46 protein-coding genes and 3 tRNA genes (1 of these 49 running past the window's edge) are annotated in these 57,671 nt (G+C 72.8%); 40 read left to right on the forward strand and 9 right to left on the reverse strand.

Going from position 1 to position 57,671, the window contains the following annotated elements; genetic code table 11:
• Positions 1-407: 407 nt before the first annotated feature.
• Positions 408-1,694: an ATP-dependent Clp protease ATP-binding subunit ClpX gene (gene clpX, locus ACFY00_RS34085; protein ID WP_033250235.1), complete on the forward strand. Its 1,287-nt coding sequence runs from the start codon at positions 408-410 to the stop codon at positions 1,692-1,694.
• Between the two features lie 121 nt (positions 1,695-1,815).
• Here clpX and ACFY00_RS34090 read toward each other — a convergent pair whose 3' ends face one another.
• Together ACFY00_RS34090 and ACFY00_RS34095 are read right to left on the reverse strand one after the other, a co-directional pair.
• Entirely contained in the window at positions 1,816-2,637 is an 822-nt protein-coding gene (locus ACFY00_RS34090; protein WP_388037043.1) for a hypothetical protein, read from the reverse strand.
• A gap of 40 nt (positions 2,638-2,677) precedes the next feature.
• Positions 2,678-3,604: a hypothetical protein gene (locus ACFY00_RS34095; RefSeq protein WP_388037046.1), complete on the reverse strand. Its 927-nt coding sequence runs from the start codon at positions 3,602-3,604 to the stop codon at positions 2,678-2,680.
• A 160-nt stretch (positions 3,605-3,764) separates the two neighbouring features.
• Between ACFY00_RS34095 and ACFY00_RS34100 the strand changes: the two genes are divergently transcribed.
• Both ACFY00_RS34100 and ACFY00_RS34105 read left to right on the forward strand, forming a co-directional pair.
• The gene (locus tag ACFY00_RS34100) at positions 3,765-6,404 is read left to right on the forward strand and encodes a valine--tRNA ligase (protein ID WP_388037049.1); all 2,640 of its coding nucleotides are present in this window, start codon (positions 3,765-3,767) and stop codon (positions 6,402-6,404) included.
• Positions 6,405-6,675: 271 nt separating this feature from the next.
• The gene (locus ACFY00_RS34105; protein WP_388037052.1) at positions 6,676-7,206 is read left to right on the forward strand and encodes a hypothetical protein; all 531 of its coding nucleotides are present in this window, start codon (positions 6,676-6,678) and stop codon (positions 7,204-7,206) included.
• Positions 7,207-7,273: 67 nt separating this feature from the next.
• On the opposite strand, the gene ACFY00_RS34110 is transcribed toward ACFY00_RS34105, so the two are convergent.
• Positions 7,274-8,821, reverse strand: coding sequence for a chitinase (locus ACFY00_RS34110; protein WP_388037054.1), 1,548 nt, complete (start codon positions 8,819-8,821; stop codon positions 7,274-7,276).
• A gap of 181 nt (positions 8,822-9,002) precedes the next feature.
• On the opposite strand from ACFY00_RS34110, the gene ACFY00_RS34115 reads away from it, so the two are divergent.
• The 20 genes from ACFY00_RS34115 to ACFY00_RS34210 all read left to right on the forward strand — a co-directional run bounded on the left by ACFY00_RS34115 (position 9,003) and on the right by ACFY00_RS34210 (position 33,121).
• Complete coding sequence (locus ACFY00_RS34115) at positions 9,003-10,394, forward strand: bifunctional folylpolyglutamate synthase/dihydrofolate synthase (protein ID WP_388037056.1); 1,392 nt, start codon at positions 9,003-9,005, stop codon at positions 10,392-10,394.
• 6 nt (positions 10,395-10,400) lie between these two features.
• On the forward strand, positions 10,401-10,763 hold the full coding sequence (locus tag ACFY00_RS34120; protein WP_388037058.1) for a DUF4233 domain-containing protein: 363 nt from the start codon (positions 10,401-10,403) through the stop codon (positions 10,761-10,763).
• Between the two features lie 98 nt (positions 10,764-10,861).
• Positions 10,862-11,275, forward strand: coding sequence for a nucleoside-diphosphate kinase (gene ndk / locus ACFY00_RS34125; RefSeq protein WP_033250228.1), 414 nt, complete (start codon positions 10,862-10,864; stop codon positions 11,273-11,275).
• Positions 11,276-11,640: 365 nt separating this feature from the next.
• Entirely contained in the window at positions 11,641-12,666 is a 1,026-nt protein-coding gene (locus tag ACFY00_RS34130) for a rod shape-determining protein (RefSeq protein ID WP_030458241.1), read from the forward strand.
• Positions 12,667-12,736: 70 nt separating this feature from the next.
• On the forward strand, positions 12,737-13,672 hold the full coding sequence (mreC, locus tag ACFY00_RS34135) for a rod shape-determining protein MreC (RefSeq protein WP_388037061.1): 936 nt from the start codon (positions 12,737-12,739) through the stop codon (positions 13,670-13,672).
• Entirely contained in the window at positions 13,672-14,316 is a 645-nt protein-coding gene (mreD, locus tag ACFY00_RS34140; protein ID WP_388037063.1) for a rod shape-determining protein MreD, read from the forward strand. The genes mreC and mreD overlap by 1 nt, the downstream gene beginning before the upstream one ends.
• Positions 14,317-14,337: 21 nt before the next feature.
• A complete protein-coding gene (gene mrdA / locus ACFY00_RS34145; protein ID WP_388037066.1) occupies positions 14,338-16,572 on the forward strand; it encodes a penicillin-binding protein 2 in 2,235 nt (744 codons plus the stop codon).
• A complete protein-coding gene (gene rodA / locus ACFY00_RS34150) occupies positions 16,569-17,768 on the forward strand; it encodes a rod shape-determining protein RodA (RefSeq protein ID WP_388037069.1) in 1,200 nt (399 codons plus the stop codon). Before mrdA ends, rodA begins: the two co-directional genes overlap by 4 nt.
• An 87-nt stretch (positions 17,769-17,855) precedes the next feature.
• Positions 17,856-19,784, forward strand: a complete 1,929-nt coding sequence (locus tag ACFY00_RS34155) for a TIGR03960 family B12-binding radical SAM protein (RefSeq protein WP_388037072.1) — start codon at positions 17,856-17,858, stop codon at positions 19,782-19,784.
• A 93-nt stretch (positions 19,785-19,877) separates the two neighbouring features.
• Positions 19,878-20,540 (forward strand): hypothetical protein, encoded by a 663-nt coding sequence (locus ACFY00_RS34160; RefSeq protein WP_388037074.1) that lies wholly within the window; start codon positions 19,878-19,880, stop codon positions 20,538-20,540.
• Positions 20,541-20,673: 133 nt separating this feature from the next.
• Positions 20,674-21,447: a TIGR03936 family radical SAM-associated protein gene (locus ACFY00_RS34165; RefSeq protein WP_388037076.1), complete on the forward strand. Its 774-nt coding sequence runs from the start codon at positions 20,674-20,676 to the stop codon at positions 21,445-21,447.
• A gap of 360 nt (positions 21,448-21,807) precedes the next feature.
• Positions 21,808-25,413 (forward strand): Rne/Rng family ribonuclease, encoded by a 3,606-nt coding sequence (locus ACFY00_RS34170; RefSeq protein WP_388037079.1) that lies wholly within the window; start codon positions 21,808-21,810, stop codon positions 25,411-25,413.
• Positions 25,414-25,653: 240 nt separating this feature from the next.
• Positions 25,654-25,971, forward strand: coding sequence for a 50S ribosomal protein L21 (gene rplU / locus ACFY00_RS34175; protein WP_285737928.1), 318 nt, complete (start codon positions 25,654-25,656; stop codon positions 25,969-25,971).
• Positions 25,972-26,008: 37 nt separating this feature from the next.
• Positions 26,009-26,266 carry a 50S ribosomal protein L27 gene (rpmA, locus tag ACFY00_RS34180; RefSeq protein ID WP_030906548.1) on the forward strand — a complete coding sequence of 86 codons (258 nt, stop codon included), beginning with the start codon at positions 26,009-26,011 and terminating at the stop codon, positions 26,264-26,266.
• Between the two features lie 102 nt (positions 26,267-26,368).
• The gene (gene obgE, locus ACFY00_RS34185) at positions 26,369-27,829 is read left to right on the forward strand and encodes a GTPase ObgE (RefSeq protein WP_388037082.1); all 1,461 of its coding nucleotides are present in this window, start codon (positions 26,369-26,371) and stop codon (positions 27,827-27,829) included.
• Between the two features lie 192 nt (positions 27,830-28,021).
• On the forward strand, positions 28,022-29,158 hold the full coding sequence (gene proB / locus ACFY00_RS34190; RefSeq protein ID WP_388037085.1) for a glutamate 5-kinase: 1,137 nt from the start codon (positions 28,022-28,024) through the stop codon (positions 29,156-29,158).
• Between the two features lie 80 nt (positions 29,159-29,238).
• On the forward strand, positions 29,239-29,751 hold the full coding sequence (locus ACFY00_RS34195) for a hypothetical protein (RefSeq protein WP_388037087.1): 513 nt from the start codon (positions 29,239-29,241) through the stop codon (positions 29,749-29,751).
• A 118-nt stretch (positions 29,752-29,869) separates the two neighbouring features.
• On the forward strand, positions 29,870-31,177 hold the full coding sequence (locus ACFY00_RS34200; protein ID WP_388037090.1) for a glutamate-5-semialdehyde dehydrogenase: 1,308 nt from the start codon (positions 29,870-29,872) through the stop codon (positions 31,175-31,177).
• A 113-nt stretch (positions 31,178-31,290) separates the two neighbouring features.
• The gene (locus tag ACFY00_RS34205) at positions 31,291-31,953 is read left to right on the forward strand and encodes a hypothetical protein (RefSeq protein ID WP_388037092.1); all 663 of its coding nucleotides are present in this window, start codon (positions 31,291-31,293) and stop codon (positions 31,951-31,953) included.
• A 109-nt stretch (positions 31,954-32,062) separates the two neighbouring features.
• Entirely contained in the window at positions 32,063-33,121 is a 1,059-nt protein-coding gene (locus tag ACFY00_RS34210) for a hypothetical protein (protein WP_388037095.1), read from the forward strand.
• A 63-nt stretch (positions 33,122-33,184) separates the two neighbouring features.
• Here ACFY00_RS34210 and ACFY00_RS34215 read toward each other — a convergent pair whose 3' ends face one another.
• Entirely contained in the window at positions 33,185-34,261 is a 1,077-nt protein-coding gene (locus tag ACFY00_RS34215; protein WP_388037098.1) for a M48 family metallopeptidase, read from the reverse strand.
• A gap of 321 nt (positions 34,262-34,582) precedes the next feature.
• Between ACFY00_RS34215 and ACFY00_RS34220 the strand changes: the two genes are divergently transcribed.
• The 15 genes from ACFY00_RS34220 (at position 34,583) to ACFY00_RS34290 (ending at position 51,144) form a co-directional block, all read left to right on the forward strand.
• Complete coding sequence (locus ACFY00_RS34220) at positions 34,583-34,813, forward strand: hypothetical protein (RefSeq protein ID WP_388037101.1); 231 nt, start codon at positions 34,583-34,585, stop codon at positions 34,811-34,813.
• Between the two features lie 239 nt (positions 34,814-35,052).
• Positions 35,053-35,202, forward strand: coding sequence for a hypothetical protein (locus ACFY00_RS34225; RefSeq protein ID WP_285737937.1), 150 nt, complete (start codon positions 35,053-35,055; stop codon positions 35,200-35,202).
• Between the two features lie 203 nt (positions 35,203-35,405).
• Entirely contained in the window at positions 35,406-36,101 is a 696-nt protein-coding gene (gene nadD, locus ACFY00_RS34230; protein ID WP_388037104.1) for a nicotinate-nucleotide adenylyltransferase, read from the forward strand.
• Between the two features lie 19 nt (positions 36,102-36,120).
• Positions 36,121-38,193, forward strand: coding sequence for an LCP family protein (locus ACFY00_RS34235; RefSeq protein ID WP_388037107.1), 2,073 nt, complete (start codon positions 36,121-36,123; stop codon positions 38,191-38,193).
• 119 nt (positions 38,194-38,312) lie between these two features.
• Positions 38,313-38,750, forward strand: coding sequence for a ribosome silencing factor (gene rsfS / locus ACFY00_RS34240; protein ID WP_388037110.1), 438 nt, complete (start codon positions 38,313-38,315; stop codon positions 38,748-38,750).
• Positions 38,747-39,394: a histidine phosphatase family protein gene (locus tag ACFY00_RS34245; RefSeq protein ID WP_388037146.1), complete on the forward strand. Its 648-nt coding sequence runs from the start codon at positions 38,747-38,749 to the stop codon at positions 39,392-39,394. The genes rsfS and ACFY00_RS34245 overlap by 4 nt, the downstream gene beginning before the upstream one ends.
• A 120-nt stretch (positions 39,395-39,514) precedes the next feature.
• Positions 39,515-39,587: transfer RNA gene (locus tag ACFY00_RS34250), tRNA-Ala, on the forward strand.
• A gap of 38 nt (positions 39,588-39,625) precedes the next feature.
• Positions 39,626-39,698, forward strand: a tRNA-Ala gene (locus ACFY00_RS34255).
• A 194-nt stretch (positions 39,699-39,892) separates the two neighbouring features.
• Positions 39,893-39,965, forward strand: a tRNA-Ala gene (locus ACFY00_RS34260).
• Positions 39,966-40,057: 92 nt separating this feature from the next.
• On the forward strand, positions 40,058-41,350 hold the full coding sequence (locus ACFY00_RS34265; protein WP_388037113.1) for a hypothetical protein: 1,293 nt from the start codon (positions 40,058-40,060) through the stop codon (positions 41,348-41,350).
• Between the two features lie 252 nt (positions 41,351-41,602).
• Complete coding sequence (leuS, locus tag ACFY00_RS34270; protein WP_388037116.1) at positions 41,603-44,482, forward strand: leucine--tRNA ligase; 2,880 nt, start codon at positions 41,603-41,605, stop codon at positions 44,480-44,482.
• 318 nt (positions 44,483-44,800) lie between these two features.
• Positions 44,801-45,574: a hypothetical protein gene (locus tag ACFY00_RS34275; RefSeq protein ID WP_388037119.1), complete on the forward strand. Its 774-nt coding sequence runs from the start codon at positions 44,801-44,803 to the stop codon at positions 45,572-45,574.
• A gap of 118 nt (positions 45,575-45,692) precedes the next feature.
• Positions 45,693-46,637 carry a DegV family protein gene (locus ACFY00_RS34280; protein ID WP_388037121.1) on the forward strand — a complete coding sequence of 315 codons (945 nt, stop codon included), beginning with the start codon at positions 45,693-45,695 and terminating at the stop codon, positions 46,635-46,637.
• A 112-nt stretch (positions 46,638-46,749) separates the two neighbouring features.
• On the forward strand, positions 46,750-47,904 hold the full coding sequence (locus ACFY00_RS34285) for a helix-hairpin-helix domain-containing protein (RefSeq protein WP_388037123.1): 1,155 nt from the start codon (positions 46,750-46,752) through the stop codon (positions 47,902-47,904).
• Positions 47,905-48,369: 465 nt separating this feature from the next.
• A complete protein-coding gene (locus ACFY00_RS34290) occupies positions 48,370-51,144 on the forward strand; it encodes a ComEC/Rec2 family competence protein (protein ID WP_388037126.1) in 2,775 nt (924 codons plus the stop codon).
• A 132-nt stretch (positions 51,145-51,276) separates the two neighbouring features.
• Here the strand turns inward: ACFY00_RS34290 and ACFY00_RS34295 are convergent, their stop codons facing one another.
• On the reverse strand, positions 51,277-51,540 hold the full coding sequence (locus ACFY00_RS34295) for a hypothetical protein (RefSeq protein WP_388037129.1): 264 nt from the start codon (positions 51,538-51,540) through the stop codon (positions 51,277-51,279).
• 152 nt (positions 51,541-51,692) lie between these two features.
• Between ACFY00_RS34295 and holA the strand changes: the two genes are divergently transcribed.
• Positions 51,693-52,688, forward strand: coding sequence for a DNA polymerase III subunit delta (holA, locus tag ACFY00_RS34300; protein WP_388037132.1), 996 nt, complete (start codon positions 51,693-51,695; stop codon positions 52,686-52,688).
• A gap of 508 nt (positions 52,689-53,196) precedes the next feature.
• Here the strand turns inward: holA and rpsT are convergent.
• Both rpsT and ACFY00_RS34310 read right to left on the reverse strand, forming a co-directional pair.
• A complete protein-coding gene (gene rpsT / locus ACFY00_RS34305) occupies positions 53,197-53,460 on the reverse strand; it encodes a 30S ribosomal protein S20 (RefSeq protein WP_345697010.1) in 264 nt (87 codons plus the stop codon).
• 164 nt (positions 53,461-53,624) lie between these two features.
• Positions 53,625-53,930 carry an antibiotic biosynthesis monooxygenase family protein gene (locus ACFY00_RS34310; protein WP_388037135.1) on the reverse strand — a complete coding sequence of 102 codons (306 nt, stop codon included), beginning with the start codon at positions 53,928-53,930 and terminating at the stop codon, positions 53,625-53,627.
• Positions 53,931-54,034: 104 nt separating this feature from the next.
• Between ACFY00_RS34310 and lepA the strand changes: the two genes are divergently transcribed.
• Positions 54,035-55,903 carry a translation elongation factor 4 gene (gene lepA / locus ACFY00_RS34315; protein ID WP_388037138.1) on the forward strand — a complete coding sequence of 623 codons (1,869 nt, stop codon included), beginning with the start codon at positions 54,035-54,037 and terminating at the stop codon, positions 55,901-55,903.
• 110 nt (positions 55,904-56,013) lie between these two features.
• Here lepA and ACFY00_RS34320 read toward each other — a convergent pair whose 3' ends face one another.
• Together ACFY00_RS34320 and sigJ are read right to left on the reverse strand one after the other, a co-directional pair.
• Positions 56,014-57,081, reverse strand: a complete 1,068-nt coding sequence (locus ACFY00_RS34320) for an NAD(P)/FAD-dependent oxidoreductase (RefSeq protein ID WP_388037140.1) — start codon at positions 57,079-57,081, stop codon at positions 56,014-56,016.
• 81 nt (positions 57,082-57,162) lie between these two features.
• A protein-coding gene (gene sigJ, locus ACFY00_RS34325) for an RNA polymerase sigma factor SigJ (RefSeq protein WP_388037143.1) crosses the window boundary here: on the reverse strand, positions 57,163-57,671 show its 3' portion. It continues 412 nt past the right edge of the window; only the last 509 of its 921 coding nucleotides appear in the window; the start codon falls outside the window, past its right edge; the stop codon is at positions 57,163-57,165.

Raw genomic sequence — 57,671 nt, forward strand, 5'->3', positions numbered from 1 at the left:
TTCTTCTTCTTTTTCTTCTTCGTCGAGCTCTTCGCCAACGGCACGGCCTCCCGCACCCGCTGCCCGTCCGCCGCCCGGGCCGCGCCGCCGACCGTGCCCCCCCCCCCCCCCCCCCCCCCCCCCCCCCCCCCCCCCCGGCGCGCCCCCCCCCCCCCCCCCCCCCCCCCCCCCCGGGGCGTTCCGGTCCGGGCTCCCGTCCCGCACAATGGGCAGTCGGGTCCATGCACCCGCGACGGCATCTGTTCGGTATCAATTCGCCCAGGGCGTAGGGCAGAGCGGTCGAAGTCGGCGGAAACAGCGGCTCGGCAGAGTACCGTCGGATACCAGACCGACCGCCGACGGCGCAGCCGGTCTCACAGCACCAGGCCCCGACCCCCGCGGGGCCCCTGGCGAAGGGGAAGCACCTCGTGGCACGCATCGGAGACGGTGGCGACCTGCTCAAGTGCTCGTTCTGCGGCAAGTCGCAGAAGCAGGTGAAGAAGCTGATCGCCGGGCCAGGCGTGTACATCTGCGACGAGTGCATCGACCTGTGCAACGAGATCATCGAGGAGGAGCTCGCCGAGAGCTCCGAGGTGCGCTTCGAGGAACTCCCGAAGCCCCGCGAGATCTACGAGTTCCTCGACCAGTACGTGGTCGGCCAGGACCTCGCCAAGAAGGCGCTGTCGGTCGCGGTCTACAACCACTACAAGCGCGTCCAGGCCGGTGAGGCCGGGCGCTCCGGCAGCGGCCGGGACGACGCGATCGAGCTGGCCAAGTCCAACATCCTGCTGCTGGGCCCGACCGGCTCCGGCAAGACGCTGCTGGCGCAGACCCTGGCCCGGATGCTGAACGTGCCGTTCGCGATCGCGGACGCCACGGCGCTGACCGAGGCCGGCTACGTCGGCGAGGACGTCGAGAACATCCTGCTGAAGCTGATCCAGGCGGCCGACTACGACGTCAAGAAGGCCGAGACCGGGATCATCTACATCGACGAGATCGACAAGGTCGCCCGCAAGAGCGAGAACCCGTCGATCACCCGGGACGTCTCCGGCGAGGGCGTGCAGCAGGCGCTGCTGAAGATCCTGGAGGGCACCACCGCCTCGGTGCCGCCGCAGGGGGGCCGCAAGCACCCGCACCAGGAGTTCATCCAGATCGACACCACCAACGTGCTGTTCATCGTGGGCGGTGCGTTCGCGGGCCTGGAGCGGATCATCGAGGGCCGGGCCGGCGCCAAGGGCATCGGCTTCGGCGCGACCATCCGCTCCAAGCGCGAGGTCGACTCGGCGGACCACTTCCGTCAGGTGATGCCGGAGGACTTGGTGAAGTTCGGGATGATCCCGGAGTTCATCGGCCGCCTCCCCGTCATCACCAGCGTGCACAACCTGGACCGCGAGGCGCTGCTGCAGATCCTCACCGAGCCGAAGAACGCGCTGGTGAAGCAGTACCGCAAGCTGTTCGAACTCGACGGCGTGGAGCTGGAGTTCACCCGGGACGCGCTGGAGGCGATCGCCGACCAGGCGATCCTGCGCGGCACCGGCGCGCGCGGTCTGCGGGCCATCATGGAGGAGGTGCTGATGTCCGTGATGTACGAGGTCCCGTCCCGGCAGGACGTCGCCCGCGTGGTGGTCACCGGGGACGTCGTCTCCAAGCACGCCATCCCGACCCTCGTCCCGCGCGACATGATCAAGCGCGAGCGCCGGGACAAGAGCGCCTGAGCCGCCGCCCGGCCTGAGCCGCCGCCCGGCCGACGGCTGACGCAACGCAGCAGGGCCCCGCACCGTTCGACGGTGCGGGGCCCTGCTGCGTTGCGTCAGCCGAACTGCCGTGCGGCGAGCGTTACTTGGCGACCTCGGAGGCCTGCCGCAGCTCGCGGGCGTCGGCGGCGACCTTGTCGAGGGTGGTGCCGTCCTGGTTGCCCTCCATCACGATCACCACGGTCGAGTAGTCGGCCCAGACGCAGACGTTGAGCTCGGTGTCGGAGTTCATCGTGACCAGGCCGCAGGACATCGTCCCGCCGAGCGGACCGGCGTCCATCGTCTTCCGGCCGGAGACGGTGTCGCCCTCCTGCTGCAACTGCTTGAACTGCTGGTCGACCTGGAAGTCCGGCCGGGCCACCTTGCCGTAGCCGCCGGCCGCGATCACGGCCCGGCTCTGGTCCTCCGAGGCGTAGAAGGCCGCGACGGTGCCCTCCATCTTCAGGGAGTCGGGGTCGGAGGCCGCGTCCTTCTTCATCTCGTCGGCCAACTGCTGGGCCTCCTCCGCCCCGGCCTCGCTGCTCAGGCCCTGGAAGGTCGCGGGCAGGACCAGCTTGTACTTGCCGGTCTTCGAGACGGTGTCGTAGGCGAAGTAGCCGATCACGCCGACGCCCGCCAGGATCACCGCGGACACGATCGACAGCGTGATCCACAGGCCCTTGCGGGACTTCCGCGGCGGAGCCGGGTAGCCGGGGAAGCCGCCCGCCGGGTACCCGGCGGGCGCACCGGCCGGGTAGCCCTGCTGGGGCGGCACCGCGCCGCCGCCCCAGGGCTGCTGGGGCTGCTGCTGCGGGTAGCCGTATCCGGGCTGCGGGGCGGCCCCGCCCTGCGGGGGTACGGGGGCGCCGGGGGCTGGCGGCGGCCCGAAACCGGGCTGCGGCGGGCCGAACTGGTTGTCGGACACGGCTGGGACTCCGTTCGCGCGTGGAGGTGGTGCTGGGGGTCTACTTGGCGACGGTCGAGGCGTCGCGCATCTGGCGGGCCAGTGCGGCCGTCTCGCTGACCGAGAGCTGCTTGCCCTTCGGGTCCAGGTTGTTGACGGTCACCGTGCCGATGGTGGAGTGCGTCGCGAAGATGCACACCGGGATGGTCTCCTTGGAGTCCGCCTGGTCGGAGCCGAGCAGGCCGCAGCTCAGCTTGCTGCCCGGGTCCTTCGAGTCCTGGGCGTCGGCGGAGGTCAGCTTCTGCTTCCAGACCGCCTTGCCGCCCTCGCTGTCGCCCTCGCCCGCGGAGCCGTTCATCGCCTCGTCGAGCTTGCCGGTCATGGCGTCGATCGCCTTGCCCGGGTCGTCGACCTTGCCCCAACTGCCGCTGAAGCTGGCCAGGTTGGTGGTGCTCTTCTGGTAGGTGACGGTCAGCGAGCCCTCGAAGGTCCCCACCCCGTCCAGGCCCTTCAGCGAGCCCTTCTCGCTGGACGACTTCTTGGTGTAGCCCGCCACGCTGTCCTGCGCCGCGAGCTTGTACTTGCCCACGGTGTCGGAGCCGGCGTTGCTGCCGCCCTTCAGGCCCCACCAGACGCCGCCGCCGATCGCGGCCAGCCCCACGACCACCACCAGGGCGATGATCCCGCCCTTGCCCTTGGACGGGGCGGGCGGCGGGTAGCCGCCGTAGCCGGGCTGCTGGGGCGCGCCGCCCCACTGCTGCGGGGGCGCCGGGGGCTGCCCGTAGCCGGGCTGCGGGGCCGGGGGCTGCTGCTGGGGGTAGCCGTACCCGGGCTGCTGCTGCGGGGCGCCGTAGCCGGGCTGCGGCTGCGGAGCGCCGTACGCGGGCGGCTGGCCGCCCCCGTAGCCGGGCTGCGGCGGCGGCGCGCCGTAAGGCTGCTGCGGTTGCCCCTGCGGATACTGCTGCGGTCCCTGCCCCTGGCCGTACATCAGTCGTCAGTCTCCCCCGCCGCTTACGAGTTCCGCGGCCATCCGGTCGGTCGATTGGTCGAGCAAGCGGCACGCTATCGTACGGTCCCCCCATCCCGCCCGAGTGGTCCGGACACAATCGGTTCGTAACCGCGGTCCGGCCTTCCGTAAACTGTGCGTCGTGACCGACACGACGAACCAGCGCCCCGCGAGCTCTCACCCCGGGGACGACGCAGCCACCCTCCCGACGACCTACGCCCCGGCCGAGGTAGAGGGCGAGCTGTACGAGCGCTGGGTGGAGCGCGGTTACTTCACGGCCGACGCGAAGAGCGAGAAGCCGGCGTACACCATCGTCATCCCGCCGCCGAACGTCACGGGCGCCCTGCACCTGGGCCACGCCTTCCAGCACACGCTGATGGACGCGCTGACCCGCCGCAAGCGGATGCTCGGCTTCGAGGCGCTCTGGCTCCCGGGCATGGACCACGCGGGCATCGCCACCCAGAACAAGGTGGAGCAGCAGCTCGCCGAGGCCGGCCTGTCCCGGCACGACCTGGGCCGGGAGGCCTTCGTCGACAAGGTCTGGGAGTGGAAGGAGAACTACGGCGGCCGGATCCTCGGCCAGATGCGCCGCCTCGGCGACGGCGTGGACTGGTCCCGCGAGCGCTTCACCATGGACGAGGGCCTCTCCCAGGCCGTCCAGACCATCTTCAAGAAGCTCTTCGACGACGGCCTGATCTACCGCGCCGAGCGCATCATCAACTGGTGCCCGCGCTGCCTGACCGCGCTCTCCGACGTCGAGGTCGACCACGAGGACGTCCCGGGCGAGCTGGTCTCGATCCGCTACGGCGACGGGGACGACTCGATCGTGGTCGCCACCACCCGGGCCGAGACCCTGCTCGGCGACACCGCGATCGCCGTCCACCCGACCGACGAGCGCTACGCGCACCTGGTCGGCCGGACGATCAAGCTGCCGCTGACCGACCGCGAGATCCCGGTCGTCGCCGACGAGCACGTCGACCCGGAGTTCGGCACCGGCGCCGTCAAGGTGACGCCCGCGCACGACCCGAACGACTTCGCCATCGGCCAGCGCCACGACCTGCCGAACCTGACGGTGATGGACGAGCGCGGCACCATCACGGTGCACGGCCCGTTCCTCGGCCTGGACCGGCACGACGCCCGCGCCGCCGTGGTCGGCGCGCTGCGCGAGCAGGGGCGCATCGTCGCCGAGAAGCGCCCCTACGACCACGCGGTCGGCCACTGCTCGCGCTGCAAGACCGTGGTCGAGCCGCGGCTGTCGCTGCAGTGGTGGGTCAAGGTCGAGCCGCTGGCCAAGGCCGCGGGCGACGCGGTCCGCGACGGCCGGGTCGAGATCCACCCGAAGGAGCTGGAGCGCCGCTACTTCGACTGGGTCGACAACATGCACGACTGGTGCATCTCGCGCCAGCTCTGGTGGGGCCACCGGATCCCGGTCTGGTACGGCCCCGACGGCGAGGTCGTCTGCGTCGGACCGGACGAGCAGCCCCCCACCGGCGAGGGCTGGACCCAGGACCCGGACGTCCTGGACACCTGGTTCTCCTCCGGCCTGTGGCCGTTCTCCACCCTCGGCTGGCCGGAGCGGACGGCCGACCTGGAGAAGTTCTACCCGACCGACGTGCTGCTGACCGGCCACGACATCATCTTCTTCTGGGTCGCCCGGATGATGATGTTCGGCCTGTACGCGATGGACGGCGAGATCCCGTTCAAGACGGTCGCGCTGACCGGCCTGGTCCGCGACGAGTTCGGCAAGAAGATGTCGAAGTCCACCGGCAACGCGGTCGACCCGCTGGACTGGATGGACGCCTACGGCGCCGACGCCGTCCGCTTCACCCTGGCCCGCGGCGCCAACCCCGGCGCGGACGTGCCGATCGGCGAGGACTGGGTCAAGGGCTCGCGGAACTTCTGCAACAAGATCTGGAACGCCACCCGCTTCGCCCTGATGAACGGCGCCACCGTCCGGGGCCCGCTGCCCGCGCCGGAGGAGCTCACCGCCGCGGACCGCTGGATCCTGTCCCGGCTGAACGCGACGGTCGCCGAAGTCGACGCGCTGTACGAGGACTTCGAGTTCGCCAAGGTCTCCGACGCGCTGTTCCACTTCGCCTGGGACGAGGTCTTCGACTGGTACGTCGAGCTCTCCAAGACCACCCTGAACAAGGGCGGCGCGCAGGCCGACCACGCCCGCCGGGTCCTCGGCGAGGTGCTCGACGTGACGCTGCGCCTGCTGCACCCGATCGTCCCGTTCGTCACCGACGCGCTGTGGACGACGCTCACCGGCGCCGAGTCGGTGGTCGTCGCCGAGTGGCCGAAGGACTCCGGCTACCGGGACGCCGACGCCGAGTCGGAGATCGCCCAGCTGCAGCAACTGGTCACCGAGGTCCGCCGGTTCCGCAACGACCAGAACCTGAACGCCACCCAGAAGGTCCCGGCCCGGCTGGGGCTGGCTGGCCACCGGCTGGAGGTGCACGAGGCCGCGATCCGCTCGCTGCTGCGCCTGACGCCGCCGGAGGAGGGCTTCCACGCCACCGCCTCGCTGCCGGTGGCCGGGGCCACCGTCGAGCTCGACCTGTCCGGCACCATCGACGTCCCGGCCGAACGCAAGCGCCTGCAGAAGGACCTGGCGGCGGCCGAGAAGGAGAAGGCGCAGGCCACCGGCAAGCTCGGCAACGAGGCCTTCCTGGCCAAGGCGCCGGACGAGGTGGTCGCCAAGATCCGCACCCGACTCGCGGCCGCCGAGGCCGACATCGAGCGGATCACCGCCCAGCTCGCGGCGCTGCCGCAGGGCTGACCGCACGTCAGGAAGGGCCGTCGCTCCCCCCGGGGCGGCGGCCCTCCGTCTTTTCCCGCGTTGTTCCCGGCGGGCTGTCAATTCCCTTGCCCGCGCGTCGCGGTGCGGATCGCGCACCCCCTATTCGGCGTCATTCCCCGGCAATTGGCGTTCCGCGTCAATTGGAATGCATTGCGCCGACCATCCCCGCGCGTTCAGCGACCTTTGCACTTCCGGTGTGTACGGTGGGCGACGTTCCCATTCGGGCGGGGCACGAACGGAGGGTGCGCGCATGATGGCGACCGGGGAGTTGGTCGACGAACTTCCGGACGAACTTCCGAGGGAAGAAGTGGAGGCGGCCAAGGCCAGGGCGGCGACGCTGCTGCTGGCTTTCCGGCACGGGAACCAGGTCGCCTTCGACACCGAGCTGGACCGGCTGCTGGCCGAGCACGTCGAGCGCGAGGTGGCCACCCTGCTGGTGTGGATCGCCGCCGAGGCGGTCCGCAAGGCCTACGCCCCCGAGGTCGCCGACCGGGTGCTGCGCGGCCTGGCCCGGCGCGCCCCGCAGGACACCTCCCAGGTGCCGGTGGACGAGGAGGCCGCGGGCGCCGCCCTGCTGCTGGAGGCCGTCGCCGCGGGCGACGCCGACCGGGTGCGCACCCTGGTGGCGGGGACGCCCGACACCACCTACCTGCTGGGCGGCCTGGTGCAGGCGGTGGCGATGATGCTGCCGCTGCTGCCCGAGGGCGAGGCCGAGGAGATCGCCGCCGAGCTGCGCCGCCGGCACGCCGGTCGGCTGCCGACGCCCCGCGGCGTGTACTGACGGATCGTCACTGCGCGGCCCGGGGCGGGTGGCTCCCGCCCCGGGCCGCGCCCGGTGGTGGGTCAGGTCACGGCATCGCGTGCAGGTGCGAGCCGACGGTGTTGGCGATCTGGTTGCCCGCGGTGGCGTCCCAGTTGGTGGACCAGGTCATCGCGCCGCCGATGGCCGGCCAGGTCTGGCTCGGCTTGAAGGAGCCGCAGTTGGTGCCGTAGGCCAGGCAGTCCAGCGCGCTGTTGACCACCGACGGGCTGACGTAGCCGCCGCCCGCCGCGCTGGTGGAGGCCGGGACGCCCAGGCCGACCTGGTCGGCGCGCAGGCCGCCCTGCAACTGGATGCAGGCCAGTCCGGTGAGGAAGTTCTCGGTGCCCTGCGCGTACACGCCGCCGTCGCAGCCGAGCATCGCCCCGCTGTTGTAGTACTGCATGTTGACAATGGTCAGGATGTCCTTGGTGGCCAGCGCCAGCTTGAAGTACTCGCCGCCGGTGGACTGCATGCCGATGGTCTCCGGCGCCATGGTCAGCACGAAGCCGGCCCCGACCTTGGCCTGCAGCGCGTGCAGCGCCTGCGACATGTAGGTGGCGTTGACGCCGTTCTCCAGGTCGATGTCGATGCCGTCGAAGCCGTACTGCTGGATCAGGGCGTACGCCGAGTTGGCGAAGTTGGTCGCGGCGGTGGAGTTGGACACCGAGACGGTGCCGTTCTGTCCGCCGACCGAGATGATCACCTTCTTGCCCGCCGCCCGCTTGGCCGCGATGTCGGCCTTGAACTGGGCCTCGGTGTACCCGCCGAGCTTGCTGGAGAGCGTCGGGTCCAGGGTGAAGCTGATCCCGCCCTGCGTGCTGGTGGCGTCCGCGAAGGCCACCGCGATGATGTCGTACGCGGCCGGGACGTCACTGATCCGCTGCGGGGTGGCGCCGTTGTAGAAGTCCTGCCAGTAGCCGGTCAGCAGGCGCTTCTTGGGCGGCGGCGGCATCGTCATGGTGCTCTGCGAGGGCGACGGCGACGCGCTGACCGAGACGCTCGGCGAGGGGTCGACGACCACCGTCCCGGTGGGCGAGGGGGACGGGCTGGCGCCGGTGCCCGGGCCGACCAGCGAGACCTTGTCCACGGTGAACGGGGTCTGCCCGTACCAGCCGTGGAACCAGACCGACACCGAGGTGGTGGACGCGCCGGTGGTGAAGGTCGAACTCAGGGTGTTCCAGCCGGAGTTGGAGCTCCAGGTGGACGGGTCGGTGCCGCCGGTGCCGGTGACGCCCGCGAACACGTAGCCGCCCTGCACCACGGCGCTCAGGGTGTACGTCGAGTTCGGCAGCACGGTGACGCTCTGGCTGCAGTTGGCGTAGTCGGTGCCCGCGGGGGAGCCCTGCAGGTCCCAGCCGGTGGCGGCGTTGTCGACCGCGGTGACGGTCGGGCCGCAGGTCCACGGGCTGATGTGGTTGCCGGCCGAGAAGTCGCCGTTGGCGATCACGTTCACGTTGGGCGCGACGTCGGCGGTGGCCGTGCCGGTGCCGGCCATCAGCAGGCCGGCCAGGCCGGTGGAGGCCGCGACCAGTCCGGCGAGCAGGGCCCGTCCAGGGCGGCGGACCGGCTGGGGTCGGGGCGGTAGTGCACGCATGCCATCTCCATGTGGGGGAGTGTCGATGGGAGTGCGGTGCGGGGAGCTTCGAACGTGGAGCCTCGAACGTGGAACGGGTGGGAGCGACTACACGGTGGAGTAGACCAATTCCGGTGTCAAGAGGGCCCGCGCCCCGGGGCGCCCGTCCGTCCCGGAGGTACGGAGTCCTTAGACTGGCGGGGTGAGCGACAAGGCCGAGCCCAACCCCTACACCGTCCGTCCCGCCGACGCCGGCGGCACCGACCCCGAACTGCGCGCCGTCGAGGCCGAGCTGGCCACCCGCTGGCCGGAGAACAAGCTGGAGCCCTCGCTCGACCGGATCGAGGCGCTGATGGACATCCTCGGCCAGCCGCAGCGCTCCTACCCCTCCATCCACATCACCGGCACCAACGGCAAGACCTCCACCGCCCGGATGGTCGAGCAGCTGCTCGGCGCCTTCGAGCTGCGCACCGGCCGCTACACCTCCCCGCACGTGGAGTCCGTCACCGAGCGGATCAGCCTGGACGGCGCGCCGATCACCCCCGAGAAGTTCGTCGAGACCTACCGGGACATCGAGCCCTACGTGCGGATGGTGGACGCCGCCCAGCCGGTCGCGATGTCCTTCTTCGAGGTGCTCACCGGCATGGCGTACGCCGCCTTCGCCGACGCCCCGGTGGACGTCGCGGTGGTCGAGGTCGGCATGGGCGGCTCCTGGGACGCCACCAACGTGATCGACGCCCAGGTCGCCGTGATCACCCCGATCGGCCTGGACCACACCGACAAGCTGGGCGAGACCACCGGCGAGATCGCGGTCGAGAAGTCCGGCATCATCAAGCCCGGCGCCCTCGCCGTGGTCGCCCAGCAGCAGCTGGACGCCGCCGAGCAGATCCTGCGCCGCGCCGTCGAGGTGGACGCCACGGTGGCCCGCGAGGGCATGGAGTTCGGCGTGCTGCGCCGCGAGGTCGCGATCGGCGGCCAGCTGGTGACCCTGCGCGGCCTCGGCGGCCACGAGTACCAGGACCTCTTCATCCCGCTGCACGGCGACCACCAGGCGCAGAACGCCGCGCTGGCGCTGGCCGCCGTCGAGGCCTTCTTCGGGATCGGCCAGGGCGGCGCCGAGCACCTGGACGAGGAGAAGGTCCGGCAGGCGCTGTTCGGCGTCTCCTCGCCGGGCCGGCTGGAGGTCGTCCGGCGCAGCCCCACCGTCATCCTGGACGCCGCGCACAACCCGCACGGCGCGCAGGCCGCGGTCAACGCGCTCGGCGAGGCCTTCGGCTTCACCAAGCTGGTCGGCGTGATCGCCACCAGCGGCGACAAGGACGTCACCGGCCTGCTGGAGGTGTTCGAGCCGATCCTCGCCGAGGTCGTGGTCACCCAGAACTCCACCCACCGCGCGATGCCGGTCGACCGGCTCGCCGCCCTCGCCGTCGAGGTCTTCGGCGAGGACCGGGTGCAGGTCGAGCCCCGCCTGGACGACGCGATCGACGCCGCCGTCACCCTGGCCGAGGAGGAGGACCTCGGCGGCGCCGGCGTCCTGGTCACCGGCTCCGTCATCACGGTGGGCGAGGCGCGCCTGCTGTTCGGAAGGAAGTAACCGCCGATGCGCACCCTGTGCTCCTCCACGCTGATCGGCGAGGCGCTGCTGATCATGTTCGCCGGCCTGGTCGCGATGAAGCTCACCGACGTCGGCACCGGCACCATCTGGGCGGTCAGCGCGGTGGCGATCGCCCTGTGCGTGCTGCTCTGCGGCGTGATCACCCGCCCCGGCGCCGTGTACGTCGGCTGGGCGCTGCAGGTGGCCGTGCTGGCCAGCGGCCTGGTGCTGCCGACCATGTACGCCTTCGGCCTGGTCTTCGGCGGCCTGTGGTGGTGCTCGGTCCACTACGGCCGCAAGATCGACGTGCTCAAGGCCCAGCGGGCGGCCGCCCAGGCGGCGGCCGAGGCGGCCCCGGCCGCCGCCTGACCGGCCCGGCCAGCGGCCCCCGACCGGCCCGGCCACCCGGCCGGGGTAGTGTCGGGGGCACAGTCAAGGCCCGATCGACCCACCTCAGGAGCCGCCCCGTGTCCCAGCGCACTCTCGTCCTGCTCAAGCCCGACGCCGTGAAGCGCGGCCTGGCCGGCGAGATCATCAGCCGGATCGAGCGCAAGGCCGGCTGGCGGTTCGCTGCGATGGAGCTTCGCACCTTCGACCGCGCCACCCTGGAGCAGCACTACGCCGAGCACGTCGGCCGCGACTTCTACGAGCCGCTGCTGGGCTTCATGACCTCCGGCCCGTCGATCGCGCTGATCGTCGAGGGCGAGAACGTCGTCCCCGGCATCCGCGCGCTGGCCGGCGCGACCGACCCGCTGGCGGCCGGCGCGGGCACCATCCGCGGCGACTACGCGACCATCACCCGGGAGAACCTGATCCACGCCTCGGACTCCCCGGAGTCGGCCGAGCGCGAGATCAAGATCTTCTTCCCGGCCCACGCGTGAGGATCCTGTAGCGATCCGGTGCCCCGTGCCCACACCGGGCATGGGGCACCGATCCGGGGGAAGTCGCAGCTCAGGAGCCGGGTGGCGGGTCCGGTTGCTCCCTCTGGGCGTTAATCGTCAAATCACGGAACCCTACCCTCCGACACGGCGTCCCAATGCCAGGAGAAGCCGATTCGCCCCCGGAGAATGGGCGGCACGCCGTACCCGCCGCCCGCGCTGACCGGCGTGACTACGATGGACCCACCTCACGGGCACGGAGCGGCTGCTCAGCCGCCGTCAGCCCTGCCGCGGGCCCGTACGGCCGGCCCGCTCCCCGCCCTTGATCCGAAACTCGGGAAGGCTCACGACATCCCATGGCGAACAACCTGTCGTTTCTCGGCCGGGACCTGGCGATCGACCTAGGCACCGCGAACACGCTGGTGTACGTCCGGGGCAAGGGCATCGTGCTGAACGAGCCGTCGGTGGTGGCGGTCAACACCAACACCGGCGGGATCCTCGCGGTCGGGGCCGAGGCGAAGAAGATGATCGGCCGCACCCCCGGCAACATCGTCGCGATCCGCCCGCTCAAGGACGGCGTGATCGCCGACTTCGAGATCACCGAGCGGATGCTGCGGTACTTCATCATGAAGATCCACCGCCGCCGCTACCTGGTCCGCCCGCGGGTCGTGGTCTGCGTCCCCTCCGGCATCACCGGCGTCGAGCGCCGCGCCGTGGTCGAGGCCAGCATGCAGGCCGGCGCCCGCCAGGTGCACATCATCGAGGAGCCGATGGCCGCGGCGATCGGCTCGGGCCTGCCGGTGCACGAGCCCACCGGGAACATGGTGGTCGACATCGGCGGCGGCACCACCGAGGTGGCGGTGATCTCGCTCGGCGGGATCGTCACCGCCCAGTCGCTGCGGGTCGCGGGCGACGAGCTGGACAGCGCGATCGTCCAGCACATCAAGAAGGAGTACAGCCTGCTGCTGGGCGAGCGCTCCGCCGAGCAGATCAAGATGTCGATCGGCTCCGCGTTCGGCCTGGAGGGCGAGAAGGACGAGCACGCCGAGATCCGCGGCCGCGACCTGGTCTCCGGCCTGCCGAAGACCGTGGTGATCTCGGCCGCCGAGGTCCGCGAGGCCATCGACGAGCCGGTGAACTCGATCATCGACTCGGTGAAGACCACCCTGGACCAGTGCCCGCCGGAGCTGGCGGGCGACGTGATGGACCGCGGCATCGTGCTCACCGGCGGCGGCGCCCTGCTGCGCGGCCTGGACGAGCGGCTGCGCCGGGAGACCGGCATGCCGGTGCACATCGCGGAGAACCCGCTGGACTCGGTGGCGCTGGGGGCGGGCAAGTGCGTCGAGGAGTTCGAGGCACTCCAGCAGGTACTGGACGCCCAGCCGCGTCGTTGAGCAAGGCAATTCGAACTACACACCGAGCCGGGCAGAAGAGCACCCGGCACGAAGGGGCGGCGGCGGCACCGTGAGGGACACCCGACAGAGTCGACTATTGCTGGTCCTGCTGGTCCTGGTGGCCTTCGCACTGATCACCGTGGACATCAAGGGCGGCGAGGACTCGCCGCTCGGCGGTGCCCGCCGGGCCGCCGCCTCCGCGCTCGGCCCGGTCGAGGACGCCGCGGCGGGCGCGGTCGACCCGGTGGCCGGCTACATCCGGGCGATCCGCGACGCGGGCACCCACCAGCAGCGCCTGGACCAGATCACCCGCGAGAACACCGAGCTGCGCCAGAAGCTCGCCTCCTCCGACGCCGCGACCGGGCGCACCAAGCAGCTCGACGACATGCTGCGCACCGCCGGCTCCGGCGGCTACACCGTCAAGGCCGCCCAGGTGATCGCGATCGGCGCCGCCCAGGGCTTCTCCTGGACGATCACCATCGACGCGGGCAGCGACGACGGCCTGACCCGCGACATGACGGTCATCGACGGCCAGGGCCTGGTCGGCCGGATCACCACCGTCGCGCCCACCACCGCCACCGTGCTGCTCGCCTCCGACCCGGGCTTCACCGCCGGGGTCCGGCTGGAGGGCAGCGGCGAGATCGGCTTCGCGGCCGGCCAGGGCGCCTCGCCGATGCGGATCGAGCTGCTCAACGGCCGGGCCCAGGTCAAGGCGGGCGACCGGCTGGTCACCTTCGGCTCGCAGAGCGGCCGCCCGTTCGTGCCCGGCGTGCCGGTCGGTACCGTCAAGGAGGTGCAGGCCACCCCCGGCCAGCTCACCAAGACCATCCTGGTCGAGCCGTACGTGCAGTTCACCCGGCTCGACCTGGTCGGCGTGGTGGTCGTCCCGCCGCGCACCGACCCGCGCGACGCGGTGCTGCCGCCGGTGCCCGCCGCGTCCGCCGGCGCCGCGGGCAACCCGCAGGCGCCGATCGCCGCCGTACCGCCGACCACCGGGGGGAACTGATGCCGCGTCTGAACCGGACCCTGCTGTCCGCCGTCCTGCTCGTGCTGGCCCTGGTGGTCCAGGTCAGCGTCCTCGGCCGGCTCCAACTGCCCGGCGCCACCCCGGACCTGCTGATGCTGGTGGTGGTCGGCCTGGCCCTGGTGTACGGGCCGACCGGCGGCTGCCTGGTCGGCTTCTGCGCCGGCCTGCTGGCCGACGTCGCACCGCCGTCCGACCACGCGATCGGCCGGTACGCGCTGGTGCTGTGCCTCGTCGGCTACGGCGCCGGCCTGCTCAAGCCGGAGGGCGGCCGACAGCGCTCGGCGCTGTCCGCGCTGGGCGTGGTGGCGGTCGCCGCGGTGGCCTCCACCCTGCTGTACGCGACGGTCGGCGCCCTGGTCGGCGACACCGCGGCCCGGCACGTCGGCCTGACCGGCCTGGTGTTCAGCGCCCTGCTGTACGACGTGCTGCTGGCCCCCTTCACGGTGCCGCTGGTGATGCTGCTGGCCCGCCGCTTCGACGGCGACCGGGTGCTCAACGAGACGGTGCGCGGCGCGGACGGCGGCTCCGGCCTCGGCGCGCTGGCCCGCTACCGCACCACCCGCGAGCCCTCCGCCACCCCCTACAAGAAGAAGCGCGCGCTCGGCCTCGCCAAGCGCCCCTGAGCCGGGACGGAGTCCGCGCACGTGAGCAACATCCCCGAGACCGGCCGCACCCGCCGGGTGACGATCCGGCTGGTCGTCCTCCAGGTGCTGGTCCTGTCGCTGCTGGCCACCCTCGGCGGTCGGCTGTGGTACCTGCAGATCCGCAACGGCAAGGAGTTCACCGAGAAGGCCCAGGGCAACCACATCCGCGAGGTGGTGGAGCCCGCCGTCCGCGGCGAGATCCTGGACGCCTCCGGACGGATCCTGGCCGGCAACGAGACCAAGCTGGTGGTGTCGGTCTCCCGCACCGCGCTGCTCCAGCAGAAGGACAAGGGCAAGGCGGTGCTGACCCGGCTCGCCGACGTCCTGGGCGTCCCGGCCGACGAGGTGAGGAACAAGGTCCGGCTGTGCGACGCCAAGACGCCGCAGCCGTGCTGGAACGGCTCCCCGTACCAGCCGATCCCGGTCACCCAGCAGGCCACCACCCAGCAGGCGATGCAGATAATGGAGCGCCGAGAGGACTTCCCCGGCGTCACCGCCCAGCCCACCGCGCTGCGCCGCTACACCAACGCGGAGGGCGCCAGCGCCGCCCAGATCCTCGGCTACCTCTCGCCGGTCACCGACGAGGAGGTCACCAAGACCGCCGACAAGACCGGCCGGGAGCGCCGCCTGCCGTCCGACCAGATCGGCCGGGCCGGCCTGGAGTCGGTCTACGACGACGACCTGCGCGGCACCACCGGCGTCGACCGGCTGGAGGTCGACAACCTCGGCCGGGTGATCGGCAGCGCGGGCAACACCCCCGCGCAGTCCGGCAACAACCTGGTCACCTCGATCGACGCCCGGGTGCAGAAGGTGGTCGAGGACCAGCTGGCCCAGGCCATGGCCGAGGCCCGCAAGGTCTACGACAAGGAGACCAGCCGGAACTACATCGCCGACTCCGGCGCGGCCGTCGTGATGGACGTGCACACCGGCCGGATCGTGGCGATGGCCAGCGCCCCCACCTACGACCCCAACCTGTGGGTCGGCGGCATCTCCGCCAAGGACTACGAGGCGCTGAACAGCAAGGACTCCAACTACCCGCTGATCAACCGGGCCATACAGGGTCAGTCCGCCCCCGGCTCCACCTTCAAGGTGATCTCCACCACCGCCGCCGTGCAGGCCGGCTACGACCTCAACGGGCACTACCCGTGCCCGAAGTCGCTGACCATCGGCGGCCGAGAGTTCAAGAACTTCGAGTCCGAGAGCTTCGGCGACATCTCGCTGGAGAAGGCCCTGGAGGTCTCCTGCGACACGGTGTTCTACGGCCTGGCCTACGACCAGTGGATGAAGGACGGCGGCCTCAAGCCCAAGAAGGACGCCCAGGACTGGTTCTTCAAGACCGCCCACGAGTTCGGCCTCGGCGCCAAGACCGGCATCGACCTGCCCGGCGAGGTGGCCGGCCGGGTCCCCGACCGGCAGTGGAAGCAGTCGTACTACGACGCCATGAAGAACTCCTGGTGCGAGCAGGCGGCCAAGGGCGGCCACGAGTACGCCGACGAGATCGCCCGCGAGAACTGCGCCGACGGCAACCAGATGCGCGCCGGTGACATGGTCAACTTCGCCATCGGCCAGGGCGACACCCTGGTCACCCCGCTGCAGATGGCCCGGATCTACTCGGCGCTCGCCAACGGCGGCACGCTGTACCGGCCCACCATCGGCAAGGCGGTCGTCAGCCCCGACGGCACCCTGGTGCGCGACATCGCCCCGCACGAGGACGGCAAGATCCCCGCCCAGGGCAAGCTGCTGGAGTACATCGACCAGGCCACCGCGGGCGTCATCACCTCCGGCACCGCCGCCTGGAAGTTCACCGGCGCGGGCTGGCCGCAGGGCAAGATCGAGCTGCACGCCAAGACCGGCACCGCCGAGGTCGCCGGCAAGCAGACCACCTCCTGGCTGACCACCTACAGCAACGACTACGCGGTGGTCATGACGATCAGCCAGGGCGGCACCGGCTCCGGCGGCTCCGGCGACTCGGTGCGCCGGATCTACCAGGCGCTGTACGGCGTCGACGACAAGGGCAACATCGACAACGGCAAGGCGCTGCTGCCCAAGCCGCAGGCCGAACTGCCCAAGTTCAACCCGGACGGCACCGCGATCGTCCCCACCACCTTCAGCTACGAGCCGGGCGCCACCTTCCTGGACCCGGCCCCGCCTGCCCAGGCCGACCAGCCGGCGAGCGTCCTGCTGGCCGCCGTCGCACCCACCCGCGTCGGCGGGTACGGAAGGGGCCGGGCATGACCTCGTACGACTCCTACCGCTCCGTCCGCCTCGCCCCCCGGCGCTCCTCGCTGGCCCGGGCGCTGGCCAAGGACTCCCCGCTGCGGCGGCTCGACTGGATCATGATCCTGGCGGCGCTGGCGCTCTCCCTGGTCGGCTCGCTGCTGGTCTGGTCCGCCACCCGCGGCCGGGACTCGCTGACCCACGGCGACCCGCAGTACTTCCTGTACCGGCACCTGACCAACCTGGTGATCGGCATCGGCCTGTGCGTCGCGGTGATCCTGCTCGGCACCCGGCGGCTGCGCACCGCGGTGCCGTTCATCTACCTGGCCGTGATCCTGCTGCTGTTCGCGGTGCTCAGCCCGCTCGGCTCGACCATCAACGGCGCGCACTCCTGGATCCAGTTCGGCGGCGGCTTCTCCATCCAGCCCGCCGAGTTCGCCAAGCTGGCGATCGTGCTGGGCATGGCCGTGGTGCTCTCCTCCCGGGTCGACACCGGCGAGCGGGAGTTCCCGCCCACCCGCAGCGTGCTGCAGTCGCTGGCGGTGGCGGGCTTCCCGATGGCCGTGGTCATGCTGATGCCGGACCTCGGCTCGGTGATGGTCATGGTGGTCACCGTGCTCGGCGTGCTGCTGGCCTCCGGCGCCGCCAACCGCTGGGTGGTCGGCCTGCTGGCGGGCGGCACCGCCGGGGCGCTGGCGATCTGGAAGCTCGGCGTCCTCAGCCAGTACCAGATCGACCGCTTCGCGGCCTTCGCCAACCCGGCGCTCGACCCGGCCGGCGTCGGCTACAACACCGCCCAGGCCCGGATCGCGATCGGCTCCGGCGGCCTGACCGGCATGGGCCTGTTCCACGGCACCCAGACCACCGGCCAGTTCGTCCCCGAGCAGCAGACCGACTTCGTGTTCAGCGTCGCGGGCGAGGAACTCGGCTTCGCGGGCGGCCTGCTGATGATCGGCCTGCTCGGCGTCATCCTGTGGCGCGCCTGCCGGATAGCGCGCCAGGCCAGCGACCTGTACGGGACGATCCTGGCGGCCGGCGCGGTCACCTGGTTCGCCTTCCAGGCCTTCGAGAACATCGGCATGAACCTCGGCATCATGCCGGTCGCGGGCATCCCGCTGCCGTTCGTCTCCTACGGCGGCTCCTCGATGTTCGCGGTCTGGATCGCGATCGGCCTGCTGCAGTCGGTGCGCTCCCAGCGGCCGATAGGGGTCTAGCGCCGGTCATCGGTGTGGAGACGGTGACCCTCGGGGCTCGGCTACCCTGAAGGGTCACTGCTTTTTCTGCCGTAAAGGTCCTTGCGCATGACTGTCGAATCGGTCTTCCCACGCCTGGAGGCCCTCCTCCCGCACGTCCAGAAGCCGATCCAGTACGTCGGTGGCGAGCTCAACTCGACCGTCAAGGACTGGGACTCCTGCGACGTGCGCTGGGCGCTGATGTACCCGGACGCCTACGAGGTCGGCCTGCCCAACCAGGGCACCATGATCCTCTACGAGGTGCTGAACGAGCGCGAGGGCGTCCTCGCCGAGCGCAGCTACAGCGTCTGGCCCGACCTGGAAGCGCTGATGCGCGAGCACGGCGTCCCGCAGTTCACGGTCGACGCGCACCGCCCGATCAAGGCGTTCGACGTGTTCGGCCTGTCGTTCTCCACCGAGCTCGGCTACACCAACATGCTCACCGCGCTCGACCTGGCCGGCATCCCGCTGAACGCCGCCGACCGCACCATGGACGACCCGGTCGTCCTCGCGGGCGGTCACGCCGCGTTCAACCCCGAGCCGATCGCCGACTTCATCGACGCCGCCGTGATCGGCGACGGCGAGCAGGCCGTCCTGGACATCACCGACATCGTCCGGGCCTGGAAGGCCGAGGGCCGCCCCGGCGGCCGCGACGAACTGCTGCTGCGGCTGGCAAAGACCGGCGGGGTGTACGTCCCGCGGTTCTACGACGTCGAGTACCTGGCCGACGGCCGGATCGCCCGCGTCGTCCCGAACCGCCCCGGCGTGCCGTGGCGGGTCTCCAAGCACACCGTGATGGACCTTGACGAGTGGCCCTACCCGAAGCAGCCGCTCGTCCCGCTCGCCGAGACCGTGCACGAGCGGATGTCGGTGGAGATCTTCCGCGGCTGCACCCGCGGCTGCCGCTTCTGCCAGGCCGGCATGATCACGCGCCCCGTGCGGGAGCGAAGCATCACCGGCATCGGCGAGATGGTGGAGAAGGGCCTGAAGGCCACCGGCTTCGAGGAAGTCGGCCTGCTCTCGCTGTCCTCCGCGGACCACTCCGAGATCGCCGACATCACCAAGGGCCTGGCCGACCGCTACGCCGAGGACAAGGTCGGTCTCTCGCTGCCCTCCACCCGGGTCGACGCCTTCAACATCGACCTGGCCAACGAGCTGTCCCGCAACGGCCGCCGCTCCGGCCTCACCTTCGCCCCCGAGGGCGGCTCCGAGCGGATCCGCAAGGTCATCAACAAGATGGTGTCCGAGGAGGACCTCATCAACACGGTGGCCGCCGCTTACGGCAACGGCTGGCGCCAGGTGAAGCTGTACTTCATGTGCGGCCTGCCCACCGAGACCGACGAGGACGTCCTCCAGATCGGCACCATGGCGAAGAACGTCATCGCCAAGGGCCGCGAGGTCACCGGCACCAACGACGTCCGCTGCACGGTCTCGATCGGCGGCTTCGTCCCCAAGCCGCACACCCCGTTCCAGTGGGCCCCGCAGCTGTCCGCCGAGGCCACCGACGAGCGGCTCACCAAGCTGCGCGACTCGATCCGCGGCGACCGCAAGTTCGGCAAGAACATCGGCTTCCGCTACCACGACGGCAAGCCCGGCATCATCGAGGGCCTGCTCTCCCGCGGCGACCGCCGGGTCGGCGCCGTCATCCGGGCGGTCTACGAGGACGGCGGCCGCTTCGACGGCTGGCGCGAGCACTTCTCGTACGACCGCTGGATGTCCTGCGCCGAGAAGGGTCTGGCCGGCACCGGCGTCGACGTCGACTGGTACACCACCCGCGAGCGCTCCTACGAGGAGGTGCTGCCCTGGGACCACCTGGACAGCGGCCTCGACAAGGACTGGCTCTGGGAGGACTGGCAGGACGCGCTGGAGGAGGTCGAGGTCGAGGACTGCCGCTGGACCCCGTGCTTCGACTGCGGCGTCTGCCCGCAGATGGACACCCACATCCAGGTCGGCCCGACCGGCAAGAAGCTGCTCCCCCTGACGGTCGTCAACAGCTGACGCACCCTCACCGCAGGGCCCCCGCCACGACCCCGTGGCGGGGGCCCTTTGCCTGGGTATTACCATCGGCCGAACGGCCTACGGGGAGTGACGATGGTTCAGCAGCAGGGGCAGCCGCAGCAGGGCGGGGGGTGCCTGGTCGCGGTGGTGCGGCCGGTGGTGGTGGCGGTCGTGGTGCCGCTGCGGCTGCTGTGGGAGCTGGTGGTGCTGATCGGTCGCGGCGTGGGCTGGGTGGTCGACAAGGTGCTGCTGTGGCCGCTGCGGCTGCTGTGGAACTGGGTGCTCTGGCCGGTGATCCACTGGCTGGTGGTCGTTCCGGTGGGGTGGCTGTGGCGGTGGTTGGTGGTGGTGCCGCTGACCTGGCTGTGGGAGTGGGTGCTGCGGCCGGCCTTGAAGGCGCTGTGGAACTACGTGCTGGTCCCGATCGGGCGCGGGGCGGCGTACCTGGCCGTCGGGTTCGGCAAGGTGGTCGCCTGGTTGGCGTACTACCTGGTCGCGGTGCCGGTCCGGGCCTTCTGGCGGTGGGTGGTGGTGCCGGTCGGCAAGGCGTTCTACCACGGGCTGTGGCGGCCGGTGCTGTTCCCGGTGCTGCGCGCGCTGTGGCTGGCGTTCGTCTGGGCCTGGCGGCTCGGCGGGCGGATCTGGCGCTTCACCGTGGTGGCCCCGTGCCGGTGGGTGCGCCGCAGCGTCTGGTGGCCCGTCAAGGCGGAGGTCCGCCGGGTCGCCCGGGAGGTACGGCGGGCGCTGTTCGGCTGACGCACCGCGTACCCTTGGTGAGGACAAGGTCCGGCCGGAGCCGCACGCGGTGCGAGGCCGGACGGGGACCACTGACGAAGGACTGAGCCCCCTGGCACGCCGCACGCCCGACGGTCCGCCGCCCGCGCCGACGGTGCAGCGCATCCGTCTCCGCTACACCAAGCGCGGCCGTCTGCGCTTCACCAGCCACCGGGACTTCCAGCGGGCGTTCGAGCGCGCGCTCCGCCGCTCGGCCGTCCCGATGGCCTACTCCGCGGGCTTCACCCCGCACCCCAAGGTCTCCTACGCCAACGCCGCCCCGACCGGCACCGCCAGCGAGGCCGAGTACCTGGAGATCGGCCTCGCCGAGCGCCGCGACCCGGAGGCGCTGCGCCGCCAGTTGGACGAGTCGCTGCCCCCCGGCCTGGACATCACCGAGGCCGTCGAGGTCGCCACGAGCAACTTCGTGGAGCGCCTGGAGGCCTCCGAGTGGCTGCTGCGCCTGCCCGGCGTGGAGCCCGCCGAGGCCGAGAAGGCCGCCGCCGCCTTCCTGGCCGCCGAGGCGGTCGAGGTCCAGCGGATGACCAAGAACGGCCTGCGCACCTTCGACGCGCGCGCCGCCGTCGCCGCCATCGGGCTCGCCCCGGCGGACGCCGCCCTGGTCGGGATCGGTGACAACACGGCCACGGACGGTGCGGACGATGTTCGTACGGGTGCTCCCTGTGCGATACTGCGCCTGGTAGTACGACACGCCACACCCGCCGTACGACCCGACGACGTATTGTCCGGTCTCCGTTCGACGGCCGACCTCGCGCCGCCGGTCCCCGCAGAGGTGACCAGGCTGGCGCAGGGGCCGCTCGACGAGCAGACCGGCACGGTGACCGACCCGCTGGCGCTCGACCGCGCCGCGGCCGAGGTCGGCCGGTAGGCCGCCCCGCCGCGCGCAACCGCCGTCCGCCGAGTGGGCGGGAGCGCAGGCACGGAGAGAACTCCGGGCCTGCGGCTCCCCGGCCCCCGCGGCTCCCCAGGGGAGCGAGCGTCGTCGCGCGCAGGCCCGGCCACCCCTCGGCCCGGCCCTTGAAAACTGAGAAGACTGGTCAGACCAGAAGACTTTTCGACTCCCCGCGCCCCGCGGGGGGTCGAGCGAGACTACGAGCCCCTGTGCGGTCTCACGTCCGCACGACGGCACCGTGGGAGCCGGACCGCCCGAACGGCGGCCGGCTGGTGAACGCGGTGGAGCGTCGTGCCCGGACGCGGAGCCCGGGGGCCTGACGGGAGACACACCCGCATGCTCGAAAACACCGAACCGCAGCCCGCTGCGGCCGACAACAACGACAACAGCGCCGCCGACGGCTCCGCCGCGGCCCCGCTGCGCCGCCGTCGCCGGGCGGTCTCCCGCCCGGCCGGCTCCCCGCAGGGCGCCGCGAGCGAGGGCGCCGAGACCGTGGTCGCGGGCACCGCCGCGGCCGCCGAGACGGCCGCTCCGGCGGCCGAGCCCGCGGCGGAGGAGGCGGCGCCGGAGAAGCCGGTCCGCGCCCGGCGCGCCCGCAAGCGCGTCGAGGCCCCGGCCGGGGCGCCCGAGGCGGTCGAGGCCGCCGTCGAGGAGCCCGTGGCAGTCAAGGCGGTGGCGGAGCCCGAGCCGGTCGCCGAGGAGAAGCCCGTTCGCGCCCGGCGCGCCCGCAAGCGCGTCGAGGCCCCGGCCGGGGCGCCCGAGGCGGTCGAGGCCGCCGTCGAGGAGCCCGCGGCCGTCGAGGCGGTGGCGGAGCCCGAGCCGGTCGCCGAGGAGAAGCCCGTCCGGGCCCGGCGCACCCGCAAGCGGGCGTCCGCGCCGGTGCAGTCGCCCGCGGCCGCCGAGGAGCCGGAGGCCGTCACCGAGCCCGGGGCCGCCGCCGAGGAGGAGGCCGCGGAGGAGCCCGTGGCCGTCGAGGCCGTCGCGGAGCCCGAGCCGGTCGTCGAGGCCGAGCCGCCGCGCGCCCGTCGGCGGGCCGTCCGCCCGTCCACCGCGATCTTCCAGGCGCCGGTGTTCCAGGAGCCCGCGCCCTACACCGCGCCCGCGCCCGCCGCCAAGGCCCCCGCCGCCAAGGCTCCCGCCGTCAAGGCCGCCGAGCCGGTGGCCGCCGAGGCCGAGACCGAGCCGGTCTCCGGTGACGACGAGTTCGAGTACAGCGGCGTCGGCCGCCGCCGCCGGGTCCGCACCGCGGTGCGCGTCCAGCAGCCGGCCAGGTCCGCCAAGGCCGCCAAGCCCGTCCAGCAGCAGCCCGTCAAGGCCGCCGCCCCGGCCGCGCCGGCCGCGCCGGTCGAGGCCCCCGCCGAGGTCGAGGCGCCCGCCGCGGGCCCCGAGCAGGACGCCGAGTGGGAGGACGACCGTCCGTCCCGCCGCCGCCGTCGCGGTGGCCGTCGCCGCCGCCGCGGTGACGCCGAGGACGCGCCCGAGGCGGTCGAGGCGGAGCACGACGAGACCGAGGCCGAGGACGCCGCCCAGGAGGGCGCCGAGGAGCAGGACGAGGCCGAGGACGAGCACGAGGACGACCTGGCCGCGGGCCTGTCCTCCTCGCGCCGCCGTCGCCGTCGCCGCCGCCGCAGCGGCGAGGGCGGCGCCGAGCAGGCCGAGACCACCGAGGACGGCGTGCGCACCGTGGTGAAGGTGCGCGAGCCGCGCCGCCGCTCCGCCGAGCCCGCGTTCGACCCGGACGAGGTGCAGTCGATCAAGGGCTCCACCCGCCTGGAGGCCAAGAAGCAGCGCCGCCGCGAGGGCCGCGAGCTGGGCCGCCGCCGCGTCCCGATCATCACCGAGGCCGAGTTCCTGGCCCGCCGCGAGTCGGTCGAGCGGGTCATGGTGGTCCGCCAGAACGGCGCCCGCACCCAGATCGGCGTGCTGGAGGACGGCGTGCTGGTCGAGCACTACGTCAACAAGGAGCAGGCCACCTCATACGTCGGCAACGTGTACCTGGGCAAGGTGCAGAACGTGCTGCCGTCGATGGAGGCCGCGTTCGTCGACATCGGCAAGGGCCGCAACGCCGTGCTGTACGCGGGCGAGGTCAACTTCGGCGCGCTGGGCGGCCACGGCGGCCCGCGCCGGATCGAGTCGGTGCTGAAGTCCGGCCAGTCCGTGCTGGTGCAGGTCTCCAAGGACCCGATCGGCCACAAGGGCGCCCGGCTGACCAGCCAGATCTCGCTGCCCGGCCGCTACCTGGTGTACGTGCCCGAGGGCTCGATGACCGGCATCTCCCGCAAGCTGCCGGAGAACGAGCGGGCCCGCCTCAAGCAGATCCTCAAGAAGATCGTCCCGGACGACGCGGGCGTGATCGTCCGCACCGCCGCCGAGGGCGCCTCGGAGGAGGAGCTCACCCGCGACGTCCAGCGCCTCCAGCAGCAGTGGGAGGAGATCCAGAAGAAGGCCGCCACCGGCAACGCCCCGGCGCTGCTGTACGGCGAGCCCGACATGACCGTCCGGGTGGTCCGCGACATCTTCAACGAGGACTTCACCAAGGTCATCGTCAGCGGCGCCGAGGCGTGGAACACCATCCACGACTACGTCTCCAACGTCGCCCCCGACCTCACCGAGCGCCTGCAGAAGTGGACCTCGGACGTCGACGTGTTCGCCACCTACCGGATCGACGAGCAGCTGATGAAGGCGCTGGACCGCAAGGTCTGGCTGCCCTCCGGCGGCTCGCTGGTGATCGACCGGACCGAGGCGATGGTCGTCATCGACGTCAACACCGGCAAGTTCGTCGGCCAGGGCGGCAACCTGGAAGAGACCGTCACCCGCAACAACATCGAGGCGGCCGAGGAGATCGTCCGCCAGCTGCGGCTGCGCGACCTCGGCGGCATCATCGTGATCGACTTCATCGACATGGTGCTGGAGTCCAACCGCGACCTGGTGCTGCGCCGCCTGCTGGAATGCCTGGGCCGCGACCGCACCAAGCACCAGGTGGCCGAGGTCACCTCGCTCGGCCTGGTCCAGATGACCCGCAAGCGGGTCGGCCAGGGCCTGCTGGAGTCCTTCTCCGAGCCCTGCGTGCACTGCAACGGCCGCGGCGTGATCGTCCACATGGACCAGCCGGGCCACGGCCACGGCAACGGTTCGCACGCCGCGCCCGCGGCCGGTGCGGGCGAGGGCGGCGGCAAGCGCCGCCGCCGGGGTCGCGGCGGGGCCGGGAACGCCGAGGCGGACGCGGTCGAGGGCACCACCGAGGCGATCGGTTCGGTGGAGCCCGAGGAGGTCGAGGAGGCCGTCGAGGCGGCCGAGGTCGCGCTCGACGTCGTCGAGGAGCTGGAGCCGGTCGAGGCCTTCGCCGACGCCGAGGTCGTCGAGACCGCTGCGGCGGCCGAGCCGGTGGCGGAGGAGAAGCCGAGCCTGGTGGAGATCCCGGCGGCCGCCCCCGCGGCCGGTGGACGCCCCCGGCGCCGCGCCGTGCGCCGGGCCACCGCCCCGGCCGGGACGTCCGGCGAGGCCGAGATCGTGGTCCTGCAGGCCCGTGCCGAGGCCGCGATGGAGGCCGCGCTGAGCGCCGCCGCCGAGAAGTCGGCCGCGGAGGCGGCGGAGGCCTCCGAGGTCGCCCGGGCCGCGGCCGAGGTGACGGCCGAGGCCGTCGCCTCGGTGGAGCCCGAGGCGGAGGTCGTCGTCGAGGTCGAGACCGAGCAGCCCGCCGAGGCCCCGGCCGCGGAGGCCGCGGTCGACGAGGAGGCCGCGCCGAAGAAGCGCGCCGCCCGCAAGACCGCGACCAAGACCGCCGCCAAGAAGACCACGGCGGCCAAGAAGACCGCGGCGAAGAAGACCACCACCGCCGCGGCCGCCAAGAAGACCACCGCCCGCAAGACCGCCACCAAGCGGACCGGCGCGGCGGCCAAGAAGGCCGCGGCCGCCGAGGGTGACGGCGGCGCCGCGGAGTGAGCCCGCGACGGGGGCCGGGAGCACCGCTTCGGCGGCGCTCCCGGCCCCCGCGCACGTCCCGGTTTGTCTTCGGATGGACGGGTCCGTATTCTTGACCATCGGCGTGTTGACGCCGCGCTCCAGAGCACCTCACCTCCCGGGTGGACGCCGCTTCCGGCGTCCGACGGGGGAGGCCGCTTGTGTCCACACCCAGGTGGCTGGCATCCGGAGTTCCGACCGAGTTAGGAAAGTAGGTACCGCATGTACGCGATCGTTCGCGCCGGCGGCCGCCAGCACAAGGTCGCCGTGGGCGACGTGCTGGAGATCGACCGTATCGACGCCAAGCCGGGTGACTCGGTCGAGCTCTCGACCATCCTCGTCGTCGACGGTGACTCCGTCACCTCCGACCCGTGGGTGCTCGGTGGCGTGAAGGCCCACGCCGAGGTCGTCGACCAGACCAAGGGCGACAAGATCGTCATCCTGCGCTACAAGAACAAGACCGGCTACCGCCGTCGTCAGGGTCACCGCCAGAAGCACACCGCGGTGCGCATCACCAGCATCGACTCGGTCAGCAAGTAACCACTTCCCGCGGTCTTCCTAGAAAGGGGATAGCCAGATGGCACACAAGAAGGGTGCGAGTTCCACTCGCAACGGTCGTGACTCGAACGCTCAGCGCCTCGGCGTGAAGCGCTTCGGCGGCCAGGTCGTCTCCGCCGGCGAGATCATCGTCCGCCAGCGCGGCACCCACTTCCACCCGGGCGCCAACGTCGGCCGTGGTGGCGACGACACCCTGTTCGCGCTGACCGCCGGTGCCGTGGAGTTCGGCAACCGTCGCGGCCGCAAGGTCGTCAACATCGTGGCCGTCGAGGCCTGAGTCCGTACAGACTCGCTGTGAAGGGTGGGCCGGGATGATCCGGGCCCACCCTTCCGCTTTACCGCAGGACAACCTCATTTCTTCGCACGGGAGGCACCCCTCATGACCACCTTCGTGGACCGCGTCGAACTGCACGTCGCCGCGGGTAACGGAGGCCATGGCTGCGCCTCCGTGCACCGGGAGAAGTTCAAGCCGCTGGGCGGCCCCGACGGGGGCAACGGCGGCGAGGGCGGCTCGGTGATCCTGGTCGTCGACTCGCAGGTCACCACGCTGCTCGAGTACCACCACTCGCCCAAGCGCAAGGCCGCCAACGGCAAGCCCGGCGCGGGCGGCCACCGCACCGGCGCGGACGGCGCGGACATCGTGCTGCCGGTGCCGGACGGCACCGTCGTCCTGGACCGCAAGGGCAACGTGCTGGCCGACCTGGTCGGCCACGGCACCAGCTTCGTCGCCGCCCAGGGCGGTCGCGGCGGCCTGGGCAACGCGGCGCTGGCCTCGGCCCGCCGCAAGGCGCCCGGCTTCGCGCTGCTGGGCGAGCCCGGCGAGGCCCGCGACATCGTGATGGAGCTGAAGTCCGTCGCCGACGTCGCGCTGGTCGGCTACCCGAGCGCGGGCAAGTCCTCGCTGATCTCGGTGCTCTCCGCCGCGAAGCCGAAGATCGCCGACTACCCGTTCACCACCCTCGTCCCCAACCTCGGTGTGGTGACCGCCGGTTCGACCGTCTACACGATCGCCGACGTGCCCGGCCTGATCCCCGGCGCCAGCCAGGGCAGGGGTCTCGGCCTGGAGTTCCTGCGGCACGTCGAGCGCTGCGAGGTGCTGGTGCACGTGCTGGACTGCGCCACCCTGGAGCCGGGCCGCGACCCGCTCACCGACCTGGAGACCATCGAGGACGAACTCGCCCAGTACGGCGGCCTGGAGGACCGGCCGCGCCTGGTCGCGCTCAACAAGATCGACGTCCCGGACGGCCAGGACATCGCCGACCTGACCCGCGCCTCGCTGGAGGAGCGCGGCTACCGGGTCTTCGAGGTCTCCGCGCTCGCCCACAAGGGCCTGCGCGAACTCTCCTTCGCGCTGGCCGAGATCGTCTCCGCCGCGCGCGCCGCCAAGCCCGTCGAGGAGAGCACCCGCATCGTCATCCGGCCCACCGCCGTGGACGACGCCGGCTTCACCATCGAGGAGGAGGACGGCGCCTACCGGATCCGCGGCGGCAAGCCCGAGCGCTGGGTCCGCCAGACCGACTTCGCCAACGACGAGGCCGTCGGCTACCTCGCCGACCGGCTCGCCCGGCTCGGCGTCGAGCAGGAGCTCTGGAAGATCGGCGCCAAGGAGGGCGACACCGTCATCATCGGCTCCGACGAGGACGCCGTGGTGTTCGACTGGGAGCCCACCATGGCCGCCGGCGCGGAGATGCTCGGCCGCCGCGGCGAGGACCACCGGATGGAGACCCAGCGCCCCGCCGTCGAGCGCCGCCGCGAGCGCCAGCGCGGTCGCGACGCCGCGGAGCAGGAGTACCTGGACTTCGAGGCGCTCTCCTCCGGCCGCGAGCAGCTCGACCAGTAGGCGCGGACCCCGGCCCCGCGTGGGCGTGTCCGGGTGCGGCAGGGGCGTGGACTTCACCGTCCGCCCCCCTGTTCGCGCTCTCCGGGCCGGTCCCCGGACGGGCGACGTCTCACGCCTCGTCGCGATTTCGTGACCCGCAACCGCGCTCGCTAGATTGCGGGCGTACACAGGCTGCGTCGGAAGGTCGGGCTGATGGTGGACCAGTTGCTCCGCGAGGAGGTCGTCTCGGCGCGGCGGATCGTGGTGAAGGTCGGCTCGTCCTCGCTGACCACCGCGGCCGGCGGCCTGGACGCGGACCGGGTGGACGCGCTGGTGGACGCGCTGGCCAAGCTGCGGACCCGCAAGGACGCGCCGGAGGTCGTGCTGGTCTCCTCCGGCGCCATCGCGGCCGGCCTGGCCCCGCTCGGACTGGCCGAGCGCCCCAAGGACCTGGCCCGGCAGCAGGCCGCGGCCAGCGTCGGCCAGGGCCTGCTGGTGGCCCGGTACACCGCCTCGTTCGCGCGCTACGGGGTGCGGGTCGGCCAGGTGCTGCTGACCGCCGAGGACGCCAGCCGCCGGGCGCACTACCGCAACGCGTACCGGACGCTCGACCAGCTGCTGACCATGGGCGCGATGCCGATCGTCAACGAGAACGACACCGTCGCCACCGCCGAGATCAGGTTCGGCGACAACGACCGGCTGGCCGCGCTGGTGGCGCACCTGGTGCGGGCCGACCTGCTGGTGCTGCTCTCCGACGTGGACGGCCTGTACGACGGCGACCCGGCCAAGCCCGGCAGCAGCCGGATCGCGGTGGTGCACGGCCCCGAGGACCTGGCGGGCGTGGAGATCGGCAGCGCGGGCAGGGCGGGCGTCGGCACCGGCGGCATGGTCACCAAGGTCGAGGCGGCCCGGATCGCCACCGGCGCGGGCATCCCGGTGGTGCTGACCGCCGCCAGCCAGGCCGCCGACGCCCTGGCCGGCCGTCCCACCGGCACGCTGTTCCTGCGCACCGGCAGCCGCTCCGCCGACCGGCTGCTCTGGCTGGAGCACGCCTCCTCGCCGCGCGGCGCGCTGACCCTGGACGACGGGGCGGTGGCGGCCGTCGTGCACGGCGGCAAGTCGCTGCTGCCCGCCGGGGTGACCCGGGTCGAAGGGGAGTTCGCCGCGGGCGATCCGGTCGACCTTCTTGGCGAAAACGGTCACATCGTCGCCCGCGGACTGGTCAACTTTGATGCGAGGGAGTTGCCCCGTCTGCTCGGCCGGTCCACCCGAGAACTGGCCCAGGAGCTCGGCGCCGCGTACGAACGCGAGGTCGTCCACCGCGACGACCTGGTCGTGCTGCGCGGCTGAGCGCGGGCGGCGGGGCCGGTACGGGGGGTGGGAGCAGCGGACCGGGGGGTCCGCGCGACACGCTGAACAGGAGGCCGCCGGTGGTTCGCAGGCGGGAGGAAGCGCTGCCGGAGCAGAGGTCCGAGCGGCGGCTCACCAGCATCGAGGGCGGCCGGGGCGTCGAGCAGCGGGCTCCGCTGGAGGCCGACCGGGACGCCGCACCGGACGCCGGGCGGCAGGCCGGGCCGGAGACCCGGGGGCCCGTGCGGGAGCAGGCCCGGATGTGGCACGTGGTGCTGAGCGTGGCCGGGGCGGCGACACCGCTGCCCGAGCTGCGGACGGCACTGGAGAAACTGGCGCACGACCACTCGTTCTTCCTGACCGCCCGCTACGCCGCCGACCATGCCGAGGTCCGCTACTGGGAGGAGGCGCGGGACCTGCACGACGCGGCGGCGATCGCGCTGCGGCTGTGGGGCGAGCACAAGGCCAGCGCCAAGCTCCCGGCCTGGGAGATCGTCGGCCTGGAGGTGGTGGACCGCCCGACGTACCACAAGCGGGTCGCGGAGGGCTTCGGGGACCCGCCGCCGCAGCTCGGCGGGGTGCACCCGTACTGAGCGCGCCGCCGGTTCGGCGGGTGCCGCGGCGGGTGGGTCCGCGGGGGCGTCCGGGAGGACGTCTCAGCGGGCGAAATGCGCGGCGGGGCGGGGGCGTCGGCTCGCTAGGCTTGGTCGCATGAGCGATCTCACCGCCACCGCCGACAGCCCCGTCCTCGCCGCCGCGCGCCGTGCCCGGGAGGCGGCCGCCGCCCTGGCGCCAGTGCCGCGCTCGGTGAAGGACGCCGCGCTGCTGGCGATCGCGGACGCGCTGGTCGAACGCTCCGCCGAGATCACCGCCGCCAACGCGCAGGACGTGGAGCGGGCCCGGGCGGCCGGTACCGCCGAGTCGGTGATCGACCGGCTGACGCTCACCGCGGAGCGGATCGCCGCGATCGCCTCCGACGTCCGCAGCGTGGTCGGCCTGCCCGACCCGGTGGGCGAGGTGGTCCGCGGCTACACCCTGCCCAACGGCCTCGACGTGCGCCAGGTGCGCGTCCCGCTGGGCGTGGTCGGCATCATCTACGAGGCCCGGCCGAACGTCACGGTGGACGCCGCGGCGCTCTGCCTGAAGTCCGGCAACGCGGTGCTGCTGCGCGGCTCGGGCTCCGCGTACCGCTCCAACACCGCGCTGGTGGAGGTGCTGCGCGCGGCGGTGGCCGGTGCGGGCCTGCCCGCCGACGTGATCCAGCTGGTGCCGGGCGAGAGCCGGGAGTCGGTGCAGGAGCTGATGCGCGCCCGCGGCCTGGTCGACGTGCTGATCCCGCGCGGCGGCGCCTCGCTGATCCGCACCGTGGTCGAGGGTTCGACCGTCCCGGTGATCGAGACCGGCACCGGCAACTGCCACGTGTACGTGGACGCGCAGGCCGACCTGGCGATGGCCGTCGGCGTGCTGCTGAACTCCAAGGCCCAGCGGGTCAGCGTCTGCAACTCCGCCGAGACGCTGCTGGTCCACCAGGACGTCGCGGACGCCTTCCTGCCGCTCGCGCTGGCCGCGCTGGCCGAGGCCGGGGTCACCGTGCACGGCGACGACGCGGTGCTCAAGGCCGCCGAGGGCACCGGGGTGACGGCCGTCCCGGCGACCGAGGAGGACTGGGAGACCGAGTACCTCTCGCTGGACCTGGCGGCCGCCGTGGTGCCCTCGCTGGAGGCCGCGGTCGAGCACATCCGCCGGTACTCCTCGGGCCACACCGAGGCGATCGTCACCGGCTCGCAGCCCGCCGCCCGCCGCTTCACCCAGCTCGTCGACTCCACCACGGTGGCCGTCAACGCCTCCACCCGGTTCACCGACGGCGGCGAGTTCGGCTTCGGCGCGGAGATCGGCATCTCCACCCAGAAGCTGCACGCCCGCGGCCCGATGGGGCTGCCGGAGCTGACCAGCACCAAGTACATCGTCACCGGCGACGGTCACGTCCGCGGCGAGGCCCGGCAGACCGTCGGCGGCTGACCGCGGAGCCGGAGGAGCGCGGTCCGGGAGCGCGCGGCCGAATGCCGTAGTCCGCCCGGACCCTATCGGCGATACCCACAGACAAACGCCCCGGCCGGTAATACATTGAATCCGTGGCTGAGGATGTGGGGGGCTCGCCGTACTCCGACGGCGCCGACCACGGTGGTGCGGACGACGAGTTCGCCACCGTGGTCTTCGACGAGAGCTTCGTCCGCTCCGCCGCCGTGCACGAGCCGAGCGCCCTGGAGCGGCAACTCGCCGCCGCCGAGGCCCGGCTGGAGCCGGAACAGGCGGGAGCGGCCCGGAGCTACGAGTTCACCGAGTCCGCGGAGTTCACGGAACTCACCGCCGGGGGCGAGGCGCTGCCGCTGGAACTGCGCCCGCTGCCCGGAGGGCTGGACGAGGACCGCTTCTACCCCGATCCGTGGTCGGGCTGCGACCGGCAGGAACGGCGCACCCGCCGCTCCCGGGTCCGGGCCTTCGACCCGCTGCGCGGCGGCACGGTCGCCCAGCAGCGCTGGCACCGGCCGGTGGCCTGGGTGCTGGCGCTGGTGATGGGCGTCGGCCTGGTCGCGCTGTCGGTCGCCGCGGTCTACCGGGGCGTCGGCGGGGCCGCGCAGGAGACGCCGACCCGGCCGAGCAGCGGCAGCAGCAGCCAGAGCGGCGGCGGGCCGAGCCGCGGGAGCGGGGGGACCGGCGGAGGCGGCGGAAGCGGCGAGAGCCCGGCCGCGGCGCCCGGGCAGCCGTCCGCGGTGGCCGCCGTGCCCGTCGGCTGACGGCGCGCGCCCACCCCCGCCCACCCCTCCGGGCGCCCGTCACGCGCCGTGGCGCGCTCGTTACCCGCGCGCCCTCGTCGTGAACGGCCCGCGAGTCTACCCTGGTGTCATGGGTGACCCGCGCGAGCCTCCTGGGGGCACGCCCGAGGGTGGTTCCAACGATGACGAGTTCCGGTCCGTCGTCTTCGACGAATCGTTCGTCCGCGCTGCCCGGATCCAGGAGCTGTCCGCGCAGGAGCGGCTGTCCGGGGCCCTCGGACGGGCCACCCGGCCGCGCGGCTGGGGCTGGCTGGCGATGCCCCGGCAGGCCCTCGCCCTGCTGCTGGTGGTCGCGCTGGCGTTCGCCGCCGCCGTCTACTTCGGGATCAGCTCCCCGCGCGGCCGGGTCGCGCCGCCCAGCGGCACCCAACTGACCGTCAGCCTCACCCCGCTCGCCCCCGCCGGAGCGGTCACCGCGGTCGCCGACCACGCGAACCCGTTCGCCGGGCTGCCCGCCGGGTACGCCGACGGCCCGGCCGGGCTCGGGCTGCCGACCGCCACCGCCACCGCCCACTTCACCGGCTCCCAGGTGCAGCGGGCCCTGGACTCCGTCCAGCACTACCTGGTGGCCTCCGAGCTGACCCCCGCGACCCTGACCGCCAACGAGACCGAGCAGGTCCGCGCCCTGGTCACGGCCGGGGAACTGGCCCAGTACGACGAGAGCACCAACTCGCCCCGCGACGACCAGCACCACGCCGCCACCGGCTGGATGGTGCGCTTCGACCCCGGGCAGATCGCCCTCGCCAGCGACACCGTCAAGGCCACCGGCACCGTCCGCATCGGCGAGCGGGGCGGCGACACCCTGGAGGTCACCACCGACCACACCCTGGTGTACGCGCTGCGCCCGGCCGGCACCACCAGCGACCCCTCGGTCACCCTGTACGCGGTGCGCCGGGCGGTGCGCATCGACATCGACCGCACCGACCTCGACACCGGCCGACTGCGGGTGGTCGACGCCGCGGTGCAGGCCGGGCCCAGCTCCTGCGCGGCCGGGCAGAGCGCCTACCTGCAGCCGCTGCTGGCCACCGCGGCGGGCGTCCGCCCGAGCAGCCCGCCCGCCGTGGACCCGGCCGACCACGCGCGGCCGGCCTGGCAGTCCTGCGGGGTGCTCGGGCCGCTCACCGGCTGAACCGGGGAGCGGGCCGCGGCGGGTCGGGGCGGGCTGCGGTGGGTCGGGCGGGGCCCGTTCCGGTCAGGCCTGGGAGTCGCTGTCCTTGCCGCCGCCGCTCTCGCCGCCGTTGCCGCGGCCCGCGCCGGTGAAGGTGTCGCGGAGCTTGCCGCCGACCGTGCCGACGCCGTTGCCCAGGTCGCGCAGCAGGCCCATCAGCGGGTCCTTGCTCTCCTTCATCGACTGCGAGTACGACTCGGCGGCGGCCTTCCACTGCGCGCCGACCGAGGCGTCCGGGTCGTCGCCGCGGCGCGGGTACGCCCCGGCCATGATCGAGCGGTACTCCTCGCTCTCCGCCCACTTCTTCAGCTTGGCCACCCGCACCACCGCGAACGGGTGCGACTGCGGCAGCACCTGGAGCAGCTTCAGCACGCTGTCGCGCAGGTCGCCCGCCTTGTCGTACTCGGCGGCCTGGTCCAGGAACGCGTCCACGTTCATCTCGGCCATGTGCGCGCCGCCGGCCAGCTTCATCAGCGACCGCATCGACGCCTGCAGGTCCTGCCCCGCCAGCAGACCGGCCCGGTCGCTGGACAGCTCCGCCTTGCGGAACCACTCCTTGAGCGCGGTGATCAGCGCCATGATCGCCAGGTTGCCCAGCGGTATCCAGGCGACCCGGGTCGCCAGGTTGGTGAGGATCAGCAGCATGGTCTGGTAGACCGCGTGCCCCGACATCGCGTGACCGACCTCGTGGCCGATCACCGCGCGCAGCTCCTCCTCGTCCATCAGCTCGACCAGGCCGGTGGTGACCACGATCACCGGGGTGTCCATGCCGATGCAGTACGCGTTGACCTTCGGGTCCTGGGAGACGTACAGGTCCGGGACCTTGTCCAGGTCCAGGACGTACGCGGCGTCCCGCACCATGTCGTACAGCTCCGGGAACTGACGCTCCGAGGTCTTGACCGCGGTGGCCAGGAACATCAGGCGCACGCTGCGCTCCGACACCAGCCCGGCCAGCTTCTTCAGGACGTCGTCGAAGCCGCTGAGCTTGCGCATCGCCACCAGGCCGGAGCGGTCCGCCGGGTGCTCCCAGGCCCGGGTGGAGATCTCCGGGAAGCGCTGGCGGCGGCGGCTCGGCGCAGAACCCTTGGTCATGTCGGTCATTGAGTACCTCTCCTGGATCGACGCCGGCACCGGCCCCCTGGCCGGCCCCCGCTGCTTTCCACTTCAACGTCGGTGTGTCCGTACTCGTCCCCGCGGTCACGCTACGCCGTCCGTGCCGCCGCGGGGGAGACCCGGGCGGCCTCGCGGACGCTCGGCCGAGGACCCGTCGCCGGCTCGTCGACGGCTCGCGGTCGGGTTGCCGTCGGGTCGCGGTCGGGTTGCCGTCGGCTCGTTTCCGGTGCGCCGACACCCGGGGCGCCGGGCCGGGTCGGCCGTAAGCGGGACTACCCTGGCTCTGCCGTACCGAACAAGGAGCCCGTGATGTCCACTGCCGCCCTGGTCCAGCTCGCCGGACCGATCTCCACCGAGAACGGCCCCGGTCTGTTCCTGCGGTTCATCCTGATCGCCTCCTTCGTCGGAGTCGGCCTGATGGTGTGGGCGCTGGCCCGGGCCAGCCGCGACGGCGCCAAGCGCGACGCGGCGCGCGAAGCCGCCGCCCGTGAGGCGGAGCGGGCCGGGACGGCCGGGCGCACCGCCGACGACCTGGGCTGACCCGGGGACGGGGCCGACCCGGACCGGGTCGGACACCGGCCGGGCGTCGGTCGGACACCGGCCGGGCGTCGGTCGGACACCGGCCTGGCGCGGGTCCGGTCCGCGTCGACGGCTCATGGGTGGTCAGACGCGGTGGGCCGCCGCGCGGTTGCGTGTCAGGCCCCCGTACGATGAGCGCGCGGGCCGTACGGTCCGTGACCGCCTGGTCCTCACACCGAGCCGAGAAGGTCCCGCCGATCATGAGCTCTGCTGCCCTGCCCGCCATCGTCCGCCTCGCCGAGGAGGGCGGTAACCACGACAGCCTCAACCCCCTGCTGACGGGCGGCTCGGCGCTGTTCATCCTGCTGCTCCTGCTGTTCATCACCACCCGCTTCAACCGCGACCGCTGAGCCGCGGCCGACCGGCCGCCCCGACCCGGTAGCCGACCCGTCGCGCTGCCGCCCCCTCCGCCGTGCGTCCGTGCATTCGCCGCTGTGCGTCCGCGGGCGTGCGTCCGTGGCCCGGGGCGGCGGGGCGCGGCGCGGCCGGAGAACGGCCGGGGAGCGCCGACGAGCCGAACCCGGGACACTCGGGTCGCGTAAGGTGTGGCGCCATGAGAGAGCAGGTCGAGACCTCCGGGACGAACGTGGCGCCGGGCACCTCCGCGCCGGGCAGCCCGGCGCCGGACGCCACCCCGACACCGGACGGCGGTCGGCGCAGGCGACGGCTGGGCGTGATGGGCGGCACCTTCGACCCCATCCACCACGGGCACCTGGTCGCCGCGAGCGAGGTGGCGAGCGCCTTCCAACTGGACGAGGTGGTCTTCGTCCCCACCGGGCAGCCCTGGCAGAAGACCGACCGGCAGGTCTCGCCGGCCGAGGACCGCTACCTGATGACGGTGATCGCCACCGCCGAGAACCCGCAGTTCTCGGTCAGCCGGATCGACATCGACCGCGACGGTCCCACCTACACCGTCGACACCCTGCGCGAGCTCCGCAGCCTCCACCCCGACGCCGAACTCTTCTTCATCACCGGCGCCGACGCCCTCGCCCAGATCATTTCTTGGCGCTCCTCCGAGGAACTCTTCGACCTCGCGCACTTCATCGGCTGCACCCGGCCGGGCCATACTCTCTCCGACACCGGCCTGCCGGTCGGCGGCGTCTCGCTGGTCGAGGTGCCCGCACTCGCCATCTCCTCCACCGACTGCCGGATGCGCGTCGCCAAGGGCGAACCCATCTGGTACCTGGTGCCGGACGGCGTGGTCCGATACATCCACAAGCGGGCGCTGTACGCGTCGGCCCGGCCTTGATGCCCCCGGGAGGGACGACGTGACCGGAACGTCCGACGACCAGAACTGGTTCGGCCAGCAGCCCCCGCCCCAGTCCCGGCGGCCCCAGCAGCCCCCGCAGCAGCCCGGCTACTACGAGCAGCAGCAGGGGTACGCGCAGCAGCAGGGACAGGGACAGCAGCAGGGGTACGAGGGCTACGACAACTACGGGCAGGCGCAGCAGGGTTACGGCCAGCAGCACCCGTACGGGCAGGGCGGTCAGTATGACCAGTACGGCTCCCCGTACCAGCAGCAGCCCGGGGCGTACCCGCAGGACCCCTACGGCGGCGGGCAGCAGGCTGCGGAGCCCGGGTACCCGGCGCAGGGTTACGAGCAGGGCGGGTACCGGCAGGGCGGGTACGAGCAGCCCGGGTACGAGCAGGGCGGGTACGAGCAGGGCGGGTACGAGCCGCAGGGTTTCGAACAGCGCGGCTACGACGGGCAGTTCGGCGGTCAGGCGGGCGGGGAGGCGTACGGGCAGCAGCCCTACGACCCCTACTACTACGGGCAGCAGCAACCCGCGCCGGGGCTGCACCCGCAGGGGGTGGCACCGGCGCCGGTGACGGCTCCGGGGCAGGTGCCCGGGCAGGTTCCGCCGCGGGCGGCGGGGCGTTCGGTGCCTCCGGTGAGCCCGGTGGCCGCGCCTGCGGCCGCGGCGGGTGCTGCGGTGGTGCCGCCGCGGGCACGTCCGGGGACGGGCGCGGGCGCGGGTGCGGGGACCGCGTCGGTGGGGGAGGGGGCGGAGGAGCCGTCCGAGCAGGTCGGCGGGCGGGCGGCGGCCGCGTCGGCCCGGGCCAAGGCCAAGGGCGGCGACTCGTACACCACGGGTGAGTTCAGCTTCGTCGACGAGCAGACGGAGGAGTCCAAGGACGCGATCGACTGGCTGAAGTTCGCCGAGTCGCGCAGCGAGGTGAGGGCCGAGCGTCGACGGCGGCTGCGCAACCGGCTGGTCTCGCTGCTGGTGGCGGTGGTGGTGCTGGCGGCCGGCGGGACGGGCTACCTGTGGTGGACCGGGAAGCTCGGCGGCGGTGACGACGCGTCCGCGGCGGCCGGCGGCCGGTACGTCAACGTGGTCCACCTGCGCGACCCGCAGGGCAAGGTGACCACCGCCCTGCTGGTCGACGACGAGGGCGGGAAGAAGGCGACCGTGCTGCTGCTGCCGGACAACCTGCAGCTTCCCAGCAACGGGGCCTCCTCCACCACCACGGTCGGCAAGTCCCTGGACGACATCGGCGCCTCCGCCACCCGCGACGGCCTGTCCGCGGTGCTCGGCGCCAAGGTGGCCGGCACCTGGCGGCTGGACACCCCGTACCTGCTGCTGCTGGTCTCCCAGCTCGGCGGCATCAAGGTGGACACCAACGCCGAGGTGCGCGAGGACAACAAGGCGGACGGCAAGGTGCTCGCCGCGGCGGGCAAGGGCGTCCTGCTGAACGGGCACGCCGCCGTCGCCTACGCGACCCTGCAGGCGCCCGGGGAGGACCGGGACGCCCAGCTCGCCCGCTTCGGGCAGGTGATGGCCGCGGTGATCAACACCATGCCGACCACCATGGCCGACGCCACCGACGACGTGCACCGGATGAACTCGGTCGCCGACCCCTCGCTCCCGGAGAGCGCGCTGGCCGGCGTCCTGGTCAACCTGGCCAAGCAGGCGAAGGCGGGGCACCTGTCCACCGCCAAGCTCACCGCCAAGCCCGACGGCACGCTGGACGACGCCACGGCGGGCACGCAGGTGAAGGAGATCCTCGGCGGCACCATCGGCAGCGCCAAGGGCACCGGCGGCTCCACCCGCGTCGCCATGGTCAACGCCTCCGGCAACGAGGACTCGGGGACGGGTGCGCTGGCCGCGGTCATCAACGCGGGCATGGACGTGCTGCCCTCCAGCGCGAAGGCGCCCGTGCAGGCGACCTCCGAGATCCGCTACACCGACGACGCCATGCGGCCCGCGGCCCTCACCCTGGCCACCAGCATGAACCTGCCGGACTCGGTGGTGAAGAAGGCCACCGGGACGCAGAACGCGGACCTGGTCCTGGTGATCGGTAAGGACTACCAGCCGCCGGCGCAGAAGACGCCCTGAGGACCGGGTAGGACGCCGCGAAGGCGCGGTCGGAGCCCCCGGACGGAAAACGCTCGGGGGCTCCGTCGCGTTCGTGAGATCCTGGGGGAGTATCCCCACAGCCGATCCGGAAGAGCATCGTGACCGTCACCGACCGAAGCCAGGAACTGATCACCGTCGCCGCGCAGGCGGCGGCCGACAAGCTGGCGCACGACATCATCGCCTTCGACGTCAGCGAGGTGCTGTCGATCACCGACGCCTTCCTGATCGCCTCCGCCGCCAACGACCGCCAGGTGCGGGCGATCGCGGAGGAGATCGAGGAGCAGCTGCGCGAGAAGCTCGACATCAAGCCGGTGCGCCGGGAGGGCGAGCGCGAGGGCCGCTGGATCCTGCTCGACTACCTGGACATCGTGGTGCACGTCCAGCACTCCGAGGAGCGCTCCTTCTACTCGCTCGACCGGCTGTGGAAGGACTGCCCCGAGCTGCCGATCCCGGAGGACGCTCTGGCGACCCGCAACCGGCCGGAGAACGCCGTCACCGACGCCGCCGGCAACGCCGTCTCCGGGGGCGACCTCTGAGCCGCTCGGAGGCCTGGCCGCGCATCGTCCTCTGGCGGCACGGCCAGACCTCCTGGAACCTCGAATCGCGGTTCCAGGGCACCACGGACATCGAGCTCACCGACCAGGGCGTCTTCCAGGCCCAGCGGGCGGCCCGACTGCTCGCCGGCCTCCGGCCCGACCTGCTGATCTCCTCCGACCTGCAGCGGGCCCGGCGCACCGCCGCCGAGCTCGCCGCGCTCACCGGCCTCGAGGTGCACCACCACGAGGGCCTGCGGGAGACCTACGCGGGGGAGTGGCAGGGGCTCACCAACGCCGAGATCCGGGCCCGGTACCCGGAGCAGTACGAGGCGTGGGCGAACGGCGAGCAGGTGCGGCGCGGCGGTGGCGAGCTGGCCACCGAGGTGGCCGACCGGGCCGTTCCGGTGGTGCTGGACGCGGTGGACAAGCTGCCGGAGGGCGGCACCCTGGTGGTGGTCAGCCACGGCGGCACCATCCGCACCATGATCGGCCGGATGCTGGGCCTGGAGCCGCAGCTGTGGGAGCGCTTCGGCGGCCTCTCCAACTGCTGCTGGTCGGTGCTCGGCCAGGATTCGCGCGGCTGGCGGCTGCTGGAGCACAACGCGGGCACGCTGCCGCAGCCGGTCATCGGCGACGAGACCTGAGGCGGGGCCCGACGGCCCGGCCACCCGGATTTCACAGTTCCGGCTCTGACCAGCTAGAGTCTTCCTCGTTCGCAGCGAGGAACGCAGACGGGAAACCGGGGGCGGGAGTCGCGGAACTGCGGGGCTATAGCTCAGTTGGTAGAGCGATTGCATGGCATGCAATAGGTCAGGAGTTCGATTCTCCTTAGCTCCACTCCGCACCGGTGGTCCGTGAGTGGTCGTCAGTGTCGCGGGGCTATAGCTCAGTTGGTAGAGCGATTGCATGGCATGCAATAGGTCAGGAGTTCGATTCTCCTTAGCTCCACAGCAGTTCCGCGAGGCCGCTGCCCGAAGAGGGTGGCGGCCTTCGGTGTTTCCGGGGAGGGCCCTGCGGAGGAGGGTGTCGTGGGGGAGGATGCCGCGGGCGGGCCCGGGAGAACGGATTAGGGGCGAGGGCGCCGACCGTGTACAGTTGGCGATGTCGCCGAGGGAAACCGCAGGTGACAGCAGTAAGAGCATGGGGCTATAGCTCAGTTGGTAGAGCGATTGCATGGCATGCAATAGGTCAGGAGTTCGATTCTCCTTAGCTCCACAGCAGTCCGGAGGCCGTCCCGCGAGGGGCGGCCTCCGGTCGTTCACCGGACTTCCCTGCCGAGCAGGGGGCGGGGCCGCTACCGTCGTGCCATGGCCGACCTGGTGCGGAAGCGGAACGACGAGCTCGCCCGGATACTCCACCAGCTCGGCTGGAACCCGGAGCGGCTGGCCCGCGAGGTGAACGCGGTGCTCCCGAGCAGCATGGCGATCAGTTCCACCGCGCCGTACAAGTGGCGCGACCGGGGCATGGTGCCGCGCTCGCCGCACGACCAGACCGTCTGCGAGGTGCTGGGCCGCAGCGTCGGCATCGCCGTCACCTACGAGCAGCTCTGGGGGCAGATGGGCTCCCGCCGGGGCGCGAAGATGCTCTCGCCCCGGTTGCTGACCGACCCGTGGACCGCGGACACCGCACAGACCGCGCTCCGCGAGGCGGGCACCGACGGAGCCCCGGTGCGACTGACCGACCTGTTCCGCGGCGACGAGCTGGAGCAGGCGGCCCGGCACTGGGCCTCCCCGCCCCCGCCGGTCACCGGCGGGGAGGGGGCGCTGCGGATCGCCCCCGAGCAGCTGGCCGACCTGCGGCTGTCCCACGACTCCAAGCAGCGGCTGGAACGCACCTACGGCGGTGGCCTGATCCTCGACCTGGCCAAGGCCGAACTCGCCATGGTGGGAAAGCTGTTGGAACTCGGCAGCTACGACGAACCGCTCGGCCGCGAGCTGTACGGGGCGGCCAGCCGACTGGCCCGGCTGGTCGGCTGGGCCAACTACGACATGGGCAACGACGCCGCCGCGCAGCGGGCCTTCGTCGCCGCGCTGCGGGCCGCGCACGTCTCGGGCGACCCGCGGCTCGGCGTCGGCGTGGTGGGCTGCCTCGCCGTCCAGGCGACGTACAACTCCGGCGGGCGGGGGCTCGATCCGGTGGCGATGCTCTCCACCGCGCTGCGCGCCGCGGACGCCGTGCTGACGCCGCGCGAGCGGGCCCTGCAGTTGGGGCGGATCGCCAGGGCGCACGGCCGCAAGGGGGAGCAGATCAGCGCGGAGGCCGTCGCCGAGCGGGCGTTCCGGGTGCTGGAGGGAGTGGAGGGGCACGGGCAGGAGCGGGCCGACCTGGAGGGCATGGTCGGCGAGGGGTTCCTGTTGCTCGGCGAGCACGAGCGGGCGCGCAGCCTGCTGCTGTCCTCGATCGACTCGCTCTCGGTGGAACGGGCCCGGGCCAAGGCGCTGTTGATGGTGCGCCTCGCCGATTCCTACCGCCGCACCGGCGAGCGGGCCGAGGCCGAGCGGACCGCGGACCGGGCGCGGCAGCTCGCGGCGGGCATGCAGTCGGCCCGGGTGGCACGGGCCCTGCGGGACTTCGACACCGCGATGCGCGCGGAGGCGTAGCGGTGGGCGGAGGCGTAGCGGCGCGCGGAGGTGCGGTGGCAGGCCGGGCGGGGGGTTGACGTGCTGAGGGGAAAGGGGGTTGAGGGGGTGCGGTACCCTGAGCCCATGCGAACCGTGCGCCTGCTTCTTAGGCGGCCGCGCTGACCAGGACCGGCTCGAGGGCCGGAGTCGGCGTGGCGTCCCCTCCTGCGGAGGGGTTTTCTGCTTTCTACGGCCTGTTCGCTGACTGATGACGATGGAGCTTGAAGGACCATGAGCGAGACGACCCCAGCTTCCGGCGCGGCCGAAGCCGCCACCGAGCCTTTCCGCTACGGCGCCGCGCTGGCTGCCGAGATCGAGTCCCGCTGGCAGGACCTGTGGGAGAAGGAGGGGACGTTCAACGCCCCCAACCCGACCGGCCCGCTGGCCGACGGGACGTCCGTCGCCGCGAAGCCGCACAGCTTCATCATGGACATGTTCCCGTACCCGTCGGGCGCGGGCCTGCACGTGGGCCACCCGCTGGGCTACATCGCCACCGACGTGTACGCCCGCTACCAGCGGATGACCGGCCACAACGTGCTGCACACCCTGGGCTACGACGCCTTCGGCCTGCCCGCCGAGCAGTACGCCGTCCAGCACGGCGTCCACCCGCGGGTGTCCACCGAGGACAACATCGCCAACATGCGCCAGCAGTTGCGCCGGCTGGGCCTGGGCCACGACTCGCGCCGCTCGATCTCCACGATCGACCCCGACTACTACCGCTGGACGCAGTGGATCTTCCTGCAGATCTTCAACTCCTGGTACGACGAGGACGCGGCCAAGGCCCGTCCGATCGCCGAGCTGGTCGCCCAGTTCGAGTCCGGTGAGCGCGAGGCGCCGGGCGGTCGCGCCTGGGCCGAGCTGTCCGGCGTCGAGCGCGACGAGGTGCTGGGCGAGTACCGGCTGGCGTACTCCAAGGAGGTGCCGGTCAACTGGTGCCCCGGCCTGGGCACCGTGCTGGCCAACGAGGAGGTCACCGCGGACGGCCGCTCCGAGCGCGGCAACTTCCCGGTGTTCAAGTCCAACCTGCGCCAGTGGATGATGCGGATCACCGCCTACGCGGACCGCCTGATCGGCGACCTGGACCTGCTGGACTGGCCCGAGGCGATCAAGCTGCAGCAGCGCAACTGGATCGGCCGCTCCGAGGGCGCCCGGGTCGACTTCGCCGTCGGCGGCGACACCGTCACCGTCTTCACCACCCGCCCCGACACCCTGTTCGGCGCCACCTACATGGTGCTGGCGCCCGAGCACGCCCTGGTCGACGCCGTCGTCCCGGCCGAGTGGCCGGCCGGCACCCGTGACGAGTGGACCGGCGGCGCCGCCGACCCGGCCACCGCCGTCGCCGAGTACCGGGCGGCGGCCGCCGCCAAGTCCGACGTCGAGCGCCAGGCCGACGCCAAGGTCAAGACCGGCGTGTTCACCGGTGCCTACGCGACCAACCCGGTCAGCGGCGAGCAGATCCCGGTGTTCATCGCCGACTACGTGCTGATGGGCTACGGCACCGGCGCGATCATGGCCGTCCCGGCGCACGACAGCCGCGACTTCGCCTTCGCGCGGGCGTTCAACCTGCCGATGCGCTGCGTCGTCCGGCCCACCGACGGCCGCGGCGAGGACCCGGACACCTGGGACGACGCCTTCGACGCCTACGACTCGGTGCTGGTCAACTCCGAGCGCGACGGCATCTCGCTGGACGGCCTGTCCGTGGTCGACGCCAAGGCCAGGATCACCGCCTGGCTGGCCGAGCAGGGCATCGGCGAGGGGACCGTCAACTACCGCCTGCGCGACTGGCTGTTCAGCCGCCAGCGGTACTGGGGCGAGCCCTTCCCGATCGTCTACGACGAGACCGGCGCGATGCACGCGCTGCCCGAGTCGATGCTGCCGGTAGAGGTGCCGGAGGTGGACGACTACTCGCCGCACACCTACGACCCCGACGACGCCGCGTCCTCCCCGAAGACCCCGCTGTCCCGCAACGAGGACTGGGTCAACGTCGAGCTGGACCTGGGCGACGGCGTCAGGACCTACCGCCGCGAGACCAACACCATGCCCAACTGGGCGGGTTCGTGCTGGTACGAGCTGCGCTACATCGACCCGGTCAACTCCACCTCGGTCGTCGACCCCGCCAACGAGGCCTACTGGATGGGCCCGACCGCGGAGAAGCCGGCCGGCGGTGTCGACCTGTACGTCGGCGGCGCCGAGCACGCCGTGCTGCACCTGCTGTACGCCCGCTTCTGGCACAAGGTGCTGCACGACCTGGGCCACGTCTCCTCGGTCGAGCCGTTCCACAAGCTGTTCAACCAGGGCATGATCACCGCGGACGTCTACCGGGACACCCGCGGCTTCCCGGTGCCCGCGGCCGAGGTCGTGGACCCGGAGGGCAACGGCCAGTACTTCTGGCAGGGCGAGCCGGTCCGCCGCGAGGCGGGCAAGATGGGCAAGTCGCTGAAGAACGCGGTCGCCCCCGACGAGATCGCCGACGAGTACGGCGCGGACACGCTGCGCCTGTACGAGATGGCGATGGGCCCGCTGGACGTCTCCCGGCCCTGGGACACCCGGGCCGTGGTCGGCTCGTACCGCTTCCTGCAGCGGCTGTGGCGCAACATCGTCTCGGAGGTCACCGGCGAGCTGGTGGTCACCGACGAGGAGCCGGACGAGGCGACGCTGCGCGCGCTGCACAAGGCGATCGACGGCATCCGCGGCGACATGGCGGGCATGCGGTTCAACACCGCCGTGGCCAAGGCCATCGAGCTGAACAACTTCCTGGTGAAGCGCGGCTCCACGCCGCGGTCGGTGGCCGAGCAGGTCGTCCTGCTGATCGCCCCGCTGGCGCCGCACATCGCCGAGGAGCTGTGGCGCCGCCTGGGCCACGAGCAGTCGCTGGCCTTCGCGGACTACCCGGTGGCCGACCCGGCGTACGTGGTCGACGAGACCGTGACCTGCGTCGTGCAGGTCAAGGGGAAGGTGAAGGCCCGCCTGGAGGTCGCGCCGTCCATCTCGGACGCCGACCTGGAGGCGCTGGCCCTGGCCGACCCGACCGTGGTCGCGGCCATCGGCGGCGCCCAGGTGCGCAAGGTCATCGCGCGCGCGCCGAAGCTGGTCAACATCGTCACCGGCTGACGGGACCCGGGCCGACGCGCCGTCGGCCAGCCGGGGCCGGTCGTTCCCGTCGAGGGGCGGCCGGCCCTTCGACGTGTGCGGATGCGGTCGGGCCGACCGCCGGAGGAGTGCGAACAAGGTGGCTCCGTTCTTCGGGGAAATGCGCCCGGGTATCAGGGAGATCGCTTGGGGACATCCCTGAGCTGTCCCTGATCTCGGGCGGGAGGGGCGCCCACGGCCTGCTGTCGACCGCCGCTCCGGGCTACGGTGGAGGTCCGGCGGACAAGCGGACCGCAACGGGCGGTTCAAGGTCGGTCACGGGCGGAAGGTGGGCTCCCGATGGAAGCGCTCGGTGTGGTGGTGGCGCTGGTCGCGCTGTTCGGGGTCGCGCTGCTGGTGATGGCTGTGGTCGGAACGGTGAAGGCGGCGAAGGCGATGGCGGCCAAGGTCGACCGGCACAGCGCCAACGCCCAGCGGGCGATGGAGAACGCCGCCCTGAAGGCGAAGAGCATCACCAGGCCGGGAGAGCAGGGCCGGATCGCCGCGCTCCGGCTGTCCCTGCGCACCGCACTGGACTCCACCCGCCAGGTCCTGCAGTCCGGCCTGCCGCAGGACGGCCAGCTCGGGGACGCCCTCCAGTTGCTCACCCGCCTCGACTCGCACGCCGCGGAACTCGATGCCGAACTCCGCATGCTGGAACGCGAGCCGATCAGCGGCCGGGTCGCCGCCAAGCTCCCTGAGCTGCGCGAGCGCGCCGAGCGGATCACCCACTCCGCGGACTCCCTGCGATGGGCCGCCCAGGACCGGATGCGCCGTTTCGCCGACGACGAGCTCGCCCGGCTCGGCAAGGAGTGCCAGGACGAAGCCGGAGCGCTGCGCCACTGGACCCCGGCCGAGCCCGCCGCCGAGGGCACGGCCGGGGCTGCGGACTTCCTGAAGGGCCCCCAGGGAGCGGCCGCCGCTGCCGCCGAGGAGCCCGTGGACCGGAGGAAGGGGCTCGGTGCCGGCCGCCCGACCAGCGCCGAGGAACTGCTCGGGCTGGCCGCCGAGCCGCTCTCCCGCCTCGCCGACCGCCTCCGCAAGCCGAACCCGGCGGGACCCAACCGCCCCTGACCCCGCGTCACGAGGTGGTCGCCGTCCGTGTTCGGAGAAGTTACCCGGCGCATTCGGGGGCAAACCATCGAACTGCGGGCGCTGTCCTCCCGGCCCGGCGGCGGGTAACCTCCGGCTCATGCCCGGCCACCTCGCACTTGTCACGGATTCCACCGCGTACCTGCCCCAGGAGGCGGTGGACCGGCACCGCATCCGCGTGGTACCGCTCAGCGTCGCGGTCGGTGACGGGGTCTTCGCGGAAGGCGTCGAGATCTCCCCGAAGGACGTCGCCGAGGCCCTGCGTTCCAAGCAGCGGGTGACCACTTCCCGCCCCAGCCCCGAGACCTTCGCCGCCGCCTACCGGGCCGCCGCCGAGGCCGGTGCGCGGGGCATCGTCTCGATCCACCTGTCGGCCGAGCTCTCCGGCACGGTGGAGGCCGCCCAGTTGGCGGCCTCCACCGTGCCGATCCCGGTCCGGGTGGTCGACAGCCGGCTCGTCGGCATGGCCCTGGGCAGCTGCGTCCTGGCCGCCGCCGAATCGGCCGAGGCCCTGGACGCGGCCCGGGTCGGTTCGGGGGGCTCGGACGCCGGGAGCGCTGCGGCGGGCGGCGGCGGAACGGGCGCCGGGGCCACCGGGGCGGACCTCGACCTGGTGGTCGCCGCCGCCGAGAGCCGGGCCGCCGGCACCGCGGGCTTCTTCTACGTCGACACCCTGGAGCACCTTCGGCGGGGCGGACGGATCGGAACCGCCCAGGCACTGGTCGGCTCCGCGCTGGCGGTGAAACCGCTGCTGCACCTGGCCGGTGGCCGGATCGAGCCGCTGGAGAAGGTCCGCACGGCCTCCCGGGCGATCGCCAGGCTGGAGGAGATCGCCGTCGAGCGCGCCGGGCAGCAGCCGGTCGACATCACCGTCCACCACCTCGCCGCCGAGCAGCGGGCCGAACCGCTGGCGGAGCGGCTGCGGGACCGGGTCCCCGGCCTGCAGGGGCTCTACGTCAGCGAGGTCGGAGCTGTCATCGGTGCGCACGTCGGCCCCGGCCTGCTGGCCGTAGTGGTGTCTCCGATCATCGCATCGTCGCACTGACACGGGCTGGAATCACCCGTTCGAGCGACAGGAGTTATCCACAACCCCGAGTTGTCCACAGGGGCGGACGAATTCTCCGACGGCCCGTCGGGGCCGTTCTACTGTCCTCGCCATGAGGACCATCACCACACCCCAGACCCGCCGACGCCAGACCACCGAGACCGCCCGGGCCCGCCTCGACCGGCTCTTCCCGACCGACCCGCCCACCGCCCCCGACGACCACCTCGAACCTCACCCCGGAAGCGCCGCAGAACCGGCCCCGCGACTGGGCCACGGCGCGGAGAACGCCGGGGCGGCGGCGCCGGAGGACGACCCGGGCGGGCCGCCGGAGGCCGGACGCGGCGTCGCCGGGCCCGCTGAACCGGCCGAGTCGGAGTCGGTGGCTGCGCCCGCGCGGGCCGCCCCCGACCCCGGCGCCGCGGTCGCCCGCACAACCCCCTCCGGCCACGGCGGCACCGACTCGCCACCGGAACGGGACCCTCCCGCCGAGGAGCCCGCCCCGGACGGGGCTGCCGCACAGAAGCCCTTCACACCCTTCGACCCCCCGGACGACCACTGGGCCGACAGCCTGTCGGACCCGGATCCGCCGCCCGTGCCCCGACCGGTTCCGAACCCTGTCGCCGTGCCTTCCACCGCCCCGCCGAAACTCCCGCTGCGGTTCCGCCTCCCCGCCGCGTACGCCCTCGACCGCCGGGCCGTGCTCGGCCTGACCGTCCTGCTCGTCCTCGCCACCGGCTACGCCGTCCAGCACTTCTGGCTGGCCCGGCCGCACCCCGTCGCCGTCCCGACCATCGCCACGGCGGAAGCCGTTTCCGACCGGGCCGAGGAAGGAGCGCCCGTACCCCCGTCGACCAGTCCACCCCTCGTCATCGACATCGCCGGGAAAGTCCAGAGCCCCGGCCTGCGAACCCTCCCCGCGGGTTCACGGGTCGCCGACGCGCTGACCGCCGCAGGCGGACCGCTGCCCGGCGCCGACACCGGCCTCCTCAACCTCGCCCGTCCACTCACCGATGGAGAACAGATCCTCGTGGGCACCGACCCCCTGCCTGGTGGTGCGGTCCCGGCCGCCCCCACGGGCCCCGTGAGCCTCAACCACGCCGGGGCGGAGCAACTCGACTCGCTCCCCGGTGTGGGACCCGCCCTGGCCCAGCGCATCCTGCAGTACCGCCTCACCCACGGCCCCTTCCAGTCGCTCGACCAACTCCGCCACGTCCCGGGCATCGGACCGCGGAAGTACGAAGACCTCAAGCCACTCCTGACCCTCTGACCTCCTGACCCCGCCGGCTTCCGGACCGACCGCCAGGTCGACCCCGGTCCGCTCTCCGCGACCCCTCATGAGGAGGTGCCACCCGCCCGACAAGCCGCTGCGCCATGTTGTTCCCGGTCGGCAGGGCCGCCGCCTGCCGACGGGGCGCACCGAGCCACCGTCCCGACCCGCCGCGGCCCCACTTCCCGTCGTGCCCGCCTGCAGCGGAGAAGGGCGCCCCACCGCCCGATCCCGCGCTCTGTCCGGGCCTCAGCTCCCGCGCCGAGGCCGCCACGAGAACACCCGTCCTGCCGATCGGAGGCCGTGCCCCTGCCGCCAGCCCCTGCCGCTCCGTGCGCGGCGATCAACCGCTCTGCTGGGCACGTCCGTTGAAACCCGCCCGCTGCCTCCACCGCCACCCGCACGATGCCGACCGCCGCCACCCGCACGATGCCGACCGCCGCCCATGCCGAGAGGAGGTACCCGATGGCGGCCACACCTCCCCGCACCCACCACCGGACCGACTACCGGCTGATCCTCCCGGCCTGCACCGCATGGGCGGTCGCCGCCGCGGTCCTCGGCCTGGGTCCCGACCGACATCCGACACTGCTCGTGGCCGCACTGGTGGCCGCGGCGGTCTCCCCCGCCCTGCTCCGCACGAAAGGACCGCGCCGTTCGCTCCACCGCCTGACCGCCGCCGTCCTGCTGACCGCTGCCGCGGCGGCCACCACCACCGTCCTGCACACCGCCGACCTGCACCGGGGCCCGCTGCCCGCGCTGGCCCGCCCACCCCTTCCGCCGACCGCGCCACCGTCCACCCGGGCCGGGCAGCAGGCCGACGGCGACGAGCGAGGTGCGACGGAACCGGCCGAGGAGAAACCCGCCAACCCCGAGGTCACCGTCGAGTTGACCGTCACGGGCGATCCGAAGCAGCACGACCCGCACACCCGGGGCAGCTCGCTGTCCCGCCCCACCCTCACCGTCGCCGCCCTCGTCACCCGAATCCGCACCCACCCCGCCTCCGGGGGTGACCCCGCGTCGCCGCCGACAGCCACCCGCACCCCCGTCACCCTGCTGATCCGCTCCCAGGAGGACTACCCGTGGCAGCAGTTGACCCCTTCCACCGCACTGGAGTTACGAGCAGAAGTACTGCCGGAACAACCGCAGGCCGCGGGCGGGTCGCGAGGGGGACGCCGTACCGACAGCGCGGCGCTGCTCGTCCCGCAGGGGCCGCCGCGTCTCATCGCGCCGCCGAACCTCCCGCAGCGTCTCGCGGCCCACCTCCGCAAAGGGCTCCGCGACGCCTGCGACCACCTGCCGCCGGACACCCGGGGGCTGCTTCCCGGGCTGGTGGTGGGCGACGTGTCCGGACTGCCCGACGACCTGTCGGACGCCTTCCGGGCCACCGACCTCGGTCACCTGGTCGCGGTGAGCGGCGCCAACCTGGCGATCGTCCTGGCCGTCCTGGTCGGTGGCGCACCGAGCGAACCCGACACCCCCGCCCGCGGCGGCCTGGCCGGGCTGCTTGGCCTCTCGTTCCGGACCACGGCCCTGCTCGGAACCGCCCTGACGCTGGCCTTCGTCACCGTCTGCCGACCCGACCCGAGCGTGCTCAGAGCCGCTGCCACCGGGTTGATCGGACTCCTGGCCCTGGCCACCGGCCGGCCGAGGAGAGGCGTCCCGGCACTGGCCGGTGCGGTCCTGCTCCTGGTCCTGACCGACCCGTACCTGGCCCGTTCGTACGGGTTCCTGCTCTCGGCGCTGGCCACTGCCGGGCTGCTGGTGCTCGGCCCGCGGTGGACGGCGGCGCTCCGGGCCCGACGCTGGCCGCACCACCTGGCGTCGGCGGTCGGTGCCACCGCGGCGGCGCAGGCGTTCTGCTCGCCGGTCACCGTGCTGCTCGCGCCCCGGATCAGCCTGGTCGGGGTGCCGTGCAACCTGCTGGCCGAGATCGCGGTCGCCCCCGCCACCCTGCTCGGGTTCGGTGCGCTCGCGATCGCACCCCTCTCGAAGGGCGCGGCGGAGTTCCTGACGGACCTCGCGGCGCTGCCGGTCGGCTGGCTGGTCACCGTCGCCCGGCGCGGGGCGGAACTGCCGGGGGCCGAACTTGCCTGGCCCGCCGGGCCGTTCGGTGCGGTCCTGCTGGTGGTGGTGATCGTGTCGCTGGTCTGGGCGCTACCGCCGCTACTGGCCGACCGACGGCTGCGGCACCGTCGGAGCAGGGCGCTGGTCGCCCTCGTGGCCGCCCTGCTGCTGCCGCTGGTGCTGTTGCGTCCGCCGGCCGTCGTCCGGCTGGCGACCGGCTGGCCCGCACCGGGTTGGCGGCTGGCGGTGTGCGACATCGGACAGGGCGACATGACGGTGCTGCCCGTCGGGCCGGAGAGTGCCGTGGTGGTGGACGCCGGGCCGGATCCCAAGGCGGCCGACACCTGCCTGCGGAGCCTCGGCGTGGTCCGAGTCCCGCTGTTGATCCTGACCCACTTCCACGCCGACCACGTGGAAGGCGTCCCAGGAGTGCTGCGCGGTCGGTCGATCGGTGCGATCGAGGTGACGAACACGGAAGAGTCGGACGGCGAACGGTCCCGGGTGCTCCGCTGGGCGGCGGCCGACGGCATCCCGGTGGAGCACGCGCAGCGCGGTGAACGGCGCACCGCCGGTGCGGAACTGGCCTGGGAGGTCCTGTGGCCGACCTCGCCCCCGGCAGCCGACGCCGAGGGGCCGAACAACTCCAGCATCGCGATCCTCGCCGTGCTCGGCCCGTCCGCAGCCCCGCTGCGAGTCGCCCTGCTCGGAGACCTGGAACCCCCGGCCCAGGCTGCGGTGCTGGCCCTCGGCGAACCGCCCCGGCCCTTCTCCCGGGCGCCGGAGGAAGGAACGAACGGTGGCGGTGGTGTGCCAACTCCCCCGGCAGGCAAGGAGGAAGAGCCCGCAGCCCGGACAGGGCGGACGGTGGATGCCGACCGGAGTGCGGCCCGGAGCGGTCCGGGGCCGCCGGGGGTGGGGAGGGTGGACGTCCTCAAGGTGGCGCACCACGGGTCGGCGAACCAGGACTGGTCGCTGATGGCCGCGCTCCGTCCGCGGCTGGCCCTGATCTCCTGCGGGGCGGGCAACCCGTACGGGCATCCGGCACCTCGGACCCTCGCCGGGCTGAGGGCGCTCGGTGCGACGGTGGTCCGGACCGACCGCTCCGGGGACATCGCGGTCCTGGGCGACGCGCGGACCCTGGCCGTGGCGGCGCACCCGCACCCGGGTCACGGCTGACCGCCGGGACCGGGGGCGGGCACCGGAGCGGTGGGCGGTGGGGGGAACGCCCGCCCGAACGGGTGGGGCACCTCGTTCGGGCGGACCGGTGAGCGTCGTGGGTGGTCGGTCGGGTGGTGGGAGGAGCGAGCGTCAGCCCTGTTCCCGCCAGCCGTCCTGTTCGGCGACGAGCTGGTCGAGCTCGGTCAGCAACCGGGTGGTCCAGCCCTCGTCCTCAGGGGCCTCGACCACCACCAGCCACTGGGCGTCCTCGGCGTCGTCCTCCCCGGCGAGGGACTCCCGGACCACTTCGACGTCGCCCAGCTCGGGCCAACGCACGCTCAACTCCTCAGCAACCTCTTCCGCCGCATCGCGGTCGGGGAGGACGAGCAACTGACGGTCATTGTTCTCGATCACGTCATCATTTTCCTCAGCCCCGGGGCAGGCACGGCATCGGCCCCGGCTCCCGGCCGGGGTGCGGACACGCGTGCGGGAAAGGAGCGGGAGGATGATGGGGGAAGGGCCGTGGCGCGGTGGGCTGTCGTCGCGGCGTGCGATCCTGGTATGCGATGGCCAGGAAGAGTGCACCCGACGACCTGCTCGCCCCGCTGACCGTTGCGGTCGGCCAGGAGGAGCTGCTGCTCGACCGCGCGGTCGCCGAGGTGGTGGCCGCGGCGCGGGCGGCGGACCCGGAGACGGACGTCCGGGACCTCGCGCCGGGAGCCCTGCAACCGGGCCAGTTGGCGGAGCTCACCACGCCCTCGCTCTTCGCCGAGCGGAAGGTCATCGTGGTCAGGGCCGCGCAGGACCTCTCGGCCGACTCGGTCAAGGAGGTCAAGGCGTACCTGGAGTCGCCCGTCGAAGAAGTGATCATGGTACTGGTGCACGCGGGCGGCGCCAAGGGCAAGGGGCTGCTGGACGCGGCGAAGAAGGCGGGCGCCCGGGAGGTCGCCTGCGCGAAGCTCACCAAGGCGAACGAGAAGCTGGCCTTCATCCGCAACGAGTTCCGCACCCTGGGGCGGGCCGTCACCCCCGAGGCCTGCCAGGCGCTGCTGGACGCGCTGGGCAGCGACCTGCGGGAACTGTCCGCCGCGTGCAGCCAGTTGACGGCTGACGTGGAAGGTCCGATCGACGAGACGGCGGTCGCCAAGTACTACAGCGGTCGCGCCGAGGCGACGGGCTTCGAGGTGGCGGACCTCGCGGTGACCGGCCGGGCCGCCGAGGCCCTGGAGCGGCTGCGCTGGGCCCTGGCCGTCGGCCAGCCGCCGACCGGCATCACCTACGCACTCGCCTCCGGCGTCCGCAGCATCGGCCGACTCGCCTCCGCGGGCCGCAACCTGCGGCCCGGCGACCTGGCGCGCGAACTCGGCATGCCGCCCTGGAAGATCGACCGGGTGCGCCAGCAGATGCGCGGCTGGACCGGCGACGGAGTGGCCGCCGCGCTGACCGCCGTCGCCGAGGCCGACGCCGCCGTGAAGGGCGGCTCCGACGACCCCGCGTACGCGCTCGAGCGGGCCGTCGTCGCCGTCGCCCGCGCCTCCAGGGCCGGGTCCCGCTCCTACTAGCAGTTGGCACGGGGCCGGGGGAGGGCCTCCGGGGCGCTCCGCGCCGGGCCGACGGGAAACAGGGGAACCGGACGGGCGCGGGGTCGGCCGACGTGGCAGGTCGCGCCGACCCGTGGGACGGGCAGGCGCCGGCTGAGGTCGTTGACGGCCCGGGACGCCGGGCGCCGAGGCACTGGGGCGTCGGGGCACTGGGGTGGGCCCGGGCGTCGGTCCGGCCGGTGGAGCCGGAACGCCGACTGCCCGCCCGGGAGGCCCGGGCGGGCAGTGGGGTGAGGGCCCGCGCGGGGCGCTCTCACCGTGGAGCTGTGAAGCTGGTGTACCGCACCCGCGTGGCGAACGCAGGCCGCGTGCGGTACGGGTCGTGCTGCTCGTCGGAGCTCCGGGTAGAGGGCCGGGGCTCCGGGAGCGGGTGGTCGGCGGTGGCGGGTAGAGGGCCGCGGGGTCACGCCGACCGGGTGGTGCCGAGGGGCACCGGGCGCACGGCGGGGCCGTGCGGGAAGGGCCTGGGTCAGGCGGCGGCGTTGACGCGCTTGGTGATCGCCGACTTCTTGTTGGCGGCCTGGTTCTTGTGGATGACGCCCTTGCTCACGGCCTTGTCGAGGGCCTTGGAGGCGGCGCGGGCGAGCTCGGTGGCCTTCTCGGTCTCACCGGCGGCGGCGGCCTCGCGGGCCTTGCGCAGGGCGGTCTTCAGCGAGGACTTGACGGCCTTGTTGCGCAGGCGCGCCTTCTCGTTGGTCTTGTTGCGCTTGATCTGGGACTTGATGTTCGCCACGAAAGAGCCTCAGTCTGTGTGAATCGTTGCTACGACGGGTCGCACTCCGGTTGCCGTCCGGACTGCTGAGAGGGCATGCCGGTGGCGGAGTGCAGCCGCCCACGCTACCAGGGCCGTCCCGGTCGGCCCAAACCGGACCGCGGGGCCCCGCGGCCGACGGCCCGTCAGGCGGTGAGCAGCGGTTCGCCGTAGTGCTCGACGGTCGGGAACGGGTCGTAGAAGTGGTGCAGCAGTTCGCGCCAGCGCCCGTACTCGGGAGAGCGGCGGAAGCCCTCGGTGTGGTCCTCCAGGGTGTCCCAGCCGACCTGCAGCAGGAAGCGGGAGGTGCTGCCCGCGTCCAGGCAGCGGCGCAGTTCGAGGGAGCGGAAGCCGCGCTGGGCGGCGATCAGCGGGCGGGCCTCGGCGAAGGCGGCGAGGAAGGCTCCTTCCTGGCCGGGGCGGACGTCGAGCAGGGCGCTTTCCAAGATCATGGGGCGATCGTCCCGCACGTCCGCTCGGGCGGGAAGGGACCGCGGGCCGTTCGGCATGGGAGGATGGACGGAACCATATTGATCGGATCAGAAATCGGACCAAGGTGCCCGCGACCCCCAGCAACGTGCCAGAGCCCAGCCGTACTGACCCGGCGGTGATCCGCAACTTCTGCATCATCGCCCACATCGACCACGGCAAGTCGACGCTCGCCGACCGGATGCTGCAGATCACCGGCGTGGTGGACCCCCGGCAGATGCGCGCCCAGTACCTCGACCGGATGGACATCGAGCGCGAGCGCGGCATCACCATCAAGTCCCAGGCCGTCCGCCTCCCGTGGGCGCCGCGGTCCGGTGAGCGCGCGGGCACGACGCACATCCTCAACATGATCGACACCCCGGGCCACGTGGACTTCACGTACGAGGTGTCCCGCTCCCTCGCGGCCTGCGAGGGGACCATCCTGGTGGTCGACGCCGCCCAGGGCATCGAGGCGCAGACCCTCGCCAACCTGTACCTGGCGCTGGAGAACGACCTCACGATCATCCCGGTGCTCAACAAGATCGACCTCCCGGCCGCCCAGCCGGAGAAGTACGCCGCCGAGATCGCGCACATCATCGGCTGCGACCCGGACGACGTGCTGAAGGTCTCCGCGAAGACCGGCCTCGGCGTCGAGGACCTGCTCGACCACGTGGTCGAGAAGATCCCGGCCCCGGTCGGCGTCAAGGAGGCCCCGGCCCGCGCGATGATCTTCGACTCGGTGTACGACGCCTACCGCGGCGTGGTCACCTACGTCCGCGTGGTCGACGGCCAGCTCACCAAGCGCGAGCGGATCGCCATGATGTCCACCGGCGCGACCCACGAGCTGCTGGAGATCGGCGTCATCTCGCCCGAGCCCAAGGTCGCCGACGGCCTCGGCGTCGGCGAGGTCGGCTACATCATCACCGGTGTGAAGGACGTCCGGCAGTCCAAGGTCGGCGACACCATCACCTCGCAGAACAAGGGCGCCACCGAGGCCCTCGGCGGCTACAAGGACCCGCGCCCGATGGTGTTCTCCGGCCTCTACCCGCTGGACGGCTCGGACTACCCGCTGCTGCGCGACGCCCTGGACAAGCTGCGGCTGAACGACGCCGCGCTGGTCTACGAGCCGGAGACCTCGGTGGCGCTCGGCTTCGGCTACCGCTGCGGCTTCCTCGGCCTGCTGCACCTGGAGATCATCCGGGAGCGCCTGGAGCGCGAGTTCAACCTCGACCTGATCTCCACCGCCCCGAACGTGGTCTACCGGGTGATCATGGAGGACGGCACCGAGCACACCGTCACCAACCCGAGCGAGTTCCCCACCGGCAAGATCGCCGAGGTGTACGAGCCGGTGGTGCGCGGCACCATCCTCGCCCCGAACGAATTCGTCGGCGCGATCATGGAGCTCTGCCAGTCCCGCCGCGGCACCCTGCAGGGCATGGACTACCTCTCCGAGGACCGGGTCGAGCTGCGCTACACCCTGCCGCTGGCCGAGATCGTCTTCGACTTCTTCGACCAGCTGAAGTCCAAGACCCGCGGCTACGCCTCGCTCGACTACGAGCCCATCGGCGAGCAGTCCGCCAACCTGGTCAAGGTCGACATCCTGCTGCACGGCGACGCGGTGGACGCGTTCTCCGCGATCGTGCACAAGGACAAGGCCTACAACTACGGCGTGATGATGGCCGGCAAGCTGCAGAAGCTGATCCCGCGCCAGCAGTTCGAGGTGCCGATCCAGGCCGCGATCGGCTCCCGGGTGATCGCCCGCGAGACGGTCCGGGCGATCCGCAAGGACGTCCTCGCCAAGTGCTACGGCGGTGACATCTCGCGCAAGCGCAAGCTGCTGGAGAAGCAGAAGGAGGGCAAGAAGCGGATGAAGATGGTCGGCCGGGTGGAGGTCCCGCAGGAGGCCTTCATCGCCGCGCTGTCGACGGACGCGGAGGCCCCGAAGGAGAAGAAGTAGTCTCCGGGGCGCCATGACGCCGCCGGGGGGGGGGGGCCCCCCCGGGGGGGGGGCCCGCCCCGCGGGGGGTTTAGGGCGGCGTTTAACGGCGGGCGTTTGCCGGGCCCGGTTTAAACCCCCGCAACCGGGCCGGCCCGGATGTTGCCCGCCTTGACCAGCCGCCCGGTCGCGCCGGTCAGCACGCGGGGCCGCACCGAGTCGTCGCCGTGGATCAGCTGCACCAGCGCCTCGCCGCGCCCCAGGCTCAGGCACTGGGTGGCGTACCGGTACGAGAAGGGCTTGTCGGTGCGGCCGGTGAGCAGCTTGGCCAGGTAGTGGCCCTGCGGCATCGCGGTGGCGCAGGCCATCCGCAGTTCGCCGATGCCGGGCACCTCGACGGCGGCGGCGTCCCCGATCACGTACACCTCTGGGTGCGAGACCGAGCGCAGGTGGTCGTCGACCAGGGCGCGGCCCTGCGCGTTGACGGCCAGGCCGGATTCGGCGGCCAGCGGCTGCGGCTCCATCGAGGCGGCCCACACCACCACCTCGGCGGGGATCTCCCCGTCCTCGCAGGTCAGGCCGTGCGCGGTGACGGCGGTGACCCGCCGGTGCTCGTCGACCTTCGCCCCGAGGCGGTCGAGCACCGCCAGGACGTGCGCCCGGCCGCGCTCCGACAGCCAGCCGCCGACCTGCCCGGCCGCGACCAGCCGGACCTGCCAGGCCGGGTACGCCTCGGCGAGCTCGGTGGCCAGTTCGATGCCGGTCGCCCCGCCGCCGACCACGGCGAGCGTCCCGGGCGCGCCCCCGGCGAGCCGCCGGCGCAGTTCCTCGGCGCGCTCCGTCGGGTACGCGTGCTCGGCGGCGCCCGGCACCCCGCCCCAGCTGGTGCGGCTGCCGAGCGCGTACACCAGGGTGTCGTACGCCACCCGGTCGCCGTCGGCGGTGACCACCTCGCGGGCGGCCAGGTCGAGTGCGACGGCCCGGGTGGCCCGGTGGGTGACCTTGCGGCCGCGCAGCACCCGGGCGATCTCGGGGCGGGTGACCTGGCGTCCGGCGGCCAGCTCGTGCAGCCGGACCCGGTGGGTGAAACGCTGCTCGGGGGCGATCAGGGTGACCCGGTCCGGGCCGCGACCGATCCTGGCGGCGGCGGACAGCCCCGCGTAGCCCGCGCCGATCACCACGATGTGCTTGCCGGTCATCTCGTCCTCCTCCGTGACCCCGCCGGTTGCGGTTCTGGAAGGGGGACTGGACAGCCCGCCGGAACGTGACCGTGATCCGGGTCACACTTCCTGGAGGTGCCCGAGCTTCTCCGGGTTCACCATCACGTACACGGCGGTGACCAGGCCGTTCTCGACGGTGAACGCCAGGACGCCGCCGACCGTGCCGGGCGCCGCGTACCAGACCGCGCCCGCCTCGCCGTTGACCAGGGCGGGCACCAGCGGGCGGTCGGGGGCGATCGCGCGGGTGGTGAACTTGCGCAGCAGCCGGGTGACGTACGGCGCGCCGTGCACCGGGCGGCGCACCGCGTTGACGATGCCGCCGCCGTCGGCGTGCCAGACCACCTCGGGGTCGAGCATCGACACCAGCGTGGCCAGGTCGCCGCCGGCCGCCGCGGCGGTGAACGCCGACACCACCCGGTGGTGCTCGACCGGGTCGACCGCCGCGCGCCGACCGCCGCCGCGGACCCGGCGGCGGGCCCGGGACGCGAGCTGGCGAGCGGCCTCGGGGGAGCGGTCCAGCACCGGGGCGATCTCGTCGAAGCCGACCGCGAACACGTCGTGCAGCACGA

It is taken from the genome of Kitasatospora sp. NPDC001540 (assembly GCF_042894345.1).
GTDB classification, from domain to species: Bacteria; Actinomycetota; Actinomycetes; order Streptomycetales; family Streptomycetaceae; genus Kitasatospora; species Kitasatospora phosalacinea_C.

Coding starts and splice junctions, on each gene's coding strand:
- ACFY00_RS34095 (WP_388037046.1), bottom strand. CDS start 3,604: ATGTACGGCCAGGGGCAGGGACCGCAGCAGTATCCGCAGGGGCAACCG.
- ACFY00_RS34105 (WP_388037052.1), top strand. CDS start 6,676: ATGATGGCGACCGGGGAGTTGGTCGACGAACTTCCGGACGAACTTCCG.
- ACFY00_RS34110 (WP_388037054.1), bottom strand. CDS start 8,821: ATGCGTGCACTACCGCCCCGACCCCAGCCGGTCCGCCGCCCTGGACGG.
- ACFY00_RS34120 (WP_388037058.1), top strand. CDS start 10,401: ATGCGCACCCTGTGCTCCTCCACGCTGATCGGCGAGGCGCTGCTGATC.
- mreD (WP_388037063.1), top strand. CDS start 13,672: ATGCCGCGTCTGAACCGGACCCTGCTGTCCGCCGTCCTGCTCGTGCTG.
- rodA (WP_388037069.1), top strand. CDS start 16,569: ATGACCTCGTACGACTCCTACCGCTCCGTCCGCCTCGCCCCCCGGCGC.
- ACFY00_RS34155 (WP_388037072.1), top strand. CDS start 17,856: ATGACTGTCGAATCGGTCTTCCCACGCCTGGAGGCCCTCCTCCCGCAC.
- ACFY00_RS34160 (WP_388037074.1), top strand. CDS start 19,878: ATGGTTCAGCAGCAGGGGCAGCCGCAGCAGGGCGGGGGGTGCCTGGTC.
- ACFY00_RS34170 (WP_388037079.1), top strand. CDS start 21,808: ATGCTCGAAAACACCGAACCGCAGCCCGCTGCGGCCGACAACAACGAC.
- rplU (WP_285737928.1), top strand. CDS start 25,654: ATGTACGCGATCGTTCGCGCCGGCGGCCGCCAGCACAAGGTCGCCGTG.
- rpmA (WP_030906548.1), top strand. CDS start 26,009: ATGGCACACAAGAAGGGTGCGAGTTCCACTCGCAACGGTCGTGACTCG.
- obgE (WP_388037082.1), top strand. CDS start 26,369: ATGACCACCTTCGTGGACCGCGTCGAACTGCACGTCGCCGCGGGTAAC.
- proB (WP_388037085.1), top strand. CDS start 28,022: ATGGTGGACCAGTTGCTCCGCGAGGAGGTCGTCTCGGCGCGGCGGATC.
- ACFY00_RS34200 (WP_388037090.1), top strand. CDS start 29,870: ATGAGCGATCTCACCGCCACCGCCGACAGCCCCGTCCTCGCCGCCGCG.
- ACFY00_RS34210 (WP_388037095.1), top strand. CDS start 32,063: ATGGGTGACCCGCGCGAGCCTCCTGGGGGCACGCCCGAGGGTGGTTCC.
- ACFY00_RS34215 (WP_388037098.1), bottom strand. CDS start 34,261: ATGACCGACATGACCAAGGGTTCTGCGCCGAGCCGCCGCCGCCAGCGC.
- ACFY00_RS34220 (WP_388037101.1), top strand. CDS start 34,583: ATGTCCACTGCCGCCCTGGTCCAGCTCGCCGGACCGATCTCCACCGAG.
- ACFY00_RS34225 (WP_285737937.1), top strand. CDS start 35,053: ATGAGCTCTGCTGCCCTGCCCGCCATCGTCCGCCTCGCCGAGGAGGGC.
- nadD (WP_388037104.1), top strand. CDS start 35,406: ATGAGAGAGCAGGTCGAGACCTCCGGGACGAACGTGGCGCCGGGCACC.
- ACFY00_RS34265 (WP_388037113.1), top strand. CDS start 40,058: ATGGCCGACCTGGTGCGGAAGCGGAACGACGAGCTCGCCCGGATACTC.
- leuS (WP_388037116.1), top strand. CDS start 41,603: ATGAGCGAGACGACCCCAGCTTCCGGCGCGGCCGAAGCCGCCACCGAG.
- ACFY00_RS34275 (WP_388037119.1), top strand. CDS start 44,801: ATGGAAGCGCTCGGTGTGGTGGTGGCGCTGGTCGCGCTGTTCGGGGTC.
- ACFY00_RS34280 (WP_388037121.1), top strand. CDS start 45,693: ATGCCCGGCCACCTCGCACTTGTCACGGATTCCACCGCGTACCTGCCC.
- ACFY00_RS34285 (WP_388037123.1), top strand. CDS start 46,750: ATGAGGACCATCACCACACCCCAGACCCGCCGACGCCAGACCACCGAG.
- ACFY00_RS34290 (WP_388037126.1), top strand. CDS start 48,370: ATGGCGGCCACACCTCCCCGCACCCACCACCGGACCGACTACCGGCTG.
- holA (WP_388037132.1), top strand. CDS start 51,693: ATGGCCAGGAAGAGTGCACCCGACGACCTGCTCGCCCCGCTGACCGTT.
- ACFY00_RS34310 (WP_388037135.1), bottom strand. CDS start 53,930: ATGATCTTGGAAAGCGCCCTGCTCGACGTCCGCCCCGGCCAGGAAGGA.
- ACFY00_RS34320 (WP_388037140.1), bottom strand. CDS start 57,081: ATGACCGGCAAGCACATCGTGGTGATCGGCGCGGGCTACGCGGGGCTG.